Below are 57,671 nucleotides of genomic sequence, written 5' to 3' on the forward strand. Positions count from 1 at the left end.
TGGAGCAGCCCGGTAGCTCGTCAGGCTCATAACCTGAAGGTCACAGGTTCAAATCCTGTCCCCGCAACCAAACATCAAAGCCCCGCGCAATGCGGGGCTTTTGCTTTGTACAACACCCACCGATCGCCGGCGGATGCAAATGCATCCTTGCCTCTCAGGTAGCTCGTCGTTCCTTTGGGCTGCGAGAGCGCCTGTGCGCTCTCGGTCCCGGCGTCACCATAACCTGAAGGTCACAGGTTCAAATCCTGTCCCCGCAACCAAACATCAAAACCCCGCGCAATGCGGGGCTTTTGCTTTGTCGGCATACGCGATCGGATCGGAAAATGAGCCCGCTACACCGTGAAGGAACGGGAACTGCATTTGACGCGCATCAACGACATCGCCCCCGAAATGTCACAGAGTTTTCGAAATTCAGACAGAAAGGGAATCCAAAGATGACGCATACACCACATGATATCGCTGAAGAGTTTCCTGAGCATGCGGATCGTATTCACGCCCTAAAAGCGTCGAACGCGCATTTTGCCAAGCTTTGCGACAATCACCATCGCATCAATCGGGAAATTCATCGCGGCGAGGAAAACGTCGAACCGATGGACGACGCTCATCTTGAAGATCTCAAGAAACAGCGTCTCGCCCTTCTAGATGAGATCGTCGCTTTTCTAAAGTGAGGCCCCGGTCAAAGGCATGAAGCCCGTGTGGCCTCGGTAGCAAATAAAAGTGTGTGTTTGGTGGTTTCCCGCCACCGATCGGGGCCATGGGCATTTAAGCCATCAAACGTCTTGGGTCCCATCGGCCAATGACATCCAAGCGTCCAGGTCGACGGCTTTAGCGTAGTCTTTGTAGCCATCGATGGGCAGCGGGGGGACGGTGAGGGAACCGTGTTCGGCCAAGTGCCGGACCGCTTCCTTTACGGCCCGCATCGCCGCGAAGAGCGGCAGATGCCAGTATACGACCATCTTCACGCCCATGGATTTCCAGTCATCGCGCGAATAGTCGGGCTGTATTGCGTAGTTGTCCTTGTCGACGGCACACGCGATCAAGGGAACTTGTACCGCTTTGGCGATTTTTTCGTATTCCTTGGCGGTATAGAAATCGCCCAGCATGACCGCATCGGCGCCTGCATCTATGTACCGGCGCAATCGGTCGATGACCCCGTCCACACCGTCCGTCCCTTTCGCGTCGCTTCGGGCTATAATCCCCAGCGTCTCGCCGGCGCGGTTGTCGCATGCATTCCGGATGACGCTGGCGAATCCTTCCGGGCTGACTACTTCCTTGCCAGCCAAGACACCGCAGCGTTTGGAGAAGACTTGGTCCTCGAGATGGATGGCACTGACACCCGCGGCTTCGAATTCCCGCACGGTCCGGGCGACATTGACGGGGCCGCCGAAACCGGTATCAGCGTCGCAGATGACGGGCTTCTGGACGACCCGTGTAATGGTGCCCGCGCGGCGTACGATTTCCGCGGCAGTGGTGAAGCCCAGATCCGGATAACCTAAATCGCTTGCCTCATTCGCGAGGCCGGATAAGTACACGACCGGACAGCCGCTTTGCTCAATCAAACGGGCGGACATGACATCATAGGCGCCGGGCGCCAAAACAATGTCCTGTTCGTTCAATACCGCCAGAAGCGTCTTTCGTTTTCGTGTGTCTTTCGCCATTGCCGTTTCCCATCGCTTGGTTGCCGTCGGTGTGTTGTTCTTGTCGACACGGTAGCGGCGGCGGTCAGGTCCATCCACATGGCTTCGGTCACTGCGTTTGTGATGCGGCGTATTGCATCACCATCGCGTGGGCCTTTTCGGCAGGGAGTTCGGCGCCTATCTGCGCCTTTTCGATCCATAACCCGTCCACCATGGCGACGGTTTGACGTGCAATATCCAGGGCCTGTTCCGGTGGCCGTAATTTCCGGATTTCGTGCAGAAGGTTGTTGCGGAACCGCATACGGTTGACCCTCTCCAGCCGCGCGAGTGTCGGATCATGCGGCGCCTGGGCCCAGAAATGAAGCCATGTGATGCAGATTTCCGGCCGGAAAATTTCGGGGTGAAAGTTGCTTCCCAGAATAGCATCGAGCCGGGAAACAGGGTCGGTGGAGGCGTTCAGACTTGCGACCATTTTTCCGCGGATGGTGCGCAGCAGGCTGCGCATCGCTTCTTCCAGAAGGTTCTGTTTGCCGCCGAAATAGTAGTGGACGTTGCCAGTGGACAGGCCGGCTTCGTCGCAGATCCGCGCCACCGTTGTCTCCTGAAACCCGAACCGGTGGATACAGGTCAGCGTGGCGTCGACTATTTTCTGGCGCCGATCGGCGTCGATTGGTTTTCGTCCCATCCATGCCTCCGATACTGATCAGCCTTGAGTCAGGTGTTTCACATGCACCGCATTAAGCTGTTCCAAAGACAGCAACAATTTTATTTGCACGAATGTGCAATAAAGATATTGTCGCCCGATACGCATTGCAGTCAAGCAAGCGCGGATCGGATCAAGGGGGTGCCGCATGCGGATCGCGTTTATCGGACTGGGGACGATGGGGGGCGCGGCCTCGCTGAACCTGATCAAGGGTGGGCACGACCTGACCGTTTGCGATTTGGACCGCAGTCGGGCCGAGGACCACTTGGGACTTGGCGCTACCTGGGCGGCGACCCCGGCCGAAGCGGTTAAGGGTGTGGATGTGGTCTACACAATGGTCTTCGGCCCTAAACAGATCGAAGCCGTGATGCGCGGAGACAAAGGCGTGCTATCGGCCATTGGATCCGGCCAGGTGTGGATCGATATGACCACGAATGAGCCGGAGTTGGCCCGCGCGCTTGCTCAAGATGTTGCGGCAAAAGAGGCTGTGGCGATCGACGCGCCTGTCACCGGTGCCGTCGACGGTGCGCGAAACGGGAACATGACGCAGTTCGCCGGCGGTGATGAGGCGACGGTCGAGCGGCTTAGGCCAATGATGGAGCTTATGGGACCGGTCCATTATATGGGCGGCAACGGGACCGGGGCGATCACCAAGCTGGCCAGTAATCAGCTCTGGGCCATTCACGCCACGGCCATGGGTGAGGCGCTTGTGATGGCGGTGAAATCGGGGGTCGACTTGTCGCGGGCCTGGGGTGCCTTGAAAATTGGCGCTTCCGAGAGTTGGTGCATGCATCACGATGCGCCATCTGTTTTCCAAGGCCATTACGATCCATCTTTTACGCTGGACCTTTGCATGAAGGATCTGGGGCTGATCGTCGGCGCCTGCGATACGGCTGGAACGGAATCGCCCGTGACCCGGTTGGTGCATGACAGGTTCGGGCTGGCCCACCGCACCTATGGCGGCGACAAGGGCGAACTGCATGTGGTAAAACTGGAGGAAGATGCCGCAGGCATATCTCTTCAGATGCAGGGCGATTGGGTGCCCCATTGGGAAAAATGACGCCGGAACTCCGATGGGCTAGGGCAGCGGGATGACGTCGACGGCTTGACTGCTGGTTTGGTCGCCCGATGTACGCATCGCGCCGTTGACCGGGTTGACGTCCGAGTAGTCGCGCCCACGGGCGACGACGATGTGGTCGGACCCGACGACAATCGCGTTTGTCGGGTCGAATTCAAGCCAGCCGAATTCCTTGCCGCACCATGCTCGAACCCAGGCATGCATCGCGTCCGATCCTTCCAGGCGCGGGCCGTTTTCCGGCGGCAGGGTCCTCAGGAAACCGCTGACATAGCCCGCCGGTACGGAAATCCCGCGTAGGCAGGCAATCATTATATGGGTGAAGTCCTGGCACACACCGCGCCTGCGCTCAAAAGCCTCCGCGGCAGGGGTATCTGCCGTGGTCGCGATCGGATCGAATTCCATGTCGTTGAAGAGCGCCGTTCCGATCGAGCAAACCGCCTCCATGGTGGTCATTCCTGGTAAAATGTTGTTTCGGGCATAGGCCGTCATTGTGGGGTCGAGCGCAATGCGCGGCGACTCCCCCAGGAAATGCGCGGGTGCGTTGGGCGCGAGGCTCGACACGCTGTTTGCTTCTTCCGCGATCCGGGAAATCGGAGTTGAGATATCGAAACTTGGTGGGGTTTGTATCCGGTCGACCCTGGCGCGAACCGAACAGCTCATATCGAAATGGCTGCCCGCGAAGGAAACCTCCACCACAGGGTTCCCGAAAAAATCGAAACGGTCAGACCGCTCTGTCGGGACCGGTTCGACGGTCAGGACGCTGGACACGACGCGCTGCTCGCCGTCGAGATTGAGCGGTTGCAGCCGAAGAAGGTGCCGTCCGGCATCCGCGAGCCTTTCGTAGTCGTAGGATATCGTAAGTTTGATGTCATAGAGCATGATGCGTTACCGGAAGTAATGCTGTGAGATAAGCTCGGACAAATCGGAAATTTGACCCGCATGCTGACTGGCTTGGGCCGATGAGAGGCGGTCGGCGGTTTCGACGGCTAATGCTGTGTGGGCCTTCAGGATCGATTTGGACAATTCGGACATTTGCCCGTTCGTATTCGCCCCGGGTAGGTAGTCCACCTGCCGTTTGACCTCTGTGAGGTGATAGAATGCGGAGCGCGGATTCATTTCGTCGAGTGCCAAAAGGTCGACAACGGATTCATGTGTTGAGGTGATGGCGTAGCGGCGGCGATGCGTCATGACGCTGTCCCCGATTTCAATGGCCAGGTCGAGCGCGCCTTCCGGCGCATTCTCGTCCGCCAGTATCGCCACCATTGCCAGGATGCCATAGGCCCGTTCCAACGACCGGCCGATCGTCAGGAAACGCCAACCGGCGAAACGGTACATGTTCTCGTGCACCAGCCCTGAAAACCCGCTCAGCTTGCGCAACAGAACGCCCATCTGGTTGGCCGTTTCCATCCCCGGCGGAAATCCGTCATAGGCCGTATTGGCAACATCGTGCAACGCGGCCCAGCCGTCGGTCGAAAAACGGTCCCGGATCTTTCCGGCGGCACTCATCGCATTGTTGAGAATTTCCCCTAGCCCGGCCGTTCCACTTGAAATGGGCCCATTTAAAGTGGGATCCACACCGTAGGATTGAAGGAAGCCGCTGAGGGATTGGAGCAACGCGGAATTCGTATCGGATGTTTCCGCCAGCCTGACATGATAGGCGCGTAGCATCCGGATGACGAATTCAGCCCTTTCGACGTATCGGCCAAGCCAAAAAAGGTTGTCGGCAGCACGGCTCGGCAGCAAACCGGGTTGGGCGCGCAGATAAGGCTTTTGTTTTCCGTCAAGCACGCCTTCCTTTGAAACCGGATGATCCCGCATCACCCAAACGTCGGAAACGGACCCGCCGTGTTGCATGGTCAGCGCCGTCGGGTCGTCGGTACGGCCGATCCGGGCGTAACCGCCCGGCATCACCTGCCAGCCATTGCCGGTCCGCAGCATGAACACGCGAAGGCTCATTGGCCGGGCGACGATCTGGCCATCGACGAAGGCCGGGGAGGTCGATAACTTGACCGCTTCCTGCCCGACAAGATCAGGGCCACGCGCATTGATCCAGTCCTCGACCGGCATGTCCGAACCATTGGTGAATCGGCCGGCAATCGCGGTTTCGCCGTCTACTTCAAAAGGTAGGCTGATCGACCGCGCCCAGCTGACCATCATCCGGTCATAGTTTTGCAGGACATGCGCGTGTTCAGTCGGCTGACCGCACCACCATGTGGCGACGTTGGGGATCTTTAGGCTCTCGCCGCGCAGGTGTTCGCAGATCCGCGGCATGAATGCCAGAAAGGCCCGCATTTCCAGGACACCGGCGCCAAGCGCATTGATCATGGAGACATTGCCATTGCGGATCGCGTTTACCAGGCCGGGTGTCCCCAATCGGGACTTTTCCTCAAGCTCAAGCGGATCCGCGAACGCGGCATCAAGGCGTCGCCATATTACGCTGATCGGTTTCGGTCCCTCCACCGTACGCATCATCACCTGTCCGCCCTCGACAACCAGGTCTTCCCCTTCCAAAAGGTTCATCCCCAAATATCGTGCGATATAGGTGTGCTCGAAATAAGTGTCGTTCATCGGACCCGGCGTCATTATGGTCGCCTGGTCGAATGCATCGTCGCTCAATTCCCTCAACGTCCGGCGGAACTGACGGAAGAAGCCGGCGAAGCGTTCGATATTCGCTTCCCTGAAATAGTCAGCGAAGGCCAGCGATGTCGCCACTCTGTTTTCCAGTGCGAATCCCGCGCCCGACGGGGCCTGGGTCCGGTCACCCAGAACCCACCAGGTGCCGTCCGGACCGCGGCCGATCTCGAAGGCAAGGAAGTGTAGGAAATTGCCGGATCTTGGCGTCACGCCCACCATCGGGCGCAGCCATTCGCGACTGGAGGCTATGAGGGAAGCGGGCAGGTGCCCGTCGGCGACCAGTCTGTTCGCGCCATAAAGGTCGGCGCAGACCTCCTCAAGCAGGTCCGCTCGTTGGACCAGTCCTTCGGATATCCATTGCCATTCGTCCCCATCGATTAGGACCGGTATGTGGCTCAACGGCCAGGTACGCTCGATGGATTCGTCCGCTCCGTATTGCCGATAGAAAACACCCGCGTCGCGCAGGTATTGGTCGCCCCGCCCGAAACGGTTCAGAATTTCGTCCGTCGATTGACCGGAGACATGGTTGAGGAAATTCCGCCAGACCGGGCGGACGCGGCCATCGGGAAAATACAGTTCGTCCGCGACCCCGTCCGGCGGTTGATAGTTGGCGAGAAGTTGGTCAAGCGGGTCGATCATGGGCGGTGCGTTCGGGGGCATCGTCTAAAGACCCGGTCGTCGTCTGAGGTCGAGTGTCGACGGAAATTCAGGATGCGGCTTTTCCGGGACCGGTTCGTAAAACCCGGGGGTGTGGCCGTGCGGTTCAAACCGCGCCAGCCGACGCGCATCCGCCTCATTCGTGTTGACCGGGAATGTCTCGTAGTTCCTGCCGCCGGGATGGGCCACATGATAGGTGCAGCCGCCGATCGCCCGGCCGGTCCAGGTGTCGAAGATGTCGAAGGTAAGCGGCGCATCGACAGGAAGGACAGGGTGCAGCGCCTTTGCGGGCTGCCAGGCCTTGAACCGGACGGCGCCGACCGCAACACCGGCCGTTTCCGTTTTCTGCAGCGGCACGCGGCGTTTGTTACAGGTGATGATGTAACGATCCACATCGGTCGTGGTCATCTTTACCTGAAGTCGCTCGACGGAACTGTCGGTATAGCGCACCGTGCCGCCGATTGCGCCGGTTTCACCGAGTACGTGCCACGGCTCCAGGGCCTGCCGAAGTTCCATTTCGACGCCTTCATACTCGACCGCGCCGCAGAAGGGGAAACGAAATTCAGCTTGTGCTTCATACCATTCCGACCTGACGGGAAAACCGTGATCGGCAAGGTCGCGCAGGACTTCCAGGAAATCGGTCCAAACAAAATGCGGAAGCATGAAACGGTCGTGCAGAATGGTGCCCCAACGGGTGAGCTTCCCCGTCAAAGGTTCCTGCCAGAGGCGTGCGACCAAGGCACGGATCAAGACCTGCTGGGCCAGGCTCATGCGCGGGTCCGGCGGCATTTCGAAGCCACGGAATTCGACAAGGCCGAGGCGGCCGGTCGGTCCGTCGGGTGAGTACAGTTTGTCGATGCAGATCTCAGACCGGTGCGTATTACCGGTCACGTCGATCAGGGAATTTCGGAGCAGACGGTCCACCAACCAAGGGGGCGGCGCATCGCCTTGGCCGGGCGGTGGGATCTGGTCCAGAGCCATTTCCAACTCATACAGACTGTCGTGGCGTGCCTCGTCAATGCGTGGCGCCTGACTGGTCGGGCCGATGAACAGGCCGGAAAAAAGATAGGACAGGCTGGGATGTCGCTGCCAATGCAGGATCATGCTGCGCAGCAAGTCCGGTCGGCGCAGGAATGGGCTGTCCAGTGTCGTCGCACCGCCGACCACCACATGGTTTCCGCCACCGGTGCCGGTATGGCGGCCATCGATCATGAACTTGTCGGCGCCCAGGCGCGTCTGTCGCGCTTCCTCGTAGACCGTTTCCGTTATGTTGACGCATTCCTGCCAAGTCGAGGCAGGGTGAATATTCACCTCGATGACACCTGGGTCCGGGGCGACGCGGATGACGTTCATCCGCGGGTCGTTCGGCGGTGTGTAGCCTTCGATATGGACCGGCAGACCAAGTTCCTTGGCCGAACTTTCCGCGACCGAGATAAGCTCCAGGTAATCCTCCAGCCGTTCCACGGGCGGCATGAAGACGCAGAGCCGGCCGTCTCGGGGTTCCACCGACAAGGCGGTGCGAACGGCGTCGCTGTCTTTGTCCAATTGCTGGTCGACACGTTCTTGTCCCGGCTCCGCGGCGGTGAAGCTGGCACGGGCCTGATCGATTTCGTCAAACTCGGGAAGCTCGCCCCTCGGTTCGGTCGGATCCGCGGGATGGATATACGGGTATTGCGCTTCGGACAGGTGCGGCAAGGCTTCCAGCGGCAGGCGGAAACCGACCGGGCTGTCACCCGGCACCAAGTACAAATGCCCGCGGCGCAGTTTCCACTTTTCAGACCGCCAGCGCGGGCCCTTGCTTTTCGCCTGCCAACGCTGAATCGGCAGGACATAGCCGGACGGGTCGGTCAAACCGTGGTCGAAGACCTTGGCGATACGATGGCGGGCCTCAGGGTCCTTCAGCTCAGAATTCTGCGGCGTCACGTTTTCAGGCAGGTTGCCTTCCTTGATGATCCATTCGGCCGGATCCTCATAGGCCGCTACGACCAAATCGCTGTCGAGGTCCAGGCGCTTGGCGATTCCGTTCAGCAGTTGCTGTGCCGCTTCGGGCGTCGCGCCGGTATCCGCGTCTTCCTCCGCGACAAGATCCGCGTTTTGCCAGATCGGCTTGCTGTCGCGCCGCCAATAGAGGGAGAAGGTCCAACGCGGCAGGCTTTCACCCGGATACCATTTGCCCTGCCCGTAATGCAGGAAGCCGCCGGGGGCGAAACGGTCGCGCAACCGCCGGATCAGGGTGTCCGCCAAGGCGCGCTTCGTCGGTCCGACCGCCTCGGTGTTCCACTCCTTGGCTTCGAAATCGTCAATCGACACGAAGGTGGGTTCACCGCCCATTGTCAGGCGCACGTCGTTCGCCGTCAGGGTCTCGTCGACCTGTTCACCCAGCGCGTTCAGGGCCTGCCAAGCGTCATCGGAAAACGGCTTAGTGATGCGCGGGTGCTCGGCGACCCTCTTGATCTGCATATCAAAGTCAAAATCGACAACCGCCGAACTTGCCGTGCCTGAGATTGGCGCGGCATTGCGGAAATGCGGTGTGGCCGCCAGCGGGATGTGACTTTCCCCGGTCAGCAGGCCGGAGGTCGGGTCTAGACCGATCCAGCCGGCACCTGGCATGAAAACCTCCGCCCAGGCGTGCAGATCCGTGAAGTCGTGGTCCGTGCCGCTGGGACCATCCAGGGCCTGTAGGTCCGGCTTCAATTGGATCAGGTAACCGGAAACGAAACGCGCCGCGAAGCCCAGGTTTCGAAGCACCTGAACCAGAAGCCAGCTGGAATCGCGGCATGACGCCTTGCCGATTTCCAAGGTTTCTTCCGGCGTTTGTACGCCCGGCTCCATGCGGATGACGTAATCAATTTCATTCGAAATGCGCGCGTTCAGATTAACGAAGAAATCGACGCAGCGCTGCTCGGACCGATCGATGCTGTCCATAAAGGTCTGCAGCCTGGGGCCGACCGGTTCCGGCGTGCGGTAGATCTGCAGGTCGGACAGATAATCTTCACTGTATTCGAAGGGCCAAGTTTCCGCTGACTCCTCGACGAAGAAATCGAAGGGATTATAGACCGTCATGTCTGCGGTCAGGTCGACTTCGATCATCAGTTCCATGACAGGTTCCGGAAATACGAAACGCGTCAGCCAGTTACCGTACGGGTCCTGCTGATGGTTCACGAAGTGGTTTTCCGGCGACACTTTCAGGGAATGCGAGATAACCCTGGTCTTGGAGTGAGGCGCAGGTCTCAACCGGATTATTTGCGGGCCCAGCGAGACCGGGCGGTCATACCGATAGTGGGTCTTGTGGTAGATGCTGGCTTTAATCGACACGATTGAGAATCCGCATTTGTTTGCAACGCAAAAAGCACTCAAACATTTCATATATGGCAGGCTTTTCCAAAGGTATTCGTGTGTTTCGCGCGTTGGGAGGCCGGTGCTGAATGCTTCGTTGTTCGAAAAGTACCGGAAAAACTCATCGCGCCTGAACATCAGCGCGATTTCCCGGTCGGACAGGCGGCAGAAATTTTTTGGATCTTGAGGAACAGTTGTGCGACCCCTGCAAACCTGCGCGATAGCGATATATCGCACATGCGAACAAAAATGCTGCAGTTGCGAAATAAAGCGCATCGATTATACTGGGCTGTGGAATAAACAACGTTCAGGTGACGTTATCTTAGTATTTCGCAGACGAAATGGAGGTGAGCCCACCTCATGCTAGCAACATTGGTACGTATAACTCCCTTCACGATGCTGCTGTTGAGCGTTGCTTTGCTGATGTTGGGCATCGGGCTTCAGAACACTCTACTTGGCGTGCGCGCCGGCCTTGAGAGCTTTTCCAGTATCGAAGTCGGCAGCCTGATGGGCTTCTACTTTTTCGGCTTCCTGGCGGGATCGCTTCTGTCGCCGGTTTATGTTTCCAGGGTCGGCCATATCCGGACTTTTGCCGGTTTGGCGTCGCTCGCTTCCTGCGCTGCACTCTTGCATCTGGTCTTGATCGATCCGGTTTCCTGGAGCGTCTTCCGCTTCGTTACGGGGTTCTGCATCGCCGGTCTCTACCTAGTGGTGGAAAGTTGGCTAAACGGCCGTGCGGAGAGGGATTTCCGCGGCGTTCTGCTGTCGGCCTATTTCTTCGTCAATTTGGGCGCTGTCGCCTTTGGACAGTTGTTGTTGCAGGCGGATGATCCGGAAAGCTACGAGCTTTTCATCTACGCCTCGGTTCTCGTCTCCCTTGCGATTTTACCGGTCGGCCTTACCCGGACGGAAGCGCCCGCAGCAACCCGGACGGCCAAATTCAGTTTCGCGCTGTTGTCGCGGATTTCTCCGTTTGCCCTGGTTGGAACTGCTATGGCGGGCATCGCAAACGGTGCGTTTTGGGGGCTGGCGCCGCTCTATGGCGTTCAGACAGGCGCATCGTCGGACGATATTGCGATTGCCATGACCGTGACGATCATTGGCGGGGCTGCCCTGCAGTTGCCGCTTGGGCGTCTCTCGGATCTCGTCGATCGTCGGATCGTTATCAGCTTTGCGAATGTCGTCCTGGGCCTTCTGGCGGTGGTGATCGCATTGGAACTGTTTTCCGGCACGACATTGATGCTTGCCTTGGCCTTTCTGTTTGGCGGCTTGTTGTTGACCCAATACGGGTTGTGCATCGCGCATGCGAACGACTTTGTCGCGGACGGTAATTTTGTCGAACTCGCCAGTGCATTGCTGCTGGTCTTCGGTGGTTGCGCGGCGATCGGCCCGATCATCGGGTCTGTCTTCATGACGATCTTCGGCCCCTATGCTTTGTTCTGGTTGATATCGGCCTGTGCGCTTTCCAGCACCGGATATGCATTGTGGCGCATGACGCGTCGTGAAGCTGGGGACTCACGCAGCGCTCAGGCTTTCGCGCCGACCTCGGCGGGGCTGTCCGGTGCCATCCTGGCCCCGACCGAAGCTGAATACGAAGGCACCGATGACGATGTGCCGATGGAACCTTTCGCAATCGATGAGACGGAAACCGAAGCTGCAACCAAAGAAGGGTAAGCCTGTGAACGCTATTGACCAATGGACGACGCCACCTCGCAAATTCGAGACGATCGCCATTATTGGCGCTGGTGCTTATGGCACGGCCCTGGCCTCCGTCGCGGCGCGGGCCGGGCGTCGGGTTCGGATTTTCGGCCGACGTGCGGAAACGGTGAACGATATCAACAAAAACCGCCGCAACAGCGCCTATCTGGGCGATGAACCGCTTCCCGAAGGTATCGAGGCTTTCACGGATTTGAAGGCCGCCTTGTTGGGGGCGGATGCCGCGCTTCTCGTCGTTCCCTCGGCCGGGATTCGCGAGATGTCGTGTGCCATGCGGCCGCACTCAAGCAGGTCAATGCCCGTCGTGATCTGTGCCAAGGGGATTGAGCCGAACTCGGGGCTTCTTCTCAGCGATGTGGTGCGGGAGGAAATGCCCGGCCAGCCGGTCGCTGCGTTGTCCGGACCGACATTTGCCGACGAAGTCGTCGCCGACATGCCGACCACCGTCACAATTGCGGCGGAGCTTGCGCCGGGCGAAACGCTCGAAGACGGATTGGCCGCCCGGCTGGCACTATCCTTAAGCGCGGGTTCGTTCCGGGCTTATGTTTCCGACGATCTCATTGGTGTCGAAACTGGCGGCGCGATGAAGAACGTGATCGCTATCGCCTGCGGCATTTCCCGGGGCGCCGGGTTTCGTGCCAATATGACGGCGGCGCTCATCACCCGTGGTCTTGCTGAAATGACTCAACTGGCGACGAAACTCGGGGGTAGCGCCGATACCATAAGCGGGCTTTCCGGGCTTGGTGATTTGACGTTGACGTGTTCGAGCGAACAGTCGCGGAACCTGCGATTTGGGCTGCAGCTCGGCGCCGGTGCCAAACGCGAACAAACCTTCGATGGCGCGCCGGTCATTGTCGAGGGCGTGCGCAATTCCGTTTCCGTCACCGACCTTGCCCGCAAGCTTGGGCTTACCTTGCCGATCTGCGAGGCCGTGCGCGCGATCGTTCACGACAACGCGGACATCGTCACCACGCTCGGCATGCTTTGGTCCCGCCCGTTGGAGGCGGAATCGCACGAGATCGACGTGACGATCGGTCACCCGAACGCGTCCGAAGCGCGCGAGAAAATAGAAGGGCTGATTGGATGTTGATACGGCGACAAAACATGGACCCGGTTTTCACACTAGCAACGGATCTCGATGGGACTTTCCTCGGCGGGTCCGAAATGGAGCGCCAATCCCTCTACAATTGGATCGAAATGCACCGATCCGTCGTGGAGCTCATTTTCGTAACCGGCAGGGACCTGCCCTTCATCGAAGGGGCCTGTGCGGAAGGTATCATGCCCTGGCCGGATTTCGTCGTGGGCGATGTCGGAACGACAATCGCGGTCCATGACTGGAACACCAACCGGCTTACTCCGGATGATGCGCTGGAAGCGCCGATTGCCGCCTTGTGGGGTGACGGAGTCGCGGACATTCAGGACCACCTGGACGCGGCCCCGGGGGTTGAGCCGCAGGACGTCGTTTTCCGACACAGAATGAGTTACCACTACGATCCCGAACATTTCGATCCCGCGACCCAGAAGGTGATCGAGGCGGCTGGCTTCGACTGTCTGATCTCGGACAATCGTTTCCTCGATATCTTGCCGAAGGGCGTCAGCAAGGGCCCCTCTCTGCTGCGCCTGCTTGAGGCGCGCGGCCGGGCACGCGACGCCGTGCTTGTCGCCGGCGATACATTGAACGACTTGTCGCTTTTCGAAACCGGGCTGAAGGGCGTTGCCGTGGGCAACAGCGAGCGTGGTTTGTTGGAAAAGATTGCGGGTCGGGAAAATGTGCATGTGGCGCAGTACCACGGTGCGGGGGGCGTGCTGGAGGCGATCGACTCATTTGGGTTTGCCGACACAGTGGCACGTGCAATCGAAACTGAAATGGAGGTGCCGGCATGAGTGAAAAGAAATCCGATCTTGTTATCGTCTATCATCGTCAACCCTATGAGGAAGTTGTCGAAGACGGTGTGCTGGTGCGGCGGGAAAACAAAAGCCCCAACGGCATCGTTCCGACATTGAAAAGCTTCTTCGGTCATGTGGACCAGGGTTCCTGGATCGCCTGGAAAGAGGCGTCCGATCCCAGCCAGCCCGATTTCGAGCGGGTCGTGGAAATTTCAGATGCCTATGGCGACTATCGCGTGGCGCGCCTAGCGCTGTCGCCGGAGCAGGTTCGCAGTTTCTACCATGTTACGTCCAAGGAAGCTCTTTGGCCGGTGCTGCATGCCTTCCGGGAACGCTATAACTACGACCCTGTCGATTGGCCGACATTTCGTGAAGTGAATTATGCCTTTGCCCAGGCGGCGGCGCAGGAAGCTAGCGATGATGCGACCATATGGGTGCATGACTACAATCTGTGGCTCGTGCCCGAATATCTCCGCCAGATGAAGCCGAACGCGAAAATCGGGTTTTATCACCATACGCCGTTTCCGGGGCCGGATATTTTCAACGTTCTGCCCTGGCGGCGGGAAATCGTCAGTTCCCTGCTTAAATGCGATGTCGTCGGTTTCCATATCGCGCGCTACGCACAGAATTTCGCGGCTGTTTGCGAAAGCCTTGTTGAGATCGACGCGGTGGAACGCGCGCATGTCGACAATGTGGACGATGAACTGCGTGGCGCGCTTTCTGAATTGAAAACACCGGTCGCGCTGACCTACGAGGGGCGCCGTGTCCGGGTCGTCGCGACGCCTGTCGGCATCGATGTGGGGTTTGTCGAGGACCGGGCGGAACAGGCCGAGACGTCGGAATTGGAAAACCGGATCGAGGAGGAATTGGGCGGCAAACGCCTGCTGCTCTCTGTCTCGCGGACGGACTATACCAAGGGCGGCGTCGAGTTGTTGAATGCCTATGAACGCCTGCTGGAACGCCGTCCGGAACTGCATGGCAAGGTCAGGCTGTTGCTTGTTTCGGTTGCCGCGAGCAACGGAATGGCGGTCTACGAACAGGTGCAGCAGGAACTTGAGGGGCTGGCGGGGCGGATCAATGCTCGGCACGCCCAGTTCGATTGGCAGCCCGTGCATCTGATGTCGACGCCGATCCCGTTTCACGAACTGGCAGCCTTCTACCGGCAGGCGGATGTCTGTTGGATCACGCCGCTGGCCGATGGCCTGAATCTGGTGGCCAAGGAATTCGTTGCATCGCGGACGGATGGTGGCGGCGCGCTCGTGCTGTCGGAATTTGCCGGTGTATCCGTCGAATTGCCGCATGCCGTGCTCTGCAATCCGTTCTCCACCCGGTCCATGGATCATGCCATCGACCAAGCGCTCGACATGCCTGAGGAAGAACGGCGCCAGCGAATGAAGGAAATGCGGTCGGTGGTGAGCAACCATACGATCGGCGATTGGGCGGATGATCTGCGCACGGCAATCGCCCAACCGAAGTTGCATTCCTTGAGTTTCGATGACAAAAAAATCGCCTGAAAGACATAACCAAAAAGCCCGGTTCGCCGGGCTTTTTTTGTTCTTTGTGTGACGGAAAACAGGACGGACTAGCCTGATCTCAAAACCTTGCATAAAATAGGGTTAATCGGGGACGACAATGGATCGGACCCGGAAAACGGCTTCGATAGAAAGGCCAACCTATGCAAGTGGAGAGGGAACAAGGGAACGGGCCGGTCCCCGTGCATCAGCCGATCCGGCTGGATGTCAGACCGGCAACGTTCGACGATGTGAAAACTGCATTCAGTGCCGGGCTGCGTGACTTCACGCGGCGGCCTATGCTCAGCCTGTTCTTCGGGCTGGTTTATGCGCTGTTCGGGGCGGTCTTGATCGCCGGATTGGCCATTTCCGACCAATTCTGGTTGGTGGTGGCGGCGGGTGTCGGTTTCCCGCTTGTCGCGCCTTTCTTGGCGGCCGGACTGTATGACATGTCCCGCCGCATGATGGGAAAAGAGCCCTTTTCGGCAAGGGATGTCTTTCTGATTATTTTCCAGCAGCAACGGCGCGAATTCGGTTGGATGGCTTTCGTGGTCCTGTTCGTGTTCTGGATCTGGGCTTATCAGGTTCGTCTCATCTTTGCGATCACGCTTAGTTTTCAGGGGTTCCGATCTATGGATCACCTGTTGGAGAACTTGCTGACAACCGCTGACGGGATAACCTTCCTGTTCGTCGGCACCGCGGTGGGGGCGGTTCTGTCGACGATCCTTTTCTCGATCACCGTGATCGCAATGCCGTTGCTATTGGACAAAAATGTGGACTTCGTCACAGCGATGATCACCAGCGTGAAATCGGTGCTGGCCAGCCCGGTCGTCATGTTGTGCTGGGGGGCGGCGGTCGGCGCGTTGGCGCTGCTTGCGATTGCGCCGGTCTTCGCTGGTGTGATCGTTATTTTCCCAATCCTCGGCCATGCGTCCTGGCATCTGTATGAGCGCCTGATCTCGGAGAAGTGAGGGGAAAGACCGGCGCCGGTTTGTGCGGAAGCCAGCACCGTCTTTCGGTGTTTTCTCGGCGGTGCTGATCATCGATAATGCGGCTCGACATTGTATTGAAACGTCGGAAAGCGGGCCGGAAATGAAAACAAACCAAAAAAGTGGCGGTGCGAGCAAACCGGGCCCCCGTGCATCGGATGATGGGGAGACCGGGTCGGCTTCCTTGACGGGGCGGACCGACGGCCTTTCCGGCAATGTCTATCAACAGATCCGAAATGCAATTGTATCCGGTGAACTGGTGCCGGGGCAGCGCGTTACGGAGACCAAGCTGGCGGAGTCCTTGAACGTTAGCCGGACCCCCATTCGTGAAGCTGTCCAGCGGCTCGAAACCGAAGGGGTTCTGCGCCATTCACCCCGGCAGGGGTTGATTGTTCGGCAATTGGAATACCAGGAGGTTGTAGAGCTCTACGCCATGCGGCTTGTCCTGGAGAGCACCGCGGCGGGGTTATCGGCCCAGCAAGCGACCGATCCGGAGATCGAAATTCTGTCCGATATCGTCGACATGGAAGGAACCGTAGAGACCGGGGACGCCGAACAATCGATCAACTATAACAAGGTGTTCCACGAAACACTCGCGCAGTCGGCGCACAATCGATACCTGATCGACAGCATCCGCTCGCTGGACAATTCGATGATTCTGCTGGGCGGTTCCACTTTGGTTTCGGAAGGCCGCCGGAAGCAGGCGGTGCAGGAACACCGGGCGGTTGTAGAGGCGATCAAGCAGCGCGATACAGAAGCCGCAAGGGACGCCATGGCGCATCACATCAAGGGGGCGCAACGAAAACGCCTTCAGATCATCATGCGGAGCCGGACGGAATAAACGGAGGACAGGGGCATGGCCCGACCGATCGGGGCCGGAACCATGCCCGGGGTATAAGATTTTCCAGGGAACTAGAGTTTCCCAGAGCCCTAGAGTTTCGACGCCACGTCCGCGATGCTCTCCCGTAGGATTTCAGCGATCTGGTGGATCTGTTCTTCCGACAGGATCAAGGTTGGCGACAGGATCAGGATGTTGCCCAGCGGACGGGCGATCAAACCGCGCGCCTGGCAGGCTTGGGCGACCTTCAGGCCGATGGCCTCATGCTCTTCGAATTCCTTCTTGGTGGCTTTGTCTTTCACGAATTCGATGCCCATCATGAAGTGACTGCCGCGGACCTCTCCGACAATCTCCATGTCCGAAAGCCCGCGTAGGGCGTTTTCAAAGATCTTTCCGGTGGTGCGGACGCGTTCCGGAATCTGCTCGCTCTCAAGCAATGCGATATTGGCGAGCGCGGCTGCCGACGCGGCGGGATGCCCGGAATAGGTCATGCCATGCAGGAACTTCTCGCCCGGTTCCGAAATTACCTCATGGATCTCGTCGGAGATGATGGTCGCCGACATCGGTTGATAACCGGATGTCAAACCCTTGGCAGTGGTGATGATATCCGGCGTGACATCGAAGACGTCCTTCGACGCGAAGTAATGGCCAAGACGCCCGAAGGCGGTCACGACTTCGTCGGAGATGTATTTGATCTCGTTATCGGCACAGACTGCCGCCATGCGGGCATGATATCCTTCCGGCGCGACGATGATCCCACCGGCGCCCATGATCGGCTCGGCAATGAAGGCGCAGATATTCTCTGCACCAATGGTTTCGATTGACGAGCGCAGGTCTTCGATCAGGGCATCGAGGAATTCTTCCTCCGACATGCCCTCGCCATTCCGCCAATAGTGCGGGGAGCGCAAGTGATGAACCAAGTCATCCGCACTGTCCCAGCCTTTGGAATAAGCGGGTGTGGTCATTGCGATCGCCAGATGGGTCGAGCCGTGATAGGCGCCGATGCGGCTCAGCACCTTTTTCTTATTCGGCCGGCCAAGGCGATTGTTGTAGTGGTGCAGCATGCGCACCGCGCTATCGTTCGCGACCGAACCTGAATTGCCGAAATGGACCTTGTTCAAGCGTCCCGGCGCGAGGCTGGCGATCTTCTCAGAAAGGGCCGCAGCGGTCGGGTGTGTGAAATTGTAGAAGGTGGAGTAGAAATCCAGCTGGTTCAGCTGGTCGGTGATCGCGTCGATGATCTCCTTCCGGCGGTGGCCAACATTGACACACCACAGGCCGCCAATTCCATCGATCAGGTCGTTGCCCTCGCTATCGCGAACCATGGTGCCGTCTGCGCCGACAATGACGGTGCGCGCACCATCCTGCTTCAGCGCGTGGAGGTCGGCGAAGGATTGAATCAAATGTGTGTCCGCGGTCAACACCCCATCGGTGCTGGTATCCAGATCAAGTGTCATCAGTTTTCCCAACTCTCCTGTAATCGGCTTGTTGTTGTGAAAGTATGGTCCCGTCAATCCGGTCGAGTGCCGACAGATCCGTTACCAGAAGTGTTTCGCCGACCCCGGCCGATGCCAAAGGCTTCGCGTCGGGCCCGACAATGACGGAGTGTCCGCCGAATGTGATATCGCCCTCAGACCCGCAAAAATTCGCATAGGCGATGGTCAGGCGCATTTCCGCCGCACGGGCGGGAATAAGCGCTTCCGATACATATTCAAAGCCGCGCGGGTTTGCCGTCGGCACCAGGATCAGGGAAACCCCCTGTTTCGCCAATGCTATGCAGTGCTGCGGAAATTCCACGTCATAGCAGATCAGTAGGGCAGCCTTGCGACCCCATAGATCGAAGACCGTATAGCTGTCACCGAACTCGAAGCTTTCCTGCTCCCGGGGTCCATAGAGCTGAATTTTACGATAATGGGCGATTTGCGCGCCCGTCTCGTCGAAGCAGGTGGCGGCGTTATAGACCTTGCCGCCATCCGCTTCGGCCCAGCCGATCGTGATGCCACAGCCGGTTTGTTTGGCGAGCGCGGATAGCCGTCTCGTCCATTCCCCGCCGAGAGGCTGGGCTAGGGAGTGGTGGAGGTCCGGCCGGTTATAGCCCGGCAGAAAGACTTCCGGAAAAACGGCCATCCGTGCGCCCGCCAAGGCGGCGGCCGACAGCTGCCGTTCGATGCGGATGAAGCCCGCTTCGATATCGCCGTCGATCGCCGGTCCCTGGTACAGCGCGAGTTTCACCGATTCGCTCATCGATCGCCCCGCATTTATTTCTTAAGGTTCGTCCAGATGGCGTCGTAGAGAACCTGAACCTCTTGCGGGCAGGCTTCGACGAACACGCCTTTCTGGCCTGCCGGCGGGTTGGATTCCGGGGAATTCGCGACCGCCGGTTCCAGGAAGGGGGCGACGCCCTTAACACCCGCCGTGTACTGGGCATAGTTGGTAACCGCCGCGGCGTTTTCCGGCTCCAGCAAGAAGTTCATGAACTTCAAAGCGTTCTCGCGGTTCGGTGCGTCTTTCAACAGGACGACATTGTCCATCCAGACGATGTAACCTTCCTTCGGGAAGGCATATTCGATATTGGCGCCTTCAGAACGGGCCTTTGCCGAGAAACCGGACCAGATCATGCCAACGGCGGCGTCACCCGAAACGAGTACGTCCTTGGCGATATCGGAACCGAAAGAAGCCCAATGCTGCTTCGCGCCTTGAACCAGCGCGTTCAACGCCTTCAACTGTGCCTTGTCGGGTGTGCATTGAGGAATGCCCAGATAGAGCGATGCCAGCGTCAATGTCTCGCCCGACGTGTCGAGGACGTTGATCTTGCCCTTCAGTTCTTCCGGCGGGTCGAAGACGATCGCCAGGCTGTCGATCGGCCCCGAGAAGACATCCCGGTTGACCGAAAACGAGGTGGATCCCCACTGGTAGGGAATGGAGCTTTTGCGGCCCGGGTCGAAGGAGACATCGGCCCATTGGTCTTCGATATTGCCGAAATTGGACAGTTCGGACGGCTCGAAGGTATCGAGCATCCCTTCGTTGTTCAGGATCTTCACCATGTAGTCGCCCGGAACCGCGACGTCGTAGGAGCCGAGCTTGCCGGCCTTCAGCGACGCGAGAAGTGACTCGTTGCTGTCATAGGTGTCCATGGTCACCTCGACATCGTATTCCTTTGCGAATTTATCCAGCAGTTCCTGCGGGATGTATTCGAACCAATGATAGATCGACAGTTTCCCTTCGGCCTGGGCCGCGCCGGTCAGCGCGAAGAAGGCCAATGATGCGGTCATAAGAAGTTTCTTCATGTGAAGCTCCACTCTGTTTAGGTTTTTTGGTTTTTGTCTTGCCCGGTTCGGCCGATCAGCCAGGACAGGGAAACGAAGATCACCGACACGATGAGCATCAATGTTGAGATCGCCATAATGTTGGGCTTTATGCCCTGTTTGACCGACCCGAAGATCGCGGTCGGCAGGGTCTCGACACCCGCTCCCTTGACGAAGTTGGTGATCAGGAAATCGTCCAGGGAAATAATGAACGCCAACAGAAAGCCGGACAGGATGCCGGGCGTCATCAGCGGAAGCAGGACCAGTTTGAAGGCTTCCCGGGGCGTTGCATAAAGATCCATCGCCGCCTGCTCGTACAGGTCCGGGATGCTTTGCATCCGCGCGGAAATCGGCAGATAGGCGAAAGGAATGCAGAACACGATATGGGCGATGAGGATTGTGGTTAGCCCGGATGTGAAGCCGATGGCGGTGAAGAAGACCAAGCTTGCCACGGCCGTCACCACTTCCGGCACCATCAGGGGCAGGCTGATCAGCGCGAAGCTCAATGTCTTTCCGCGAAACCGGCCTGCCCGCGTCATCGCGACGGAGGCAAGTGTCGCGATGATGGTCGCCGCAATGGCGGCCGTTATTGCGATAACCAACGAATTGATCGCCGCTTGCTGGAACTTCGGCGCTTCCGGCCCGGTGAAGACATCGACATACCAGGCCAGCGAGGTGCCGCCCCATTTGGTGATCGAGGTGGAGGCGTTGAAGGAATAAACCGCGACCACGATCAGCGGCGCATAGAGCACCACGAGGCATACGATCGTGACGGTCAGAAACCCGGGGAAACGGCGAAGGTCCGTCTTTGACGCCATCAGCGCTCGCTCCCCTTGTTCTGGTTGCGGGCATAGATCAGCAGGACTGCCATCACGATGCTGAGCAGGATGGTGGACGCCGCCGCGCCGAAGGGCCAGTTGCCGGCGCTGCCTTTGAACTGTTCTTCGATCAGCGACCCGATCATGAAGGTCTTCGCGCCGCCAAGCAGATCCGGCGCCAGGAACGCGCCGAGCGACGGCACGAAGACCAGGATGCAGCCGGCAACGATCCCCGGCTTCACTACCGGCAGAATGACCAGCCACAGTGTGGTCCAGATGCTGGAATAAAGATCCGCCGCCGCTTCCGAAAGTGAGAAATCATAGCGTTCGACCGATGCGTAGATCGGCAAGACCATGAAAGGCAGATAACTGTAAAACAGGCCGAGTTGGACCGCGAAATTTGTATTGATAAGGCCGAGCGGTTCACTGACCGCGCCTGTCCAAAGAAGGAATTCGTTCAGCGGCCCGGTGTCGCGGATAAGGAACTTCATTGACACGGTCCGGATCAGCAGGTTGACCCAATAGGGGATCGTGATCATGAACAGCCATGCCGAACGCGTGGAAGGTCTTCGCGTCGCAATGAACCAGGCGGTGGGAAACCCGATCAACAGACAGGCAATGGTCGCCACCCCGGCTTGCCAGATCGAACGCCAGAAAATGCCGATATAGGTCCATTCGATGCTTGGCGGTTCGTCGCCGAACAGGCCGCGGTCGAAAAAGAACTGGTCATAGGCCGCCAGCGTGAATTCCCAGATCACGCCGCCGCGGAATTCCTTGGTCAGAAACGAATAGACGATCATCATGCCGACGGGGGCGAGCAGGAAGAACCCGATCATGGCCCAGGCGGGGAACATCAGCTTGGCGCTGTTGCCTTTGTATATGTTTGAGACGGTCCCGCCGCTCGTTGTCGCCCCGGCCGCCATCAGTCCGCAAGAAGGCGCGCCGCGCCAACCTCCAGCTTCAGGCCGACGGCGGAACCTTCCTCGGGTACAATTGTCGTTTCCGAATTCTGCAGCCGCACGGTCATCGCTTCATCGTCGGCCAATCGGACGTGCAGTTGAATATCGGTTCCCAGATAGACCCGGCCGGTGACGGTCGCATCCAGGTCGCCGGCCCCCTCCGCGCATAGGGCAATCCGCTCCGGCCGAACCGAAAGGTGACCTTTGCCGGCCCCGCGCATGGCCGCCGCCGGACAGGTGAAGCCGTGACCGCCGGGCAGCGACAGTGTTGCCATGCCGTCGGAAACGGAATGGACATCAACGTCAAGAAGGTTCGTTTCCCCGATAAAATCAGCGACGAAACGGTTAACCGGGCTCTCGTAAATGTCCGGTGGAGCCCCAATCTGCTGAACCTCTCCATTCGACATGACCGCGATCCGGTCCGACATCGTCAGCGCCTCTTCCTGGTCATGCGTGACGAAGATGAAGGCAATGCCGGTTTCCCGCTGTAGGGATTTGAGTTCCACGCGAACGGCCTGCCGCAATTTCAGGTCTAAGGCGGATAGCGGTTCGTCCAGCAGCAATACGGCCGGGCGCGGGGCCAGGGCGCGGGCAAGGGCCACCCGTTGTTGCTGGCCGCCCGACAGTTGCGCGGGCTTGCGCGCGGCAAAACCGCCAAGCTGGACCATCTCCAGCACCTGGTTCGCACGTTGCGCCGCATCCGTTTTGGACCAACCGCTGCGTAACATCCCGAACATGACGTTGTCCGTCACGGTCATATGGGGGAACAGCGCGTATTGCTGGAACACTGTGTTGACCGGTCGCTTGTGGGGAGGAAGGCCCGTAATGTCCTCGCCCTTCAACCGGATGGTGCCGCTGCTGACCTCTTCGAAGCCGGCGATCGACCGCAGCAGGGTCGTCTTGCCGCAACCCGACGGCCCCAGCAGCGTAAAGAACTCATTCTCGCAAATGCTGAGCGAGACACCGTGCAAGGCCGTAAACGAACCGTACCGTTTGACGACGTTCTCGATATCGACCGCAATCTCCGCGCTGGTCATGAACTACTCTTCTTTGATACCCCTAAATCCCAGGGTAAAACGGTAAAACGGTCTGTGGAGGGGGTATATACCCCCAAAGAGGTATGCGCGATGGAACTGCCGAATTCAGCGGAGAAGCATCTAGGGCGGGCCATTGCGGCCTTGGCGTCCGATCGGTTCGAACATGCTCTCTTCGAATGGCTGCACCGTTGTTTCGAAATCGACAACACAACAATGCTGGCTTATTTCCAGAACCGCGTGCCGGAAATCATGTTCACGCATGCAATTGAACGGAAAGTTCATGAAAAGCTTTTCAGCGACTATGTGCCGGGCGCTTATCTGCTGGACCCGTTCCATGCGCTGCATGTGGAAAACGCGCCTCCCGGTCTCTACCGATTGAAGGACATTGCGCCTGATCAGTTTCAGCGCAATGAGTACTATGCCGCCTACTATCAACGCACCACGCTGGTCGATGAGATGGCCTATGTCGCTTATCCGGCCGAAGGGGTGTCGGTGCAGATATGCCTGGGCCGGGACAAGTCTTCCGGCCAGCGCTTTTCCGCACGCGACGTGCAGAAGGCCGAGAGGATCGCACCCATCGTCTGCGGTTTGATCGAACAGCAATGGTCAGGCCTGCAATCGACAGGCGACTATAGGAATGAGGACCTTGCGGGCCATCTCATCACGGCGTTGGAGCAAGAGCATGGCATCGCGCTCAGTCCGCGCCAGGCGGAAGTCGCGCTCTTGATTTTGCGCGGGCATTCTTCCGTCTCGATCGGTCTGCGCCTCGGTATCAGTCCGCAGACGGTTAAGGTTTTTCGCAAGCAGCTGTATCGGCGCTGCGGAATATCCTCACAAGCGGAGCTGTTTTCTCTGCTGATACCCCTGCTCTCGATACCGGACACCGTGTGACCGTTGCGGGTCGACCTTTCCGGGAACGGTGAAACGCATGCCTATTGATCGAAAAAATAATCTGTTAAGACGAAAATAATCAATTTTCCCAATTTTCGGCCAGGGGGTATCGTAGCGACATCCGAAATGAAGTGTTGGACGAAACGCGGATTAGCCGGAGACGAACGCACCCAAAAGCAACCTTCGTACGCGTCAAACGTATATTAGGATAGGGTGTATGCGCTGCAGGACGGCTTGGACCTCGCCATTTGCCGCCTCGGCGGTGCTGCCAACAAACACATCAAACTCTCAAGGGAGTGATATCTATGACTGAAGTCAAATGCCCAGTGATGCACGGTGGGAATACATCCACCGGGTCGTCTGTAATGTCTTGGTGGCCGAATGCCTTGAACCTGGACATCCTTCACCAGCATGACACGAAGACCAATCCGATGGGGAAGGACTTCAACTATCGGGAAGAGGTCAAGAAGCTCGACGTCGAAGCGCTGAAGAAAGACATGCATGCCCTGATGACCGACAGCCAGGATTGGTGGCCGGCGGATTGGGGACACTATGGCGGCCTGATGATCCGCATGGCGTGGCATGCTGCGGGGTCCTACCGTCTGGCCGACGGCCGTGGCGGCGCTGGTACAGGCAACCAGCGTTTCGCGCCGCTGAATTCCTGGCCGGACAATGTCAGCCTGGACAAAGCGCGCCGCCTGTTGTGGCCGATCAAGAAGAAATACGGCAACAAGGTCAGCTGGGCGGATCTGTTCATCCTGGCCGGTAATATCGCCTATGAATCCATGGGTCTGAAAACTTTCGGCTTCGGATTCGGTCGCGCCGATATCTGGGCCCCGGAAACGGATGTCTATTGGGGGGCCGAGAAAGAGTGGCTTGCCCCGAGCGACGGCCGATATGGCGATGTCGACAAGCCCGAGACGATGGAAAACCCGCTTGCCGCGGTTCAGATGGGGCTGATCTACGTCAACCCGGAAGGCGTCAACGGGAAACCCGATCCGCTGAAGACCGCGGAGCAGGTCCGTGAGACCTTCGCCCGGATGGCGATGGACGACGAGGAAACCGCCGCGCTGACCGCTGGTGGCCACACTGTCGGCAAAACCCACGGTAACGGCGATGCCGATGCGCTGGGTCCGGAGCCGGAAGCCGCGGATGTCGACCAGCAAGGTTTCGGTTGGGCTAACCCGAATATGGGTGGTAAGGCCGCGAACGCCGTGACGTCGGGAATCGAAGGCGCTTGGACGTCGAACCCGACACAATTCGACATGGGGTATTTCGACCTGCTGTTCGGCTACGAATGGGAATTGAAGAAAAGCCCGGCCGGTGCCCAGCAGTGGGAGCCGATCGACATCAAGGAAGAGGACAAGCCGGTGGACGCCACCGACCCCTCAAAACGCCACAACCCCATCATGACTGATGCCGACATGGCGATGAAGATGGATCCGGCCTATCGGAAGATCTGTGAAAAATTCATGGCCGATCCGGAATACTTCAAAGACACCTTCGCGCGGGCTTGGTTCAAGCTGACCCACCGCGATATGGGGCCGAAGGTTCGCTACATCGGACCGGATGTGCCGGAAGAAGACCTGATCTGGCAGGACCCGATCCCGGCCGGCAACACGGGATACGACATCGATGCGGCCAAGGCGAAGATAGCGGATAGCGGTCTCAGCATCAGCGAAATGGTCGCGACCGCCTGGGACAGTGCCCGCACCTATCGGGGGTCCGATATGCGGGGTGGTGCCAACGGCGCACGCATCCGCTTGGCCCCGCAGAAGGACTGGGAAGGCAACGAGCCGGACCGCTTGGCCAAGGTGCTTGGCGTTCTGGAGCCGATCGCGGCCGAAACCGGGGCAAGCATCGCCGATGTGATCGTGCTTGCTGGGAATGTTGGTATCGAACAGGCGGCCAAGGCGGCCGGGGTCGATATTGCTGTTCCTTTCGCACCGGGCCGTGGCGACGCGACCGATGAGATGACCGACGCGGACTCCTTCGATGTACTGGAACCGTTGCATGACGGTTACCGGAACTGGTTGAAGAAGGACTATGTGGTCAGTGCGGAAGAAATGATGCTCGACCGCACCCAGTTGATGGGGCTGACCGCGCCGGAAATGGTGGTCCTCGTCGGCGGCATGCGCGTGCTGGGCACCAATCATGGCGGCACCAAACACGGCGTCTTCACCGATCGTGAAGGCCAGTTGACGACCGACTTCTTCGTCAATCTGACCGACATGGCCAATGAGTGGAAGCCGAAGAGCAAGACCGTCTATGAGATCCGTGATCGCAAGTCCGGTGACGTCAAGTGGACGGCCACGCGGATGGACCTGGTTTTCGGTTCGAACTCCATCCTGCGGTCGTATGCGGAGGTCTATGCACAGGACGACAACAAAGAGAAGTTCGTGAAGGACTTTGTTGCGGCCTGGACGAAGGTCATGAATGCGGACCGGTTCGATCTGGAAGCGTAAAACCCCGCGTTTAAAGCGTAACGGAAACAGGAAAGCCCGCCGGCAACGGCGGGCTTTTCATTTGTTCGTTCGTCCGGCCTAAGGCGTCGGGATGATGTAGTCCGGGGAAATTTTCGCCAGGTCTATTCCCGCCTCGAAATCCGCATTGGCGAAGAAACCGTGATCGGTCACCAGGATGGTGCCGATCCCGGCCGCCAACCCGCCCAACACATCGGTTTGCAGCGTATCCCCGACCATGGCGATGCGGTCGCGGTCTACAATTTCGGGAATACGCGCCAAGACGGCTTCGAAGGCAGCCTTGAAAGGCTTGCCGAAGAATTCGGGTTCGACGCCGCTGGCATCGGCCATGTTATGGGCATAGTGGCCGGGTTCCCACGACATGCCGCCTTCCACAGGGGCAACGATATCGGGATTGCCGACCAGGATGGGGCGCGGCCGGGCCTGCAAAGCCTGCTCGATCAGGCGCTGCCGTTCCGGCGTCCATTCGCTGCTGCCGAACAGGATGAACGCATCGACTTCCGCATATGGGCCGGGGTCGTCGCCCAGGAAGGCAATATCGTGGTCTTCCAGTTCTTCCGTGCCGAATTTGGTCGCCGCCATGGCACCCCATTTGTGCTTCGGGTATTGGGCAAGCGCATGCAGCATGACCTCGCGGCTTGAAACCGCATTTGCGGGGTCGAAGCTGAAGCCCAGGCGGCTATAGCGCTGCATCAGTAACCGTTTGGGATAGCCGGCGGCGTTCGTCAGTACGATGACGGTCTTGCCCATCCGCTGCAGTTCCGTCACTGCGTCGACGGCACCGGGAATGGCGCCTTCGCCGACATTGAGGACCCCGAAACCGTCCAGAACGAAGGCGTCGAAACGATCCGCCAAGGCAAGCAAACCTGCCGCCCGTTCCGCGGACCCCTGCCGCGGCGGGGTGGGTAGGCGATGTCTGACCGCCTCATAGGCTTTGAACGCCTTGAGGGTCGCTTCGGGCGCACGCAATTCCATCAGATTATCGCGCCCCGCACTTTCGCCGAGACCCATTCGCTGAGGACGACCGCGAACAGGATGACGATCAGGATCAGTGAAACCTGCGGCCAGGCGAGAACATTGAGCGAGGAGGAGAGCTGCAGGCCGATCCCGCCCGCACCGACAAGGCCCAAAACGGTCGACTCGCGGATGTTGATGTCCCACCGGAAGACGGCGACGCCGGCAAAGGCGGGCATGATCTGCGGCACGATCCCATAGGCCATGACCTGCCAGCGCGACGCGCCGGTGGCGGTGATCGCTTCAACCTGCTTGTGGTCGATCTCTTCAATCGCTTCGTAGAGCAATTTGGCGCAGAAACCGATTGAGCGGATTGCGATGGCCAGAATGCCGGCAAAGACGCCGGGGCCGATAATTGCGATCAACAGCAAGGCCCAGATCAGCGAATTGATGGACCGAGTCGATACGATGATCAGCAAGGCGAGTGGTCGGATGAACGTTTTGCTGGGTGTTGTATTTCGCGCGGCGAGGAAGGCCGTCGGCACGGCCAGGAAAAGCGCCAGCAATGTCCCGAGTGTCGCAATATTAAGTGTATCCCAGATCGGCTCACCCAATTGCGTGATGTATTCCCATTTCGGTGGGGTCGCGCGGGTCAGGATGTCGCCGGCGATGCGCGGCGCGTCCCAAACGAAGAACCAGGTCGTCGATTCCGAAATCTGCTGCCAGCAGACAACAAAGACGGCGACCCCGATGAACCAGGACGCCCAATGGGTGAACTGCTCGCGGCGGTTTCGCTTCTGCCAGACTTTCAGCCCATCCGCATTCTGTTCAATCGGCATTACTGCACCCGTGCCCGAATAACACCGGAAAGGTATTCCAGCATCATGACAATTCCGATGATGATCATAAGGATCGCCGCAGCGGTATCGAACTCATACCGGTCGAAGGCGGTGTTCAATGTGGCCCCGATCCCGCCCGCGCCGACAAGGCCCAGAATCGCGGATTCGCGGAAATTGATATCCACCCGATACATTGAAAGTCCGATCAACCGTGGCATTACCTGTGGCTGAACGCCGTAGTTGATCCATTGCATCCAACCCGCGCCGGTTGCACGGATGGCTTCCGCCTGAACGCGGTCCATGGATTCGATATCTTCGGCCAAAAGCTTGGAAAGGAAACCGATGGTCGCGAAGGATAGCGTCAGGAAACCAGCCAACGGTCCGAACCCGAAAATCGCTACCAGCAGGATCGCGACGATAATTTCCTGCAGGGCGCGGGAAAGCGCGACGATTGACCGGCAGACAAGATAAACCGGCAAGGGAGCGATATTGCGGGCCGCACCGAGGCCGATTGGGATCGAGATTAGGATGCCGACCACCGATGCCGCGACGGTCATGATCAGGCTTTCCAGCATGCCGTCCCAGATGTCGCTTGCCCGCGATACGAAATCCGGCCGGGTGAAGGACATGATAAAAGCCGCGCCGCGGTCCAGACCTTCATAGACGCGAGACCAGTTCACCTCGATCGAGGATATGGCTGCGATCAGGTACAGAACACCGCTGACGCCGAGCGCCCAACGCAGCCATGCCCGCTTGATGAAGGACGGCTTACGCCAAGGCTGTCCTATTTTGGTGTTCAGTGCGGTCGTCATGCAACGGCTGCCTCTGTGTCTTCGTCTTCATCCTTGCGGATCGTTGCCTGCCAATCTTCTTCGCCGTAGATTTCCGTCAAGACGTCGGGTGAAAGCCCGTCCGGTGGCCCGTCAAAGCGGATCGCGCCGGATTGCAGGCCGATGACACGTTGCACAAACATTTGTGCCAAGGCGACGTCGTGGATGTTGATGATCGCGGCAAGCCCGCGTTCCTGACAAAGCTCGCAGATCAGCCGCATGATTTGGCGGGATGTTTTCGGGTCCAGCGACGCGGTAGGTTCATCGACCAGAAGCAGGGCCGGGTTTTGGATCAAGGCCCTGCAAATGCCGACGCGTTGACGCTGACCACCGGATAATTCGTCGGCGCGTTTATCGGCCATGGCCAACAAACCGACACGATCCAATAGGCGGAATGCTTCGTCTATATCGGATTGTGGGTATTTGCGCAGGAAACTGCGCCAGAATCCCACATATCCAAGGCGTCCGGACAATACGTTTTCCATCACCGTCAGGCGTTCGACCAGGGCGTATTCTTGGAAGATCATGCCCATGCGGCGGCGCTCGCGGCGCAGGCCGGACGAACTCAATGCGGTGACGTCGACATCGTCCAACAAAACTTGGCCGCTGGTCGGTTCGACCAATCGGTTGATACAGCGGATCAAGGTAGATTTGCCGGCGCCAGACGGGCCGATCAGGGCGACAACCTGGCCGTTGGGTATATCGATATCGACCGACACCAGGGCCTTGTCCCCCGTACGGTAGGTCTTTGTCAGCGATTTAAGGCTTAGCAAAAGCGGATACTCGTTCGGTTGTCACTGATGTTGACGTTGCGAAAAGAAAACCGGCGATGCCAAATTCGGCATCGCCGGTCAAACCTTCTTATTCGCAGGCGTAGGATACGCCGTTGGCCGTGTCGATCTTGCGGATGACTTCCCAGAATTCCTTATAGGTCATTTCCAGGAACTGGCCTTCGTTCGACTTTTCGAATTCTTTCTGCAGGCTGCTGCCGTCCCATTCGAAGGAGAAGAACGCGTCACGGATCTTTTCCTGCAATTCCGGCTTCAGGTTATAGACAACGCCGAAGCCCGTCGTCGGGAAGGTTTGCGATTTATAGATCGAGATGACTTGTTCGGGCTTCAGCACATCGCGCTGGATCATCCGGGACAGGACAGAATTCGCGATGGAAGCCGCGGGGTAATCCTTGTTGGCGACACCCAGGATGGAGTTGTCGTGCTTGCCGGAAAAGACCGGTTCGAAGTCGCGTTCGGCGATCATGCCGAAATCGGCTTTCAGGATCGCGGAGGGCGCCTTGAAACCGGAATTGGAAGTCGGCGAGGTAAACGCAAGCTGCTTGCCCTTGATGTCCTCGACCTTTTCGATTCCGGAACCCGGATAGGTCAGGATTTCCATCTCGTAACCGAAATTGCCGTCCTTGGACGCCATGATCGTGAAAGGATGGAATCCGGCGCAATTCACGGCCAACGGATTGGATCCGGTGTTGAACCCTGCGATATGGAGGCGTCCGGACCGCATCGCTTCGATCTGCGCGGCGTTGGACTGAACCGGGAAGAAAACGACGGATTTTCCGGTCTTCTCCTCCAGGTATTCCAGGAAGTCGGACCAGGCCTCCTTGTAGACGGCGGGGTCTTCGACCGGCGTGTACGCGAAGATCAGTGTATCCGGGTCCAGTTGCTGGGAAGGGTCGGTCGGGGTGTCGGCGATCAGGTCGCCGTCACGGTCGCAATAGCGCTGGTCCAAATCGCCGCGCGGGCAATTTTCCTGGGCGGATGCACTTGAAGCGGAAAACGCCAACGCGGCCATGACCGCACCGGCAAGCAGAATGTTCTTTTTGATCACGTTGAACCTCCCCTTGGGTTACCTTTTTTGCCCCGGTCGCACGGACCGGAATTTATTGCAGTTTTGTTACATAGCACCGAAGCGCTGGGGGGGAAATATCGTTTTCGGACCGACAGGAAAAGGCTGCGGCGGACGGCCGAATCCGTCGCTCGGTTCGTTGCCGCCGCTCACCATGTTTGCGTAGGCTGATATTTTTTAGCCGAGCGCGCCGATCGGCCAAGGGATGAATTCATCCTCGCCGACACCCAGTTCCTCGCTTTTCGATTTCACGCCGGACGCGATGTCCAGAAAGCGTTGGAATATCTCTTCGCCCATTTCGTCCAGCGTGGCGTCTCCGTCGATCACCGTGCCGCAATTGATGTCCATGTCACCCCGCATGCGTTGGAACATAGGGGTGTTGCTGGCCAGTTTGATGGTGGGGGCCGGGTAGGATCCGAAGCATGACCCGCGCCCCGTGGTGAAGCAGATCAGATTTGCGCCGCCCGCGATCTGGCCGGTCGCGGATACAGGGTCGTATCCGGGGGTATCCATGATGACGAGGCCGTGCTCCTTCACAGGTTCGGCGTATAGATAGACTTCGTTGACGCTGGAAGACCCACCCTTCTTTGCGCCGCCAAGCGCCTTTTCGATGATATTCGCAATGCCGCCGGCGTTGTTGCCGGGGCTGACCTTGCCGTTGATCTGGGTGTCTTTACCCTTGTTGTATTCCAGCCACCAGGTGAACCGGTCGACGAATTTCTGACCTATTTCGGGTGAACGGGCCCGCGCTGTCAGCGTGTGTTCGACGCCATAGAGTTCCGGGGTTTCGGACAAAATGGCGGTGCCGCCGTTGCGCACCAGAATGTCGACGGCCTTGCCAAGCGCCGGATTGGCGGACAGCCCGGAAAAGCCGTCCGACCCGCCGCATTGCAGGCCGACCATGATGTGCTCGGCGGAACACGGTTCGCGCGTCACTGCGTTCGCCTCGTCGAGCATCTCGCGGATCGCTTGTTTGCCGGCTTCGATCGCGGCGGCCGTGCCACCGGTTTCCTGCATTGTGATCGTGCGGATGGATTTCCCGGTTTCCAGCCCTTCGGTTTCGAAGAACCGTTGAAGGTTGTTCCTCTCGCAGCCAAGCGAGCATACCAGCGCGCCGGCGATATTCGGGTGACGGATATAGCCGGAGAGGGTACGGCGGAGCAGGTCCATCGGTTCGCCCGTCATTTCCATGCCGCAGCCCTGTTCGTGAACGAATGGCACGACGGCATCGACGTTGGGATAGTCGGCCAGACGTTCTTCATCAAAATAGTTTGCGATCCGCCGGGCGACCGTCGCCGAGCAATTGACGGTGATGAAAATGCCGATGCAATTGCGGGTGCCGACACGGCCGTCGGCCCTGCGGATTCCCATGAAACTTGCTCGCTCATCGGGCGGCAGGATCTCGGTGGGGCGATAGTCCTGGCCGTGCCGGTAGTCCTTGGCGAAGGAATCCATCAATACGTTGTGGGAGTGCATCCAGGTTCCGGGCTCTATGTCCTCACCTGCGAAGCCGATGATGGTGTCGTATTTCAGAACGGGGTCGCCCTTCTTGATCGGCCGCGTGGCCAGCTTATGGCCGAGGGGAATGTCCTGCAGGCTTGTGATTCCTTCGGCCTCGATTTGGGCCCCTTTGGGGATTTCTTCCCTGGCGACGACAACATTGTCGTTTGCATCGAGACGAATTGTCGGATTTTTCACCATGTTCCTAGCCCCTGATCGTAGCCGTTGTTCTTGGTTCAAGCCGGCATGCGTATTGTTGGATTATCGAATGGCGCCAGCGTTGTCTCGCACGTGCAAATTACGATTATCACGCTCTATCGTTCGATGGTATTCGCGCCGACGGAACAACATTTTCCCCCCATGATAGGCCGTATTAAAATTTACCTCGGCATACAGGTGTATGAATCGGTTCGATTGAGGCGGTAACAGGCTCAAGCGGCGGTTCCACGCTGGCCAATTCGCAATGTATGGAAGTTGGCTCATAAACTCTGGTGTAGGTGGAAAAGAGTGTTGGTTGTGGGAATTCAGGACCAATTAATCTGCAAAGTTAAGAAAGCGCACTAATTTTACCCCCGATTTACAGTCGGTTATTGGCACTGGTGTGCTCTATCGTGTTGTCGTAGCGCTTAGTTTGTTCTGTACTTGGAAGACGGCTCACCGAACGGTGCGAATTGATGTCGTAAAGAACGCCGCATGCTTGATGGCAATCGAAATATCCGGCCTGACCGGCTTGCCGTTGTTCCCGGGTGCTGCGGTTTACGACGCTAAGCATAGCGAAGATACAATGTCAGGCCGAGCCGCCGTCTTCATTCGCCAAGACTGGATGCCGTCGCAAGTGCTGAACCAAATGGTCGATCACTGCGCGCACACGGGCGGAAGTATGGCCGGATTCCTTGTGAACGACATGCACCGGAACGACAGGTGGTTCGAATTCCGGCAATAGTATTTCAAGAGACCCTGCCTCCACTTGTGGCGCGATCATGTATGACAAGACGCGTGTTATTCCCCTGCCTCGTTCGGCCGCGTTGATCGCTGCGGCCGCTGTGTTCACGACCAGACGCGATGACGGCCGGTGCCGAATTTCCATTCCGTCATTCTCGAAGACCCATTCGCGGGCAGGTGCCATACTCGCAAAATGAATTATTTCGTGGTTTTCGAGGCCATTCGGCGAAGTCGGTCTGCCATGCCTTTCCAGGTAGTCAGGCGATGCACACAGGACGCGGCGGACACTGCCGACGCGGATGGCCGTCAGGCTTGAATCCGGAAGGTCGGCAATCCGCACAGCGACGTCGATTCCTTCATCCACCACATGGACAATCCGATCTACGAATAACGTGGATACGGTCAGTTCGGGATATCGGTCGAGCAGGTCGAGTATGATGGGGGTCACGATGATACTGCCAAACATGGCGGATCCGGTTACTGAAACCATCCCCCGCGGTTCGGCATGTATGCCGGCGGCTTGCCGGTCGGCTGCGTCTATTTCCGCGAGTATTCGGCGGCAGTCCCCAAGATAACGTTCACCTGCCTCGGTCAAATGAACCGAGCGGGTCGTTCTGTGAAACAGGCGACAACCGAGTCTCGCCTCCAGTTCCGAAATCGCCCTTGTGACCGAGGGAGGAGACATGCCAAGCCGGCGCGCCGCTGGAGAGAACCCGCCTTCCTCAGCAACGCCGACGAAAGCTGACATGGTTTGAAGACGATCCATAATAATTCCGAAAACTGAAATAGTTAAATTCATAATAGCATCATTAATACTGATATAGGAACTTCATATATCCCATCCCAACGAAACTGCAGGCGGCTGATGCAGAAACTGTAATGCCGTCCCTTTGTCCTTGGAGAAGAAAATGTCCCGTCCCCCTTTGCCGCCATTCAGCGCGGAAACCGCCGCCGAAAAAGTACGATTGGCGGAGGATGCCTGGAACAGCCGTGACCCGCAGCGTGTTGCGCAGGCCTATACGATCGATAGTGACTGGCGAAACCGCGCTGAGTTTCCGCAAGGCCGCGATGAGATTGAAGAATTTCTCACACGCAAATGGGCCGGTGAGTCCGATTATCGTTTGATCAAAGAGTTGTGGGCTTTTCGCGAGAACCGTATCGCGGTGCGGTTTGCATATGAATGGCGCGATCGTGACGGCCAATGGTTCCGGTCTTACGGGAACGAAAATTGGGAATTCGACGAAGAAGGCCTGATGCGCCGGCGGTTCGCCAGTATCAACGACTTGCCGATTGATGAGGAAGACCGAAAGTTCCATTGGGCCTTGGGCCGTCGGCCCGATGACCATCCCGGACTCTCTGCGCTGGGGCTTTAAAACCCAATCCAGACCAAGTTCCACATAAAAGCCGGATGTGCCGGCATGAAAGGAAAAGTGACATGTCCGAACGTGCAGTAACCAGCGGTGCCCATCACATTGGTCTGACCGTGCCGAATCTTACGGAAACGAAAGCCTTCTTCATCGATACCCTTGGTTTTAAACAAGTTGGGGAAAAACCCGACTACCCGGCAGCCTTCGTCTCCGACGGTACTGTGATGATCACGCTGTGGCAGGCGAAGGACCCCGCAAGTGCCGTGCCGTTCGACAGAAAAAACGCCATAGGCCTGCATCATTTCGCCTTGAAGGTCGACGGGCAGGATCAACTGGATGCATTGCACGCGACCTTGGCCAATACGGACGGAGTCGAGATTGAATTCGCCCCGGAACCGCTTGGCGGTGGAGCAGTGAGGCACATGATGTGCACAATCCCCGGGGGCATTCGGATGGAATTCATCGCGTTGCCCTCCTAAGGGTGGCGAGGGTTGTCGGTGTAGGAGGCAAATCGTGGCAATTGAGCAAGTACAGACAGATGGTCCATTTCACCGCGGTGAATTGGATGTTCAAGAACGTCTTGGCGTACGCACTGAAGTCGACCTTTTCGCCCGTCGTGCAATTCGTGATTATCTACCGGATCAGCACAGGGCTTTCTACGCCAACCTTCCCTTCCTTCTGCTCGGGGCCGTCGACCGGGACGGCAGGCCATGGGCCTCGATGATCGCTGGAGAGCCGGGCTTTGTGACCAGCCCGGACCAAAGAAAGTTGGCCATCGCGGCGCGGCCCTTGTTCGGCGATCCCATCTTGAACGAAATTCAAGTCGGTGCGGATGTGGGCGTTCTCGGGTTGGACCCCGCAACCCGCAGACGGAATCGCATCACGGGACGGATTGGTCGGAACGATTCTTCAGGCTTCTCGATCCTCGTGGATCAAAGCTTTGGGAACTGCCCACAATACATACAGGAACGGCAGGTCCAAATCTTGGCCGGCGACGGGGATGGGCACGCGCAGGGTGACCCACGTCGTGAGGTGTTTCGCTCCGACCGGTTCGACGAATCCATAGAGAAGCTGTTGCAGACTGCGGATACACTGTTCATCGCAACCGCTTTCCGGCAAAAGGACGATGCGCCAAACCAAGGTGCAGATGTTTCCCATCGGGGTGGAAGGCCCGGCTTCATCCGGATAGAGGATGACCGAACGTTTATCTTTCCGGACTTTGCAGGAAATCGGTATTTCAATACGTTGGGCAATATCGCGGTGAACCCTAGTGCGGGTTTTCTCTTTCCAGACTTCCAGACAGGGAACTTGGTCTACATGACCGGCCAAGCTGATGTTGTTTGGGACGGTCCATCGGTCCGAAACTACAATGGTGCGGAAAGATTCGTTCGTTTCCGCGCTGCGGAAGTCCTAAGGGTGGAGAAAAGCATGCCGTTCCGCTTCACTTTCGGCAGTTATTCACCGGCCTTGGTTCGGACTGGAAACTGGCTCGAAACGACAGGGAAAATTACCGCGGACTCCTAAAAAGATAGCGATTGTTTAGTGTCACATTGTATTCGTGAGTGCTAAGATACGGACAGGCAAACAATGCTCGGGCAACGTCTGTATCATGGTAAGGTTCCTGTCCCTTCTTGTGTCTCTGTCAGTTGCCATTGGGCTGGTGTGGGCGACGTATCTTTACGAACGCTCACTGGCCGTCGACAGAACAAACTTGGCGGCGAAGACTGTTTCGGCCGATTTAAATCGGCTTGCAGGCAGCCTCGAGCAGATCCTGAATCATCACCTCAATCTGACACGTGCATTGGCGGCATTTGTCAGGACGAATCCCGAAATTACTGAAGACCAATTTAACGCTTATGCGGATGAACTGGTTCGGGGTGAGGTTGGTATACGGAGCCTGCAACTCGCGCCCGACGGTGTCGTCACATATGTCACCAATATAGAGGAGAATGCGCGGGCACTTGGGCACGACCTGTTGGCAGACCCCAATCGCCGAGACCTGGTTTTGAAATCGATCCAGAACAAAGAGTTCGTAATCGCCGGTCCGATTGATTTGATTCAAGGGGGCAAAGCGGTCATCGCGCGCCAGCCGATCTTTTTGAAGTCAACGGATAAGAATGACGAATTCTGGGGATTTGCGACTGTCCTAATTGACCCGATCGTGCTGTTTCGTGAGTCAGGGATCGCAGACGGTTTGCCTGGGTTGCGCCTGGCAATTCGCGGGAAAGACGGTTTGGGGGCACAAGGGGATACTTTTTATGGCGATCCGAAAGTGTTTTCCAGCGTCGCGGCGGAAGTTCCGGTCCACTTGGCCGTTGGCTCTTGGCGCCTTGCTGCGTCATGGACGCCTAGCAAGCAGAATGAATTAGACGAACCGGCGCCATTTGTGTGGGGGGCTGGACTGGCCATCGCCGTTTTAGCGGCGCTGTTCCTGTTTACGCTTCTGACGCGTCCCGAGCAATTGCGCAAAGAAGTCCAGCAAGCAACCGAGGCATCGAAACTCAGCGAAGAACGGTTCGCCGACTTTGCGAATGCGGCGTCTGATTGGCTTTGGGAGATGGGCCGTGACTTTCGTGTGACCTATGTGTCTGACCGAGCGGAGGAGGTCGTCGGTGTTCCGGCAGAAGTTCAAGTCGGGCGATCGTTGTCGGAGTTAATCGGTCCGGACTATTTTACCGAGAAATGGTCGGAGGCTAGAAAAACCCTCAAAGAAAGAAGAGCCCTTCGAAACTTTGTCTACACCCGGCGACACAAAGACGGCTACCTCCAATATCTTTCAGTGTCAGGTGTGCCTATCTTCGACAGTGACGGAGAGTTTTCCGGATACAGGGGGACCGGCGCCGATATTACCGACCAGGTGGTAGCGTACGAGCGGGCTCAAATAGCGGAACAACACCTTCGTACAGCGATCGAATCGCTCGAAGACGGGTTTGTCTTGTACGATGCAGACGACCGCCTTTCCTTGTGCAACGAACGTTACAAGGAAATCTATGCTGAATCTGCCGACCTGATTGTCGAAGGCCAAACCTTCGAAGAAATCATACGGATCGGCGCTGAACGCGGACAATATCCGGAAGCGATCGGACGAGAGGCTGAATTCGTGGCCGAACGCCTGCGCGCACACAAGAAATCGAACACATTAATCGAGCAGGAGTTGCCGAACGGTCGGTGGTTGAGAATTGCGGAGCGAAGGACGCCGGATGGCGGTATCGTCGGATTTCGGGTCGATATCACCCAGCTAAAAAGGGCACAGGAAGCGGCCGTCGCGGCAAGTGAGGCAAAATCGCAATTCCTGGCCAATATGAGCCATGAAATTCGGACACCGTTGAACGCGATTATTGGATTGTCGACATTGACGCTGAAGACGGAGATGAATGCTCAGCAGTCCGAATACGTTCAGACGATCCATTCAGCATCGAAAACCTTGCTAGGCATCGTTAATGACATATTGGATTTTTCGAAGATCGAAGCAGGAAGAATGGAGCTTGAAGAGGCCGATCTGGACCTGGAAAAAATCCTAAAGGACCTTTCATTCATCATGGTCGGCCGGGCTTCCGGCAAGCCGATAGAACTGATTATCGATGCGCCTGCGATGCTTCCCGCAAATCTGCAAGGCGACGCAATGCGCCTGGGCCAAATTCTCAGTAATCTCGCCACGAACGCGATCAAGTTTACAGAAGAGGGAGAGGTTGTCGTTTCCCTGGAGTTTTCTAAGCGTAACGAAACGGAGATGGATATACGTTTCGAGATCCGAGACACAGGCATCGGCATTTCCGAAAACCTACATGATGGTCTGTTCGAGCCCTTCGCGCAGGCCGACGTTTCAACGACACGGAAGTATGGCGGCACCGGGCTTGGTTTGCCAATTGCTCAACAGCTTGTCGAACTAATGGGGGGAGAGATCGGCGTATACAGTGGCGAGGAAGGCGGTAGTACCTTTTGGTTCACTGCTGTTGTCGGCCTGTCCAAAACGTCGGTTGTTGGTGACGACACTTCTAGCCGCGCGGCGGCGCTCAAGTCGATGGGCGTCTTGTTGGTGATCCCCAACTCCGCTTTAAGAGAATCAGTTCGTGGGATGTTGGGGCCCCTCTTCGGACGTATCGCATGTGTCAGCAATACGAAGGACGCGCTCGCCGCGCTGATGCGCGGTGCGATGGAGACCGGCGGTACGCCATACGATCTTGTCATCTTCGACTGCGATGTTGAACAGGATGGCCCTCTCAACGCCGCACGGAAGATCCAATCCGCGGTTACCAACGACGATCCGCCCAATTTGTTCCTGCTTGTTCGGCACGGACACGAATTGAACCTTTCCGAGGTTACCGACCTTGGCGCGGTAGAGGTTATCGCCAAACCGGTCATTCCGCCCGATTTGGTTCGCAAGATTGAAGCGGCCTTTTCGGGGGAAACTCGCGACGCCGATGAGCCGCCGCTAGCCGGACGAGGGGCGAATGATGACGAGCATGTCCCACCTGAAGTGCAGATTGGTGGGATGAAAGTACTGTTGGTCGAAGACAACGACATCAACCGGCGCATTGCGACAGGCCTTCTCGAGAGGCATGGGGTCGATGTCGATTTCGCTGAGAACGGAAGGATCGGTGTTGAGAAAGCCCTGGCCGGTGACTACGAGGCCGTTTTGATGGATGTGCAAATGCCTGTGATGGACGGGATCGAAGCTGCGGGTGAAATCCGCAAACACCCCGACATGGCAGACCTTCCAATCATAGCTTTGACCGCGCATGCGATGGCATCAGCACGCGATGGCTGCTTTGAGGCCGGCATGAATGATCATGTGGCAAAACCGATTGAACCCGGTGTGCTGTTCGAGACGTTGGCGCGATGGCGGACGACAAAGAACACGACAGCTATCGAAAATGTGGCGTCCGATGCTGGGGATTTGGCCGAGATGTCCAAGGGAATCTCGCCAAGCTCCTTGAACGATTTCACTGGTATCGACATGACGGGGTTGAAAGTCATAACCGGTGGCGACGAACAGACAGCCCTTAGCTTGTTGCGCGACTTTTGCGAAGAATATGCGCAGGAAAGCGAAAAGATTCGCGCGGCATGGGAGGCCGGTGCGGTGAACGATGCGGTTGAACGGGCACATTCCCTAAAAGGGGTTAGCGGGAATATCCGTGCTGTCCACGTCCATGATGTCGTGACGAAGTTGGAAGGCGCGTTGAAGCAGAATGTGGCTGACGAGAAGGTGCCGATGCTGCTCGACGATCTATTCAAAGCCATGTCCGAAATAAATGAGATGGTAGCGGCGCAGGCATAACCAACCTATTTCCGGGCGGACCATTCGACTAGTCGAACAATTCGATATCGCCTTCGGGTTGTTTTTCGGCTATCCGGATACGCTTCTTGTATTCTTGCTGGGCGATGGTTTGCGCGCGTGTCGGGTCGACCGTGCGGACCATTACTTTGCCGCTCTCAGGGAAGTAGCGGATCATGCGTGGATGAACGCCGCGAAGGCTCTTGGAGACGACCTTGAGGCCTTCGTTTGACAGATAGTCTTCAATGAAATCCGCGTTCTTATGGCCGATATCCATTCCCCCGGCTAACACGTTCCCGCCGCCAAAGACTTTAACTTCCAACCGTTTTCGGTCGCCGCCGCGCTTCAGGATTTCGTTGATCAGCTGCTCCATTGCAAAGTTCCCGTATCGTGTCGGCAATCCGGCATCGCGGGTCTTCTTGGCGCTGTCCTGTTCCATGTCCCCATAGGGCAGCAGGAAATGATTTATGCCGCCAACCTTTGTTAGCGGATCCCTGATGCAGGCGGATATGCACGACCCGAGGATCGTTGAAATGATCTCGTCGATACAAGAGACGTACCATTCCCCTTGGAACACCTTGACGATGCGGCGTCCCGTCTCCCGGTCCTGGAAGAAACGCTTGGTACCGTCGTCGTCAATGTTTCCGAACCACGTATTTCCTTTGCCGGAATCGGTGGTCGCTGTGTTTGGATTTCTCACCAGTGCAACCCCGCCTTCAACTCTGTTCCAAGGCCCGGATGGATGTATCCAAGGATGGGGATTGAGTGCGTTGGTCTTGATCGACGATGGTTTCAACGAGGACCGCGTCGGTAAAGTCCGCTGCTTTAACGCTTGATCCGGAAAGACGGACCGGTTTTGCTTTCCCGATCACGGCGCCGGTCGCGGATACAATTGTTCTTGGCGAAAGATCGGCGGCCGAGAAATTCGCGGTATCGAGATTGCAGTCAAGGAAGTCGGCGCCCTGGGCTGATGCTTTCGTGAAGTTGCAGCCCGAAAGATCGCAGTTCCGGAACGAAGCCAGCGTTAGCTCAGCGCCGGAAAAATCCGAGCCGGACATGTCTGCGCCATCGATTTGCGCGCCGCTCAATTTCCGTCCTGTGAACGTCTCACCTGCAAGGGGATGTCGACCCTCCATGGAAGCCAGAAGGATCAACCGTTCGCCATCCCCGGTTTTGATCCAGGATTCGTGGCGATCGAGCATTTCAAGAAAGTCTTCGCGGGCGTAGGGTTCAACAATGGCGCCGGCAAGAACGGCGCCGTCCAATATCGCGCCTTTCAAATCCGCACCTCTTAGGTCCGAACCGGATAAATCTGCCTTGTTGAAATCAGCGCCGGTCAGGGTGGCGCTCGCCAAGGAAGCGTTGGATAGATCAGCCCCGCTGAAATTCGTATTCAGGCAAATTGAATCGTCCAACAAAGCGTTTGCCAGATTGGCGCCGCTGAAGGAGGCGCCGGACATATCGGCGCCTTGCGCCCGGATCCCATCCAGTTTGGCACCATCCAATATTGCGGATCTGATTTTGTGGTGAATGACCGTCGGTGTATCGGCGTTGGCAGCAAATGAGAGGCCACGCTTCATGTTCGACTCTGTCATATTGGCGTCCGTGAAGTCGCAACGATCCAGGCACGCGCCGCGGAAATCCACTTCTATGAGGCTGGCGCGGCGAAAGGTTGCCTGTAAGAGATTCGCCTTGAAGAAATCGGCCCCGTCCAGGATCGCGTCGGAAAAGTCGCAACCCTCAAGGTCGCACTCTTTGAATACCGCTCCGCGCAGATCCTGGCCTACAAAGGACGTAGATCGCAGATCTTGGCCAGCGTAGTTTTGGCGTGAGGTTGGCATGTCGTCGGTCATGTCGCCGCTGCGTGGATTTATAAGGCCAGTGGTCGTTTGAATACTAGAAATCAAATGTTAAGAAGTTCATAATATAAGATGTTGATGATTTTCGCTGCTAGCTTGAGGCGCTATCGACGAGTCGTACAAGTTCGAGTGAAATTTGCTTGAGAAGATCGCGAGAATGGCACCCTCCAGCACTTCACATATGTCAGGGAACGAAAAAATTGGCTTAGGTTTCAGCGCTTAGAGGTTCGCTGAGGCCGTGCCTTTGAAAAGAATGACCGGAACGAGTGGAGGAACATGCTAAAATTTCTTGAACCTTCCAGCATTGCCATCTTTTCCGATCGGTCCATCGAACCTGCCATCGTTGACGCACTGATGGATGCTTCCATGTCCGTCACGCAGCGGGAACTGTCGGATGCCGATTTCACAGACCCTTCGCTTGCGGATGTGAATGTCGTCGTGATCGCCTCGGAATCCGAAGAAATGGCCGATCAAGCAGTATCCACGATCAGTACAATCAGGAAGACCGAAGCGCTTAAAGCAACACCGATCGTATGTTTGGGATTTTCACCACGATTGACCAGCGCCGGCGAAACTAAGTCGCTCGGTCTGCTATTTTCCGTGAAGGACACCACGTCTATAGAGGACAAATTGCTGACGATACGGTCCGCGGTCGGCAGCGCGAATCAATTCCGAAGTCTCTTGCGGGAAGCCTCTGTCCGTGAGTCGGCGATCGGCCTGATCCGGTCCGGCGTGTTTGAGTTGGAAACCCTGCAGGAAGCGGAGCACCTAGCCACCATGCTATCAAAGGCCTGCCCGGACCCTTCGGTGGCAGCCTTTGTTCTGATGGAAATCATGGTCAACGGGATCGAGCACGGCAATCTTGGAATCTCCAATGAGGAGAAAAGCCAACTCTTGGAAGCAGGGACCCTTCAGGAGGAGATAGCACGCCGCGCCGCATTGCCGGAGAATCTCGGCAAGGCCGTTTCGGTGGAATTCGTTAGGTATCGTGATCGCGCGGAATTCGTGATCAAGGACAGTGGTGAGGGCTTCGATTGGCGCCGGTATCTACAGGACGTGACACAGGACTCTGAGAAGCTGAATGGGCGAGGGCTCCGGCTTGCTTTCGCGTTGGAAAGCGTCACCCTTCGGTATTCGGGAAACGGCAATACGGCGACCTTGGTCCTTACCTGACGGGCAGACAGCAGCTTAGGTGTAGGAAACATCCAACATTTGATCCAGCTTCGCCAACTCAATCATTTTCTGAACCTGACCGGTCGGGTTCTGGATACGTAATGACCAAGTGGCGGACTGTGCCGCCTTGGAAGCGAATAGCAACATCCCCATGCCCGCAGAATCGATGAACTCGATTTTCTCCATGTTCAGAATAATCAAATTCTTTCCGGTACACTCATCCGACTGAATCATGCTTCGGAATTTCGAGTGGTCGTTTACGGTCAATGTACCCGACATATCGATCCGAAGTGTCGATCCATCACTTACTGTGACATTTTCCATGATTGGCGCTCCTGGTTGAATAGGAAGATATGGTCAGAACAATTCGATATCGTCTGAAGCCTCGCTGTGGTCGGCACCGTCGGTAGAGTCTTCTTCAACGCCATCAAGATTCGTTTCATTGCCTTCCAGGGCATTCTTGATGAAACGCTCCCGCATTTCCCCCAAATGCAGTTGCGACACGGCCTGCAAAATACGTTCGGCATCCACCTCCGCTTCCCCGAGGTCCGGGTACAACTCCCGGGTTCGCGCTTCCTGTTCCGAGGTCAGGTCGGAAAGGAACTTCAAGGTTTCTTTGATCAACTCCAGCCTTTGCGCTGTGCGGTCCTGGAATTGCATCCCCGTAATCATTGCACCAATCGTGCTGGTCATTTCCTGTGATTGGCTGGCGGTGTTCTGGATCGTCCTCCCAAAATCATTGCTCTGGCGGACGACGGATTCCATGAGTTGTTCGATCCGTTCTTTGGCCAGAATGTTTTCGGACATGTCCATCGTCGCAACGTCCTGAAGCGTTTGATAGCCGCGCTCCACCCCTTGCGATACGGCCGTCATCTGTTCGTTAATCCGTTCGGACACCGATGCGATACTGCCGGACAAGGTTCGAACCTCATCGGCCACGACGGAAAAACCAGCGCCGGCCGATCCCGCCCTGGCCGACTCAATCTTCGCGTTCAAGGCAAGCATGTTTGTCCGATTGGTTAGGTCCCGGATCTCCTTGACGCAGGATTCCGCCAACTTGACGTTCCCCTGTAGATCCTCCAGCGCGTACATCATCGTCACGGCTTGCTCGGACACGATGACGATCTTGTTCACTAAGTCGCTCAGGTTTTCCTGTAGGTCATCGAAGACGTCGGCTAGGTCCAGTTCCTCGCCATTGACGTCCACACGACTTCCCTTGGTGAGAATTGATTCAAGTTGTCGCGACTGTTCGGCGGCGAACCCGACCAGTTCTTTAAATTGGGCCGCAAGTTTGTCCGTACTGACCTCGACAAGGGACGAGGCCGTATCGATTTCCGTGGCCAACGCAGTGAAGCTGCGCCGCTGCGTTTCGGACAAAGATATCCATTGCAGGAACGCCTTTGCGACCGCCTCGTCAGGTAAGTCCCCTGAAGCATCTGTTTTCTTATTCTTGGCCAATACGTTCACCTCAATCCGGCTAGTGCAATCTGATGGAATAACTCGGTCCGTTCAGATGCGGTTAAATCCGCATTTGTTGTTTCTGGGGCCCAGCGGTCACGGCGTTGGTGATTTCTGCGGCGATCCTTGCCAGCGGTAATTGCCGAATGACGGCGCCAATTTCATAGGCGACACGCGGCATCCCGTAGACCACGGATGTGGCCTCGTCCTGACCGATGGTAAATGCACCGGCCTCTCTAAGGCGGAGCAATCCTGCCGCGCCGTCGCGACCCATTCCGGTGAGAATGACACCAATGGAGTCTTTGCCGGCAACATCGGCAACCGAGTCGAACAATACGTCGCAGGACGGTTTGTGCCCGTTGACAAGGTCGGTATCCAGTAGCCGGCAGACGAAATTGGCCCCGGATCGAACCAAGGCCAGATGTTTGCCGCCGGGTGCTATATAGACGTGGCCGCGCAGGACGCGTTGCCCGTCCGATGCCTCACTGACATTCAAGCTCGTCGTCCTATCCAGACGATCCGCAAAGGATTTCGTGAAGCCGCCCGGCATATGCTGTGTGACCAAGACGGCGGGCCCATCGGAAGGAAGTTCGGATACGACTTGTCGGACAGACTCGACACCGCCGGTCGAGGATCCGATTGCGACGATCTTCTCTGATGAGGAATAGGCACGCGCTGGGGCCTTGACCACTTGCTCGGTGCTGGCCCGCCTATTTTTGTCCAGCGGTTTGACCCGGGCCGTCGCCGCGCATTTGATAATGGACTGAAGTTCCGAGCTTCGGCCCTTGAGCGATCTTTCTATGTCTGAGGTCGGTTTGCCGACGACATCGATTGCACCCAATTCCAACGCGCGGAAAGTGGCGTCGGCGCCCTTTTGCGTGAGGGAAGAAACCATTACCACCGGCATTGGCCGCAAGGTCATGATTTTTTCAAGGAAGTCGAGGCCGTCCATCTTGGGCATTTCGATGTCCAGCGTGACGACGTCTGGCAGCAGCTGCTTTATCTTGGCACGTGCTTCGTAGGGGTCGGCCGCCGTGCCGATGACTTCAATCTCGGAATCCGCGGATAGGACCGCCGTCAAAATCTGGCGCATCAGGGCCGAGTCGTCGACGATCAGAACGCGAACCTTTTTTCCCATCTCATCCCCCCTAAAAAAGCTCGGCGTCGCCACCAACGGCGACACGGTCCATCCCGTCGGCCAACTGGCGTTCTTCCCGCACCAGTTCGACGGCGTTCGCGTCCGCGATGACTTTCATTTTCACCGTTCCGGTCGTCGGGAAAAAATGGACGCGACGGGCATGCATGCCGCCGACATGACGGGCATCGACCGCGAAGTGTTCGAGGGCAAGAAAGCGTTCGACAAAGTCCACATTGCGTTGACCGATCGATCCCGTGGATCCGATCATTTTGGCCCCTCCGAAAACTTTGAACTCAAGACGGTTTTTGGCTGCCCCTCGCTTGAGCATTTCGTTGATCAATTTCTCCATTGCGTAGGCGCCATAGCGCATCATGTCTCCGTCAATCTTATCGCCGCCCTTGTCCGGCAGCATGAAGTGATTGAGCCCGCCGATACCCGAATGCCGGTCATGGATGCAGGCAGCGACGCAGGACCCCAACAATGTGACAATCATTTCGTTCGGTGCCGCGGACACATAAACTTCGCCCGCACCGACATGTACGGCGTGACGATTGAACCGGTGATCGAAGTACCGCTTTGCCGACGGTTGCCCCATGGGCGGCACGGGCAGCCCGCGCGGCGCCTGCGCGACGGAAAGGGTTGCCGGCCGGCTCATTTGTCTATCTTCCGGTATATCGTCCGACCCAGCATTTCGAAGCTGTCCCGCGCGAAGGTTAGGGTTTCGGAATGACCTACATAAAGCCATCCCCCTTTTCGGAGCAGGGCCGCGAACTGCTCGACCAGTTTCTGCTTTGTCGGATTGTCAAAGTAGATCATGACATTTCGGCAGAAGATCGCGTCAAAAGGGCCATGCATTGGCCACTTTTCGAGCAGGTTTAAATGCTTGAAGGCGATTAGCTTTCGCAAGTCCTTTGACATCACTGCGAGGCCTTCGGATTCCCGTGACTTCAGGTCGACATACTTGCGTTGGTATTCTGCCGGGATACCTTTTGCGTCTTCGGCGGAATAGAGTCCGTTCCGTCCCCGGTCCAACATGTTCGTGTCCAGGTCCGTCGCCAGAATTTTTGCATCGTATTTCTCGATCCCCGGTAATCGACCCCGTACCGTCATGGCGATGGTATAGGGCTCTTCCCCCGAAGAGCAGCCGGCGGACCATATCCGCATCTTGTTTTTGCCGATGCCTTGGCCTTTGGACACTTCGGACATGACGGTGCTGCCCAAATGATCGAAGTGATGTCCTTCGCGAAAGAACTTCGTCAGGTTGGTCGTGATCGCGTTGATCAGGAAGACGATTTCCTCCGGTCCTTCCCGTCCTTCCAGACGCTTTCGGTAGTCCGCGAAACTGCGCAACCCCAAGGTCCTAAGGCGCCTGGCAAGACGGCTATAGACCATGTTCCGTTTGTGATCCTGCAGGACAATACCTGTCCGCTCGCGCACCAAGGTGCGCAGATCCTCGAAGTCCGCCTTGCTAAAGGCAAACTCCCGGCTTGGCTCATCAAGTTTCGTCATCGTTGCACCAAGGGCATCGCCGAGCGGGGGGAAGGGCCGGAACCACCGGCCCTAGAATTCCTCCCAACCGTCGTCTTGATGGCCGCCACCTGTCTTGGTGGGGGCTGATGGGGCCGGTTTTTGAGCCGGCTTGGAAGCGGGTCGTGCCTGCGCCGCAGGTGCGGGGCCGGAAGACCGGTTTTCAGTCTTGGCTGCGCCGCCACCCGATCCGCCTTCGCCGATGTCGAAAACGGAGACCAGTTTCATCAAGGATTCGGCCTGGTCTTCCAGGGAACGAGCAGAGGCATTGCTTTCTTCCACCAATGCCGCGTTCTGTTGGGTCATTTCGTCCATCTGCGTGACCGCGGCATTGATTTCATCGACGCCGCTTGCCTGCTCGCGGCTCGCTGCTGCGATTTCGGAGACGAAATCGGCGACCTTCTTGATCGATTCGACAATTTCCGAAAGTTGCCCGCCGGCACCCTGGACGAGGTCGACCCCTTCCTTCACCTGCGCATTACTGTCGCTGATCAAGGATTTGATGTCTCGAGCAGCTTCGCTAGACCGCTGCGCCAAGGTCCGAACCTCGGACGCGACGACCGCGAAACCCTTGCCAGCTTCACCTGCCCGGGCGGCTTCCACCGCGGCATTCAGCGCAAGCAGGTTCGTCTGGAAAGCGATCTCATCGATCACGCCGATGATGTCGGAAACCTTTTGGGCTGACTCCTCAATCCGGTTCATGCTGTCAACGGCCCGACCGACGATTTGGCCGCCGGACTCGGCAACACTGCGCGCGGTAACCGCCAATTGGTTGGCTTGTTGGGCGTTGTCGGCGTTCTGACGAACGGTTGTCGACATTTCCTCCATAGATGCAGCGGTTTCTTCCAGGTTCGACGCCTGAGTCTCGGTCCGTGCTGAGAGGTCGTTGCTGCCCGACGCAATCTCGGACGACGCGCTGGCAATGTCGTTGGCGGAGACCATGATCTCCGAAACGACCGAAGCCAGTCGCTCAGAGGTTTGGTTTACGTCCTGTTTGATCGTGTCATAGGTGCCTTGGTATTCGCTCGTGATGCGGTGGGTCAGGCGACCTTGCGACAACGCGGAGAGGGAGGCCGCGACATCGTCGAAGACGCCTCGGATATTGTCGTTGATTTGGTTGATTGAGCGGGAGAGGTTTTCCATGAAGCCGCTCTTCCCTTCCAGAGATACGTTCTGGGAGAGATCGCCGGCGACGATCGCATCGACAATGGAAGCGATTTCCCGTTCCACAGCCAACTCTTCCGTCTGATCCCGCCACTCGACGACGGTTCCCAGGCGCTCGCCCTCGTCATTGACGATGGCTGTGGCAACAAGAGCGAAATCCAAACCACCAACGGTAATGTTGGTATGGTACGACCCTTTCAAGTTCTCCAACATGCCGCGTTGATGTGACGGATTCTTATGGAAAGAGTCGATATTGGTACCGATAAGTTTGCTGGTGTCGAAACCGGGCAAGGTCTTGCGGATATCTGCTTCACGGCCGCGCAGCATCTCCAAGACGGCCTGGTTCATGTAGACGATCTCATAATTGTTGTCTGCGACCATGACGTTCGCGGTACAATTGTCGAGCGCCACGCGCACCCGTTTGTTCTCGGCTGCTACCTGCTGCGCCGCTTGTTCGACGACCAGTTTTTCAGTGATATCCGACCATTCCACGACGGTGCCGAGACGGTCGCCGCCGTCGCTTATGATTGGGCTGGCTATCAGGTCGAACGTCCGCCCGCCGACTTTAATCGTGGTGGCGAGTGTCTGGGTCAATCCCTTGATGATTCCCCGCTGATGCGCCGGATTCTTGTGGAAGACGTCGACATTTTGACCGAGGAGGCTGTTGGTATCCAACGCCGGCAGATCCTTTTTCAGGTCGGCTTCGGCATTCTTCATCATTTGCACCATCGTCGTGTTCATATAGACGATGTTCATGTCGTTGTCGGCGACCATGACATTGGCGTTGCAGTTATCCAGTGCCGAACGGATGCGGGCTTCGCGGGCTTCACGGGCGCGCTCCTCCGTCACATCGGCCCATTCTACGACGGTGCCGAGACGTTCGCCGTTGGTGCCGCGGATCGGGTTTGCGATCAAATCGAAGATCCGGCCGCCGACATGAATTGTTGTCGTAAGGGTCTGCGAAAGGCCTTGGATCAGGCCGCGTTGATGTGCGGGATTTTTGTGGAAGACATCGACGTTCTGGCCGATGAGATTGCGGGCATCCAGCATCGGCAGATCCTTCCTCAGGTCTGCTTCCGCATTCTGCATCATCTGCATCATCGTCGCGTTCATATAAACGATGTTCAAATCGCTGTCGGCCACCATGACATTCGCGTTGCAGTTCTCGAGGGCGACGCGCAGGCGTTCCGTTTCGGGATCATAGGCTGGGATTCCCGGCTCCGCGCCGTTTAATCCACTTGCCGCGCGATAGGAAACAAACCCAAGGGCGCCCGACGCGGCCACCCCACCGACCAGGAAGAACCAAAGTACCGCGACCATGGAATTTCCGGGCGGCACTTGCTGAATCGCTATACCCAATCCTACAGCCAGGATAAGGGCCAATATTGCGTGAGAAACAAGGATAAGGGTCCTTGCGTTCCATCCCAAAGGTGCGGTTCCCATTGTGGGGTTAGCCGTCGTCATGTGTCCCATTGCCATGTCGTCCTCCGTCCTCAGGCTTCGGCCTGTTGCAATAGCGGCGTGTTGCTGCCGGCCAGGATGCCGTTCTCCACGTCACGCATGCTGAAAAGTTTCTCCGCGTCCAAAAGAGCGACCATGCGGTCCTTGACCGTGGCAAGGCCGCTTAAATATTCGGTGTCGATTTGACGGTCCATTTTCGGGACCGATTTGAAATCGTCCCGTCCGATGCTGATGATGTCCGAAACGGCATCGACCAGCATGCCCGCCAAACGGTCGGCGATCGCGATGATCACGATCACGTGGATGTTTGTTGCTTCAGTGCGCCCTTGATCGAAACGGCACCGAAGGTCGAAGATCGGAACGATTTCACCGCGCAGGTTCAGCACACCCCTCATGTGAGCGGGGGTGTTCGGCAAGACAGTGGGTTCCGACCACCCTTTGATTTCACGGACGGCCATGATGTCGACACCGTACTCTTCATCGCCGATGGTGAAGGTGATGTATTGAAACGTCTCGGCTGAACGCGAATCTTCATTGACGGCGTCCTGGTCGGGCGTCTTCATCATGTTACCCGCAGATGCGGATGCTGCTTCAGGCGCCATCTTTCACCTCCATATTTCCGTGGTCGGTAGGCTTTTCGGCCCCGGCAATCGCAAGCGCCGGCGGTGCGATCGCCAGCGTCTGGTTGGTGTTGCGGCTGCCATTGTTTTTGGATTGAGCCATCATGTTCAGGCCGTCGATGTCCAGGATCAGAGCGACGCGCCCATTTCCAAGGATTGTGGCGGCGGAAATACCGGAAACCGGGTCGTAGTTGTGCTCCAGGCTTTTGATCACGACTTGCTGTTGTCCCAACAGGTCGTCAACAAGAACACCAACCAATTCCCCGCCTTCGATTTCGACGATGACGACAATGCCTTTGTCCGGCTCCTGGGTTGCCTGTGGTATTCCAAACAAGTGGTATAGCCGAATGAGGCGTATATAGTTTCCGCGAACGGAAACGACGTCCGCGCCGTTTGACAATCTGTTCAATTGTTTCTTCGACGGCCGGATGCTCTCGACGATCGATGTCAACGGGATGATGTATTTTTCATCCGCTACGGCGACGACCATGCCGTCCAGAACTGCCAGAGTAAGCGGCAGGGACAGCGTGAATTGTGTGCCGCGGTCTGGCTCGGACCGCACGGAAATGCGGCCGCCAAGGCCGATGATGTTTCGCCGTACGACATCCATGCCCACGCCGCGGCCCGACACATCTGTTACGGCATCCGCGGTGGAGAAGCCCGGCGCGAAGATCAGCTCGTCAATCTGTTCGTCGGTCAGGTTGTCATCGCGGCTGATAACGCCTTTCTCGATGGCCTTTTCCTGGACACGCTGTCTGTTGATGCCACGACCATCGTCGCTGACCCGAATTTCGATCCTGCCGCCGCGATGTTCGGCGATCAGGTGAATGGTCGCCGTTTCCGGTTTTCCGCTGTCCGTCCGTTCCGCTGCGGTCTCAATGCCATGGTCCAAGGAATTGCGGATCATATGGGTAAGCGGATCGGCCAGTTGCTCGATAACGGTTTTGTCCACCTCGGTCATTTCGCCGGTCATGACGAGCTGGACCTTCTTGTCCAACTTCGCAGCCAGATCACGAACCAACCGCGGCATGCGGGCGAACACGGAATTCACCGGCTGCATCCGCACCGCCATGACGCTTTCCTGAAGCTCGCGGGTATGCATCACCAGATCATCAAAGCCTTGGCTGAGGCCAGTCGACATATCTGCCGGCAGTTCGCCAATACGCTGCTTCAGCATCGCCTGGGTGATCACAAGCTCGCCCACCATGTTGACCAGACGGTCCACACGGTCCAGTTCGACGCGAATGGATCCGACCGTACCGGATTGAGCGCCTCCGCCACCGGGCTTTGCCTGAACCGGCTTGTTCCCGGCAGGTGCCGTGGCGGCAGCGGCGGCCACGGCCGGGGTGGGAACGTTTTGTTGGGCAGGTTCTTTGCCCGTGTCGCTTTCGTCCGGTGGTGTCGGTTCGGAAGCCGGGGGCTCTTCAGGGGCGTCTTCGGCCTGGGCCGCGGCAGCATCGCCCACTTCGTCCAGGGCAATTGTCAGATCGCAATCATCCTCGACGAACTCAAAGACCTCCCGGATGTCATCCTCCGAACAATCCGCAAGCAGGTTGATTGTCCATGACAGATAAGAAAGGTCCGGATCAAGCGCTTCAATCGTCGGGAGCTTCGAGGTGTCGACAACGATTTCCGCCGTGCCCAACCCGGCTAACTCTCTAAGCAGAAGCAAGGGTTCGTTAGCATATTTGAACAGTTCCGGGTGGGGTATGAAGGATATCTTATAGCGCCGGTTCCCGTGAGGGGGGACTGGCAGTTCAACCCCTTCCGACACGTGTTCGTGCAGGTTTTCCGCCGCGGCGGGTTGTCCCCCGTCGATTAGGGCGTTGAGAGCTGCCTTCAGCCGCTGTGTTACGGCGTCATCCGTAACCGTCTCGTCGCGGGCCGCGTCGACCAGGGATATCAGGTGGTCGTTGCACGCGATCATCGTGTCGATCACATGCTCGGTTGTCTCCGCTTCATGGTTTCGCAGTTTGTCGAGAACTGTCTCGAATACATGCGCGAAACCGATCAAATCCGTGAACTCGAACGCTCCCGCGCCACCCTTCACAGAATGGATGGCACGGAAGATTGCGTTCAGGTCCTCGATATCGACAGGGCCGTCCGAGAGACGAATTCCACCGAGTCGAGACTCGGAATCCGCAAGAAGCTCCGAACACTCCTCGAAGAACGTGGCCTTGAATTGCTCGAGTGGATCTCCAGACACAGTTCTTAACCCGCTGGTTAGGTATTTTTAAGAAGGACAGACTTTCTGAACGACCTGTAGAAGCTTTTCGGGGTTGAACGGTTTAACGATCCATCCTGTCGCGCCTGCTTCTCGGCCTTCCGTTTTTTTCGCACCGTCGGCTTCCGTCGTTAGAACGAGTATCGGAGTGCTGCGAAAATTCGGTTTTTGCCGTAGGTTCTTGATCAAGGTCAGTCCATCCATGCGGGGCATATTCACGTCCGTGATGACCAAGTCGAACCGTCCCGATTGCGACTTACCCAAAGCATCTTCACCATCCACCGCTTCCGTTACCGAATAGCCGGCTTGTCCGAGGGTAAAACTCAGCATGTCGCGCATGGTTTTCGAGTCGTCGACAGCCAGAATCTGCAAGCTCATTTATCGGGGCTCCATTTTTCCATAAGTTGACCTAGACCCAACTCCGTCATGGCGCTTTGCATGACGGTTGACGCACCGGTCATGCGCACGCGGTGTCCTCGTTCCTCCACATCACGATCGGCGGCGATCAGAACTTGGGCACAAGCGGCTGACATCCGTTCGACGTCGCTTGCGTCCAGATTCAGGTCACGATCGGAATCCACTGCAAGCATCAGGGCCTTCTTAAGTCCGACCGCTTCGGAGATGTCCATTGTCACAGGCAAAAGTAGTTCAGCCGCCGCCTCGCTGGATTTGCTCTTCTTGTTCGATTTTTGGGCGACGCTCACCACCACAGATCCCCTCAGAACATGGACAAACGGCCAAAATATCGCCGATAATCCGAATACGGTAATATACTTATATAAGGAGAACGTAAATGATCTGTTAATTGCTGTGCGGGGTTTCCTGTAATTTATATCTAGGAAGCATAATAAAACGTACGGTTATGGAAGAGTTTCGCCGGTTTACTATACAATGGTGGCGCCCGCTTGAAGTATGCGATGGGGTGAGCCGTACTTTTGTTCCTTTTGGGCTGCGCGCTGGTCAGCCCGGCCGGGAAACCAGGACGACTGTCAAATCGTCAGGAAGGGGCGTTGCGATGTTCGGGTAGAAATGCTTCCGCAGCATGGGGCCGGCTTCTCGGCCGCCGTCAAGGATCGCCGCGGCCAGAAAAGGCGGTGCGTCGTCCATCCCTATGGATTCGCCTTTGAGTCGCGGCGTTTCAATCAACGCGTCGCTGTAAAGGCAAAGATATTCATTCGGTTTGAAATGTGCGTGCATATCGGCATAGGCCGCCCCTTCCAGAGCACCCAATAAAAAGCCTTTGGATTCAAGCGCATTGGATTTTGGCTCGGATAGAAGACCAATTACAGGTGGGGGGGAGGCGGCGCTGGCGAAGTAGACACTGTCTTCGCAAGGGGTCACATAGGCGAGGAACATAGTTGCGAACTGATCGATAGGAAGATCGCGAACCAGTTTGGTGTTCAAATCGGCCAGAACTTCGCTAGGCTTCATGTTCGGCATGTCGATATTGTCCATCACCGCCTGAAAGCGGAACGTGTTCAGCGCCGACCCAACACCATGACCGGAGAAGTCCACAATATATACGGCGAAGGTGGTGTCGCTGATTTCTTTGACACCCCAGAAATCCCCGCCGAGTTCCGACGACATCTCGTGGTGTTCTGAGATTTCCACGCCGTATTTAAGCCCTATTCGCTGCAGTACGTCCGGCGAGGGCAGCAGGTCCTCCTGCATCGTTCGCGCCAGGCTCAGTTCCGCTTCCATGCGCTGTCGGTAGCTTCGCAATTCGGCGAGGTAGACTTGTCGCTCTATCACGCCCTGCACGCGTTCGGCCAGAAGGGTCGAATCCAGCGGTTTGGATAATATGATCGTTGCGCCGGCACGCATCATTTCATTGCGGTCGTCATTGGATGTCCGGGCGGAAGAAACCAGGATCGGCAAATCCTCGTCTTGCCGATCTATCCTCACTGAGCGGAGAACGCCAAAGCCGTCCAATACCGGCATGCTGATATCCAGAATGACGCAGTCCGGCGACAGTCTGTCTATCTTTTCAAGGGCTTCGACACCGTCCTCTGCATAGTGAAGCGTGGAAAAGCCGTGTTTCGTCAACGTCGAACCGATCAGGCGCCGTGTAATATGGTCATCGTCCACAATCAGAATGGATTTAGACGAGATGTCGATTTCCGTCGGCGGTTTAATAGAGGCTTGGGGCATCTACCTATTCCTATTCTGATTCAGTGCGGCTAGGCCGTCACTGATCCGTGTATTGAATCGACAATTCGGTTGTGGATTGCCCCCAAAGTATCCAAGGCTTCATACAACTCATCGGAATGCTGCGGGTTCGATGACAACCGCGCTTCCAACCGCATTGCCGCATCGTGCAGGTCGATCAGACGAAGATTTCCGGAAACGCCTTTCAGGCGGTGGGCGAAGTCCTTCGCGGCCGTGACCTCGTCAGCGTCCAGATAGGATCGAAGCTGGGCGGCCGCGTTCCCATAGGTTTCCGCGAACTCGCCAAGAAGTTCCCTCGCCAATTCTTCGTCGTCGATCGCGTCTGCCAATTGATGCACGAGAGCGACATAGACCGAGGCGGCTGAGGCTTCGGCCGGTTGCAGCGGTTCCGGTTTGACATCAAGATTTGTCCCGTCGCTGTGTTCACACTGGCCTGGGCTGATGGATGCGCCTTCCCTGCGACCTGATGTCCATCGTGCCAGCGTGTCGAATAATTGGACTGGGTCAACCGGCTTTTCCAAGTGGTCACACATGCCTGCCGCAATGCATTTGCGCCGTTCCGATTCCATCGTATGGGCGGTAAGCGCGATGATAGGGGGGACGTTTCCCTTTGCGGTGGCCAGTATTGCCCTTGTGGCGGTAAGCCCGTCCATCTTCGGCATCTGGATGTCCATCAGGATTGCATCGAAGAAGTGGGCTTCGGACGACAGAGCGATGTTGACGGCTTCTTCCCCGTCGACCGCCTCGTAAACCGAACAACCGGCCCTGGTCAGAACGGATCTCAGAACTTGTCGATTCAAAGATTGATCGTCGACAACGAGAATCTTTGCGCCGGATAGCCCCCTCGCTGTCGGCGGTGGCGATTCTCCAAGCCCAACGGTGGAGTGGATGGGAAGCCGGACACGTAACGTCACCGTCGTGCCGGTTCCGATCACACTATCGATTTCAATTGACCCACCCATAAGATCGGCGAGTTTCTTGGAAATACTGAGTCCTAGTCCCGCCCCGCCGAATTCACGTGTGGAAGACCCATCGCCTTGAAAGAAAGGTGTGAAGACTTCCCGGGTCACGTCGTCGGCAATTCCGATGCCGGTATCCGACACTTCAAGAAAGATGGTTGCCGTTTCATCGTTGGTCGGGATGACGCCGCCTTCGGCCCGCGCCGATATCCTTATGCCGCCTTTATGGGTGAACTTCACTGCATTGTCGGCGAAGCTGAGCAGTATTTGTCGGATGCGCATTCTGTCGCCGCAGACGACGGCCGGAAATTCATCTGCGACATCCGTTTCGAACGTCAATCCCTTAATGCTGGCGACCGGTTCTAGGATACGGGCAACCTCATCAAGGACATCTGGAATCGAGAATTCCGAGTTCGTGACGTGAAGTTCGCCGGCCTCGGCAAGGGAAAGGTCCAGTAGGTCGTTCACCAGGGAAACCAGCATATCCGTCGATGAGGATATTCGGGAGACAAGCTGCTGTTCCTGTTCACCAAGATCGCGTTCCGCGAGAAGGTGCACGAAGCCGCCGATAGAGTTCAGTGGCGTGCGAAGTTCGTGGCTGATATTGGCCAGGAAGCCCGATTTCAACTGGCTGGCTCTTTCGGCCTCCTTCCGGCCATGTTCCAATTCCGCCTGTTGCGCTTTCAACTCAGATATATCGGTCCAGATGCCGACGACACCGCCATCGCTGGTTCCAACCTCACGGGCCATAAACCAACGACCATCGCCGATCTGCCTTTCTGTCCTGATATTGGATTGCCTGTGCGATTCCAGGCGCCTCCGTCGGAATTCCTCTTCCCGTCCTTCGATGCCCGCTATTTGTCCACGTTCGATCAAGGCGTCCAACAGGTATTCGAAGGGCGCCCCCTCCGTGAGGAGGTCGCTGATTTTGATGTTCATTTCTGTGAAGGCGTCATTCCAGTTCTGGAGTCTATCCTCGGCATCATAATAGGCAAACGGTGTGTCGAGTGCGTTCAGTGCCTCGGTCAGTTTGCGCCGGGCGATTTGAGCCTCGTCCTGGGCACTTAGGATGTCTGTAAGCTCCATGGAAAGGGTAACGGTTTCACCGCTGCTCAGCGGTCGTTTTTCGATGCGGAATGTCCGTCCGTTCTGAAGACGAACAGTGGCTGTATCTTGTTGCGTTCGCTGTCCTTCAATGCGCGCACTTATCCACTCTTCGCATTCTCTATCGTTCTTCCACGCCAGCCTGGTTTCGGCCAATTGGCGGATAAAGGTTTCATAACCTATGCCGATCTCTACCGGGATAGGCAGGTCCGCGAAGCTATTCTGGAATGGTTTGTTAAACCACAGCAGCTTGTCGTCCTCCCCCCAAATGCAGATGGGGGACGGGAATTGATCGACCGCGGCGGCAAGCATAGCCACGCGATTCTCGTTGCTGACTTGATCAGTGATGTCCCTTGCAATGCCGCGGTAACCCAGAAACCGCCCTGCCTTGCTGAACACAGGGGTGCCGTCCACACGGATCCATCGTTCACCCTTAGGTCCTTGGAACTTGTATGTGAAGTTGTGGATGGCGCGTTTTTCGCTGAGGTCCTGGATGTGTTTTTCCCAAACCTCGGCGTCTACGCTGCTGGCGATGCTGTATTCCTTGCGGGACCGCCCGATGAAGAATGAAGGAGGAGATCCGACTATGTCTTCGACACCTTGCGAGACATAGGTGATCTTATGCTCTTCGTCCGATTCCCAGAACCAACCGTCGGTCAACGCGGCATATTGCTCGATCGCATCGCGCAATTCACGTCCGTCTGGTTGGTCCGATTCCATTTCGGGCAAATGATGATCCGATCACTTCAAATCGTGCCGTATCCCTGAAACC

47 protein-coding genes are annotated in these 57,671 nt (G+C 57.3%); 15 read left to right on the forward strand and 32 right to left on the reverse strand.

Going from position 1 to position 57,671, the window contains the following annotated elements; translation table 11 throughout:
* Positions 1-434: 434 nt before the first annotated feature.
* Positions 435-668 (forward strand): HP1242/YdcH family protein, encoded by a 234-nt coding sequence (locus EOI86_RS00010; RefSeq protein WP_127763000.1) that lies wholly within the window; start codon positions 435-437, stop codon positions 666-668.
* 102 nt (positions 669-770) lie between these two features.
* Here the strand turns inward: EOI86_RS00010 and EOI86_RS00015 are convergent, their stop codons facing one another.
* A complete protein-coding gene (locus EOI86_RS00015) occupies positions 771-1,658 on the reverse strand; it encodes an isocitrate lyase/PEP mutase family protein (RefSeq protein WP_127763002.1) in 888 nt (295 codons plus the stop codon).
* 88 nt (positions 1,659-1,746) lie between these two features.
* Positions 1,747-2,322: a transcriptional regulator BetI gene (betI, locus tag EOI86_RS00020; RefSeq protein ID WP_127763004.1), complete on the reverse strand. Its 576-nt coding sequence runs from the start codon at positions 2,320-2,322 to the stop codon at positions 1,747-1,749.
* Between the two features lie 166 nt (positions 2,323-2,488).
* Here betI and EOI86_RS00025 point away from each other — a divergent pair, with 166 nt between their 5' ends.
* Positions 2,489-3,400 (forward strand): NAD(P)-dependent oxidoreductase, encoded by a 912-nt coding sequence (locus tag EOI86_RS00025; RefSeq protein ID WP_127763006.1) that lies wholly within the window; start codon positions 2,489-2,491, stop codon positions 3,398-3,400.
* An 18-nt stretch (positions 3,401-3,418) separates the two neighbouring features.
* Here EOI86_RS00025 and EOI86_RS00030 read toward each other — a convergent pair whose 3' ends face one another.
* From EOI86_RS00030 to EOI86_RS00040, 3 genes are read right to left on the reverse strand one after another with little or no spacing between them, the layout of a single operon-like run.
* Positions 3,419-4,297, reverse strand: coding sequence for a transglutaminase family protein (locus EOI86_RS00030; protein ID WP_127763008.1), 879 nt, complete (start codon positions 4,295-4,297; stop codon positions 3,419-3,421).
* Between the two features lie 6 nt (positions 4,298-4,303).
* Positions 4,304-6,691 (reverse strand): circularly permuted type 2 ATP-grasp protein, encoded by a 2,388-nt coding sequence (locus EOI86_RS00035; protein WP_127763010.1) that lies wholly within the window; start codon positions 6,689-6,691, stop codon positions 4,304-4,306.
* Between the two features lie 24 nt (positions 6,692-6,715).
* Positions 6,716-10,024, reverse strand: a complete 3,309-nt coding sequence (locus EOI86_RS00040) for a transglutaminase family protein (RefSeq protein ID WP_161973628.1) — start codon at positions 10,022-10,024, stop codon at positions 6,716-6,718.
* A gap of 381 nt (positions 10,025-10,405) precedes the next feature.
* On the opposite strand from EOI86_RS00040, the gene EOI86_RS00045 reads away from it, so the two are divergent.
* From EOI86_RS00045 to EOI86_RS00070, 6 genes are all read left to right on the forward strand, one after another.
* The gene (locus EOI86_RS00045) at positions 10,406-11,719 is read left to right on the forward strand and encodes an MFS transporter (RefSeq protein WP_127763014.1); all 1,314 of its coding nucleotides are present in this window, start codon (positions 10,406-10,408) and stop codon (positions 11,717-11,719) included.
* Positions 11,720-11,723: 4 nt separating this feature from the next.
* Positions 11,724-12,851 (forward strand): NAD(P)H-dependent glycerol-3-phosphate dehydrogenase, encoded by a 1,128-nt coding sequence (locus EOI86_RS00050; protein WP_240035533.1) that lies wholly within the window; start codon positions 11,724-11,726, stop codon positions 12,849-12,851.
* 14 nt (positions 12,852-12,865) lie between these two features.
* Positions 12,866-13,645 carry an HAD family hydrolase gene (locus tag EOI86_RS00055; RefSeq protein ID WP_240035534.1) on the forward strand — a complete coding sequence of 260 codons (780 nt, stop codon included), beginning with the start codon at positions 12,866-12,868 and terminating at the stop codon, positions 13,643-13,645.
* Positions 13,642-15,162: a glucosylglycerol-phosphate synthase gene (gene ggpS / locus EOI86_RS00060; RefSeq protein WP_127763020.1), complete on the forward strand. Its 1,521-nt coding sequence runs from the start codon at positions 13,642-13,644 to the stop codon at positions 15,160-15,162. The genes EOI86_RS00055 and ggpS overlap by 4 nt, the downstream gene beginning before the upstream one ends.
* A gap of 200 nt (positions 15,163-15,362) precedes the next feature.
* Positions 15,363-16,130, forward strand: coding sequence for a DUF2189 domain-containing protein (locus EOI86_RS00065; RefSeq protein WP_205032004.1), 768 nt, complete (start codon positions 15,363-15,365; stop codon positions 16,128-16,130).
* A gap of 121 nt (positions 16,131-16,251) precedes the next feature.
* The gene (locus EOI86_RS00070) at positions 16,252-16,989 is read left to right on the forward strand and encodes a GntR family transcriptional regulator (protein ID WP_127763024.1); all 738 of its coding nucleotides are present in this window, start codon (positions 16,252-16,254) and stop codon (positions 16,987-16,989) included.
* An 89-nt stretch (positions 16,990-17,078) separates the two neighbouring features.
* Here EOI86_RS00070 and EOI86_RS00075 read toward each other — a convergent pair whose 3' ends face one another.
* From EOI86_RS00075 to EOI86_RS00100, 6 genes are read right to left on the reverse strand one after another with little or no spacing between them, the layout of a single operon-like run.
* On the reverse strand, positions 17,079-18,443 hold the full coding sequence (locus EOI86_RS00075; RefSeq protein WP_127763026.1) for an aminotransferase class III-fold pyridoxal phosphate-dependent enzyme: 1,365 nt from the start codon (positions 18,441-18,443) through the stop codon (positions 17,079-17,081).
* Entirely contained in the window at positions 18,433-19,230 is a 798-nt protein-coding gene (locus EOI86_RS00080) for a carbon-nitrogen hydrolase family protein (RefSeq protein ID WP_205032005.1), read from the reverse strand. The genes EOI86_RS00075 and EOI86_RS00080 overlap by 11 nt, the downstream gene beginning before the upstream one ends.
* A gap of 14 nt (positions 19,231-19,244) precedes the next feature.
* Positions 19,245-20,273, reverse strand: a complete 1,029-nt coding sequence (locus EOI86_RS00085) for an extracellular solute-binding protein (RefSeq protein ID WP_127763028.1) — start codon at positions 20,271-20,273, stop codon at positions 19,245-19,247.
* A gap of 17 nt (positions 20,274-20,290) precedes the next feature.
* Positions 20,291-21,109: an ABC transporter permease gene (locus EOI86_RS00090; protein WP_127763030.1), complete on the reverse strand. Its 819-nt coding sequence runs from the start codon at positions 21,107-21,109 to the stop codon at positions 20,291-20,293.
* The gene (locus EOI86_RS00095) at positions 21,109-22,032 is read right to left on the reverse strand and encodes an ABC transporter permease (protein ID WP_127763032.1); all 924 of its coding nucleotides are present in this window, start codon (positions 22,030-22,032) and stop codon (positions 21,109-21,111) included. Before EOI86_RS00095 ends, EOI86_RS00090 begins: the two co-directional genes overlap by 1 nt.
* The gene (locus tag EOI86_RS00100; protein ID WP_127763034.1) at positions 22,032-23,105 is read right to left on the reverse strand and encodes an ABC transporter ATP-binding protein; all 1,074 of its coding nucleotides are present in this window, start codon (positions 23,103-23,105) and stop codon (positions 22,032-22,034) included. Before EOI86_RS00100 ends, EOI86_RS00095 begins: the two co-directional genes overlap by 1 nt.
* A 90-nt stretch (positions 23,106-23,195) precedes the next feature.
* Between EOI86_RS00100 and EOI86_RS00105 the strand changes: the two genes are divergently transcribed.
* Both EOI86_RS00105 and katG read left to right on the forward strand, forming a co-directional pair.
* Positions 23,196-23,996 carry a helix-turn-helix transcriptional regulator gene (locus EOI86_RS00105; protein ID WP_127763036.1) on the forward strand — a complete coding sequence of 267 codons (801 nt, stop codon included), beginning with the start codon at positions 23,196-23,198 and terminating at the stop codon, positions 23,994-23,996.
* Between the two features lie 305 nt (positions 23,997-24,301).
* Positions 24,302-26,461, forward strand: coding sequence for a catalase/peroxidase HPI (gene katG / locus EOI86_RS00110; protein ID WP_127763038.1), 2,160 nt, complete (start codon positions 24,302-24,304; stop codon positions 26,459-26,461).
* Positions 26,462-26,539: 78 nt separating this feature from the next.
* Here the strand turns inward: katG and EOI86_RS00115 are convergent, their stop codons facing one another.
* The 7 genes from EOI86_RS00115 to EOI86_RS00145 all read right to left on the reverse strand — a co-directional run bounded on the left by EOI86_RS00115 (position 26,540) and on the right by EOI86_RS00145 (position 34,167).
* A complete protein-coding gene (locus tag EOI86_RS00115) occupies positions 26,540-27,454 on the reverse strand; it encodes an HAD-IIA family hydrolase (RefSeq protein WP_205032006.1) in 915 nt (304 codons plus the stop codon).
* A complete protein-coding gene (phnE, locus tag EOI86_RS00120; RefSeq protein WP_127763042.1) occupies positions 27,454-28,272 on the reverse strand; it encodes a phosphonate ABC transporter, permease protein PhnE in 819 nt (272 codons plus the stop codon). The genes EOI86_RS00115 and phnE (EOI86_RS00120) overlap by 1 nt, the downstream gene beginning before the upstream one ends.
* A complete protein-coding gene (gene phnE / locus EOI86_RS00125) occupies positions 28,272-29,084 on the reverse strand; it encodes a phosphonate ABC transporter, permease protein PhnE (protein WP_127763044.1) in 813 nt (270 codons plus the stop codon). Before phnE (EOI86_RS00125) ends, phnE (EOI86_RS00120) begins: the two co-directional genes overlap by 1 nt.
* On the reverse strand, positions 29,081-29,875 hold the full coding sequence (gene phnC, locus EOI86_RS00130; RefSeq protein ID WP_127763046.1) for a phosphonate ABC transporter ATP-binding protein: 795 nt from the start codon (positions 29,873-29,875) through the stop codon (positions 29,081-29,083). Before phnC ends, phnE (EOI86_RS00125) begins: the two co-directional genes overlap by 4 nt.
* A gap of 88 nt (positions 29,876-29,963) precedes the next feature.
* A complete protein-coding gene (gene phnD / locus EOI86_RS00135) occupies positions 29,964-30,941 on the reverse strand; it encodes a phosphate/phosphite/phosphonate ABC transporter substrate-binding protein (RefSeq protein WP_127763048.1) in 978 nt (325 codons plus the stop codon).
* Between the two features lie 195 nt (positions 30,942-31,136).
* Entirely contained in the window at positions 31,137-32,660 is a 1,524-nt protein-coding gene (locus tag EOI86_RS00140; RefSeq protein WP_127763050.1) for a UxaA family hydrolase, read from the reverse strand.
* Between the two features lie 586 nt (positions 32,661-33,246).
* Positions 33,247-34,167 carry a LysR family transcriptional regulator gene (locus EOI86_RS00145; RefSeq protein WP_127763051.1) on the reverse strand — a complete coding sequence of 307 codons (921 nt, stop codon included), beginning with the start codon at positions 34,165-34,167 and terminating at the stop codon, positions 33,247-33,249.
* Positions 34,168-34,309: 142 nt separating this feature from the next.
* Here EOI86_RS00145 and EOI86_RS00150 point away from each other — a divergent pair, with 142 nt between their 5' ends.
* The 4 genes from EOI86_RS00150 to EOI86_RS00165 all read left to right on the forward strand — a co-directional run bounded on the left by EOI86_RS00150 (position 34,310) and on the right by EOI86_RS00165 (position 40,046).
* A complete protein-coding gene (locus EOI86_RS00150) occupies positions 34,310-34,774 on the forward strand; it encodes a nuclear transport factor 2 family protein (protein WP_127763053.1) in 465 nt (154 codons plus the stop codon).
* 62 nt (positions 34,775-34,836) lie between these two features.
* Complete coding sequence (locus EOI86_RS00155) at positions 34,837-35,247, forward strand: VOC family protein (protein ID WP_127763055.1); 411 nt, start codon at positions 34,837-34,839, stop codon at positions 35,245-35,247.
* Between the two features lie 34 nt (positions 35,248-35,281).
* The gene (locus tag EOI86_RS00160; RefSeq protein WP_127763057.1) at positions 35,282-36,292 is read left to right on the forward strand and encodes a pyridoxamine 5'-phosphate oxidase family protein; all 1,011 of its coding nucleotides are present in this window, start codon (positions 35,282-35,284) and stop codon (positions 36,290-36,292) included.
* A gap of 85 nt (positions 36,293-36,377) precedes the next feature.
* Entirely contained in the window at positions 36,378-40,046 is a 3,669-nt protein-coding gene (locus tag EOI86_RS00165) for a response regulator (RefSeq protein WP_127763059.1), read from the forward strand.
* Between the two features lie 28 nt (positions 40,047-40,074).
* On the opposite strand, the gene EOI86_RS00170 is transcribed toward EOI86_RS00165, so the two are convergent.
* Both EOI86_RS00170 and EOI86_RS00175 read right to left on the reverse strand, forming a co-directional pair.
* Complete coding sequence (locus tag EOI86_RS00170) at positions 40,075-40,743, reverse strand: chemoreceptor glutamine deamidase CheD (protein ID WP_193555759.1); 669 nt, start codon at positions 40,741-40,743, stop codon at positions 40,075-40,077.
* Positions 40,744-40,759: 16 nt separating this feature from the next.
* Positions 40,760-41,896, reverse strand: coding sequence for a pentapeptide repeat-containing protein (locus tag EOI86_RS00175; protein WP_127763061.1), 1,137 nt, complete (start codon positions 41,894-41,896; stop codon positions 40,760-40,762).
* Positions 41,897-42,178: 282 nt separating this feature from the next.
* On the opposite strand from EOI86_RS00175, the gene EOI86_RS00180 reads away from it, so the two are divergent.
* A complete protein-coding gene (locus tag EOI86_RS00180; RefSeq protein ID WP_127763063.1) occupies positions 42,179-43,075 on the forward strand; it encodes an ATP-binding protein in 897 nt (298 codons plus the stop codon).
* Between the two features lie 15 nt (positions 43,076-43,090).
* Here the strand turns inward: EOI86_RS00180 and EOI86_RS00185 are convergent, their stop codons facing one another.
* The 12 genes from EOI86_RS00185 to EOI86_RS00240 form a co-directional block, all read right to left on the reverse strand.
* Entirely contained in the window at positions 43,091-43,399 is a 309-nt protein-coding gene (locus EOI86_RS00185) for an STAS domain-containing protein (RefSeq protein WP_127763064.1), read from the reverse strand.
* A 33-nt stretch (positions 43,400-43,432) separates the two neighbouring features.
* Positions 43,433-44,533: a methyl-accepting chemotaxis protein gene (locus tag EOI86_RS00190; protein WP_127763066.1), complete on the reverse strand. Its 1,101-nt coding sequence runs from the start codon at positions 44,531-44,533 to the stop codon at positions 43,433-43,435.
* A gap of 61 nt (positions 44,534-44,594) precedes the next feature.
* A complete protein-coding gene (locus EOI86_RS00195) occupies positions 44,595-45,671 on the reverse strand; it encodes a protein-glutamate methylesterase/protein-glutamine glutaminase (RefSeq protein WP_127763068.1) in 1,077 nt (358 codons plus the stop codon).
* A gap of 10 nt (positions 45,672-45,681) precedes the next feature.
* On the reverse strand, positions 45,682-46,326 hold the full coding sequence (locus EOI86_RS00200; RefSeq protein ID WP_205032007.1) for a hypothetical protein: 645 nt from the start codon (positions 46,324-46,326) through the stop codon (positions 45,682-45,684).
* Positions 46,323-47,180 carry a CheR family methyltransferase gene (locus EOI86_RS00205; RefSeq protein WP_127763070.1) on the reverse strand — a complete coding sequence of 286 codons (858 nt, stop codon included), beginning with the start codon at positions 47,178-47,180 and terminating at the stop codon, positions 46,323-46,325. The genes EOI86_RS00200 and EOI86_RS00205 overlap by 4 nt, the downstream gene beginning before the upstream one ends.
* Positions 47,181-47,231: 51 nt before the next feature.
* Entirely contained in the window at positions 47,232-49,682 is a 2,451-nt protein-coding gene (locus tag EOI86_RS00210; protein WP_161973629.1) for a methyl-accepting chemotaxis protein, read from the reverse strand.
* A gap of 173 nt (positions 49,683-49,855) precedes the next feature.
* Complete coding sequence (locus tag EOI86_RS00215; RefSeq protein ID WP_127763074.1) at positions 49,856-50,425, reverse strand: chemotaxis protein CheW; 570 nt, start codon at positions 50,423-50,425, stop codon at positions 49,856-49,858.
* Positions 50,415-52,649 (reverse strand): chemotaxis protein CheA, encoded by a 2,235-nt coding sequence (locus EOI86_RS00220; protein ID WP_127763085.1) that lies wholly within the window; start codon positions 52,647-52,649, stop codon positions 50,415-50,417. The genes EOI86_RS00215 and EOI86_RS00220 overlap by 11 nt, the downstream gene beginning before the upstream one ends.
* Before the next feature lie 27 nt (positions 52,650-52,676).
* Entirely contained in the window at positions 52,677-53,045 is a 369-nt protein-coding gene (locus tag EOI86_RS00225) for a response regulator (protein ID WP_127763087.1), read from the reverse strand.
* Entirely contained in the window at positions 53,042-53,371 is a 330-nt protein-coding gene (locus EOI86_RS00230; protein ID WP_127763089.1) for an STAS domain-containing protein, read from the reverse strand. The genes EOI86_RS00225 and EOI86_RS00230 overlap by 4 nt, the downstream gene beginning before the upstream one ends.
* Before the next feature lie 256 nt (positions 53,372-53,627).
* Positions 53,628-54,818, reverse strand: coding sequence for a PP2C family protein-serine/threonine phosphatase (locus tag EOI86_RS00235; protein WP_127763091.1), 1,191 nt, complete (start codon positions 54,816-54,818; stop codon positions 53,628-53,630).
* Positions 54,819-54,847: 29 nt separating this feature from the next.
* Positions 54,848-57,619, reverse strand: coding sequence for a response regulator (locus EOI86_RS00240; protein ID WP_205032008.1), 2,772 nt, complete (start codon positions 57,617-57,619; stop codon positions 54,848-54,850).
* Between the last annotated feature and the right edge of the window lie 52 nt (positions 57,620-57,671).

Source organism: Hwanghaeella grinnelliae, from assembly GCF_004005845.1.
Classification (GTDB): Bacteria; Pseudomonadota; Alphaproteobacteria; order UBA8366; family Aestuariispiraceae; genus Hwanghaeella; species Hwanghaeella grinnelliae.

What these genes read in the sequence shown, in the direction of transcription:
- EOI86_RS00100 (WP_127763034.1), bottom strand. Translation starts at nt 23,105, where the DNA reads ATGACCAGCGCGGAGATTGCGGTCGATATCGAGAACGTCGTCAAACGG.
- EOI86_RS00080 (WP_205032005.1), bottom strand. Translation starts at nt 19,230, where the DNA reads ATGAGCGAATCGGTGAAACTCGCGCTGTACCAGGGACCGGCGATCGAC.
- EOI86_RS00165 (WP_127763059.1), top strand. Translation starts at nt 36,378, where the DNA reads ATGGTAAGGTTCCTGTCCCTTCTTGTGTCTCTGTCAGTTGCCATTGGG.
- EOI86_RS00045 (WP_127763014.1), top strand. Translation starts at nt 10,406, where the DNA reads ATGCTAGCAACATTGGTACGTATAACTCCCTTCACGATGCTGCTGTTG.
- EOI86_RS00015 (WP_127763002.1), bottom strand. Translation starts at nt 1,658, where the DNA reads ATGGCGAAAGACACACGAAAACGAAAGACGCTTCTGGCGGTATTGAAC.
- EOI86_RS00075 (WP_127763026.1), bottom strand. Translation starts at nt 18,443, where the DNA reads ATGACACTTGATCTGGATACCAGCACCGATGGGGTGTTGACCGCGGAC.
- EOI86_RS00150 (WP_127763053.1), top strand. Translation starts at nt 34,310, where the DNA reads ATGTCCCGTCCCCCTTTGCCGCCATTCAGCGCGGAAACCGCCGCCGAA.
- EOI86_RS00195 (WP_127763068.1), bottom strand. Translation starts at nt 45,671, where the DNA reads ATGGGAAAAAAGGTTCGCGTTCTGATCGTCGACGACTCGGCCCTGATG.
- phnE (WP_127763044.1), bottom strand. Translation starts at nt 29,084, where the DNA reads ATGACGACCGCACTGAACACCAAAATAGGACAGCCTTGGCGTAAGCCG.
- EOI86_RS00155 (WP_127763055.1), top strand. Translation starts at nt 34,837, where the DNA reads ATGTCCGAACGTGCAGTAACCAGCGGTGCCCATCACATTGGTCTGACC.
- EOI86_RS00035 (WP_127763010.1), bottom strand. Translation starts at nt 6,691, where the DNA reads ATGATCGACCCGCTTGACCAACTTCTCGCCAACTATCAACCGCCGGAC.
- EOI86_RS00235 (WP_127763091.1), bottom strand. Translation starts at nt 54,818, where the DNA reads ATGCCCCAAGCCTCTATTAAACCGCCGACGGAAATCGACATCTCGTCT.
- EOI86_RS00055 (WP_240035534.1), top strand. Translation starts at nt 12,866, where the DNA reads ATGGACCCGGTTTTCACACTAGCAACGGATCTCGATGGGACTTTCCTC.
- EOI86_RS00090 (WP_127763030.1), bottom strand. Translation starts at nt 21,109, where the DNA reads ATGGCGTCAAAGACGGACCTTCGCCGTTTCCCCGGGTTTCTGACCGTC.
- EOI86_RS00105 (WP_127763036.1), top strand. Translation starts at nt 23,196, where the DNA reads ATGGAACTGCCGAATTCAGCGGAGAAGCATCTAGGGCGGGCCATTGCG.
- EOI86_RS00215 (WP_127763074.1), bottom strand. Translation starts at nt 50,425, where the DNA reads ATGGCGCCTGAAGCAGCATCCGCATCTGCGGGTAACATGATGAAGACG.
- EOI86_RS00145 (WP_127763051.1), bottom strand. Translation starts at nt 34,167, where the DNA reads ATGGATCGTCTTCAAACCATGTCAGCTTTCGTCGGCGTTGCTGAGGAA.
- betI (WP_127763004.1), bottom strand. Translation starts at nt 2,322, where the DNA reads ATGGGACGAAAACCAATCGACGCCGATCGGCGCCAGAAAATAGTCGAC.
- EOI86_RS00185 (WP_127763064.1), bottom strand. Translation starts at nt 43,399, where the DNA reads ATGGAAAATGTCACAGTAAGTGATGGATCGACACTTCGGATCGATATG.
- ggpS (WP_127763020.1), top strand. Translation starts at nt 13,642, where the DNA reads ATGAGTGAAAAGAAATCCGATCTTGTTATCGTCTATCATCGTCAACCC.
- EOI86_RS00175 (WP_127763061.1), bottom strand. Translation starts at nt 41,896, where the DNA reads ATGACCGACGACATGCCAACCTCACGCCAAAACTACGCTGGCCAAGAT.
- EOI86_RS00115 (WP_205032006.1), bottom strand. Translation starts at nt 27,454, where the DNA reads ATGGAATTGCGTGCGCCCGAAGCGACCCTCAAGGCGTTCAAAGCCTAT.
- katG (WP_127763038.1), top strand. Translation starts at nt 24,302, where the DNA reads ATGACTGAAGTCAAATGCCCAGTGATGCACGGTGGGAATACATCCACC.
- EOI86_RS00205 (WP_127763070.1), bottom strand. Translation starts at nt 47,180, where the DNA reads ATGACGAAACTTGATGAGCCAAGCCGGGAGTTTGCCTTTAGCAAGGCG.
- EOI86_RS00095 (WP_127763032.1), bottom strand. Translation starts at nt 22,032, where the DNA reads ATGGCGGCCGGGGCGACAACGAGCGGCGGGACCGTCTCAAACATATAC.
- phnE (WP_127763042.1), bottom strand. Translation starts at nt 28,272, where the DNA reads ATGCCGATTGAACAGAATGCGGATGGGCTGAAAGTCTGGCAGAAGCGA.
- EOI86_RS00085 (WP_127763028.1), bottom strand. Translation starts at nt 20,273, where the DNA reads ATGAAGAAACTTCTTATGACCGCATCATTGGCCTTCTTCGCGCTGACC.
- EOI86_RS00010 (WP_127763000.1), top strand. Translation starts at nt 435, where the DNA reads ATGACGCATACACCACATGATATCGCTGAAGAGTTTCCTGAGCATGCG.
- EOI86_RS00070 (WP_127763024.1), top strand. Translation starts at nt 16,252, where the DNA reads ATGAAAACAAACCAAAAAAGTGGCGGTGCGAGCAAACCGGGCCCCCGT.
- EOI86_RS00025 (WP_127763006.1), top strand. Translation starts at nt 2,489, where the DNA reads ATGCGGATCGCGTTTATCGGACTGGGGACGATGGGGGGCGCGGCCTCG.
- EOI86_RS00030 (WP_127763008.1), bottom strand. Translation starts at nt 4,297, where the DNA reads ATGCTCTATGACATCAAACTTACGATATCCTACGACTACGAAAGGCTC.
- EOI86_RS00140 (WP_127763050.1), bottom strand. Translation starts at nt 32,660, where the DNA reads ATGGTGAAAAATCCGACAATTCGTCTCGATGCAAACGACAATGTTGTC.
- EOI86_RS00180 (WP_127763063.1), top strand. Translation starts at nt 42,179, where the DNA reads ATGCTAAAATTTCTTGAACCTTCCAGCATTGCCATCTTTTCCGATCGG.
- EOI86_RS00210 (WP_161973629.1), bottom strand. Translation starts at nt 49,682, where the DNA reads ATGGTCGCGGTACTTTGGTTCTTCCTGGTCGGTGGGGTGGCCGCGTCG.
- EOI86_RS00240 (WP_205032008.1), bottom strand. Translation starts at nt 57,619, where the DNA reads ATGGAATCGGACCAACCAGACGGACGTGAATTGCGCGATGCGATCGAG.
- EOI86_RS00200 (WP_205032007.1), bottom strand. Translation starts at nt 46,326, where the DNA reads ATGAGCCGGCCGGCAACCCTTTCCGTCGCGCAGGCGCCGCGCGGGCTG.
- EOI86_RS00225 (WP_127763087.1), bottom strand. Translation starts at nt 53,045, where the DNA reads ATGAGCTTGCAGATTCTGGCTGTCGACGACTCGAAAACCATGCGCGAC.